Below are 49,474 nucleotides of genomic sequence, written 5' to 3'. Positions count from 1 at the left end.
GGTTGCCGGCGCTGCCTTGCTCCGCCTCGCTCTCCAGGTGATGCGTCAGCTCCGCGGCCAACATGCGCTCAGCCAGTTGCTTCTTCAGTCGCCCGGCCAGGCCCGATTCCCCGAGAACCGACTCGGCGTTCCTGTTCTGCACCTGCGCCAGCAGTTGATCGATCAGCTCATCGGGGAACAGCTTCGGCGCCTTCGGGTTCTTGCTCTTCCTGGTCACTGTTGTTTCGGTCATTGGACGTTATTTCCGTTATCGTCTCATGACCTCGACACACTAAAAATCTGACAGGCTCGGCTTTTCGGCTTTTCGGCTTTTCGGCTTTTCGGCTTTTCGTCTTCACCTCGCCGCTTCTCCGCCTCTTCGCCTCCCAACCTCCCAGCCGCTCAACCGCTCAACCGCTCAACTTTCCAGCGTTGACCACTCAACGCCTCAGCAACTCCCGCCCCTCTCGCCGCCTCGCCACTCAATGCAGGATCGGCGGGAGAGCGCCGCTGCGCGCTGTCGCCGGGTTCGTTGCCGCTTCCATCTGATCCGCGCTGGCATTTGCAGAGAGCGCTGACAAGTTCGGCTCGACGGCTGCCGAGTTTGCCGCCGCATTTTTCTTCTTCTCGGTGACGTTAGTCGAACCGGGGTGCGCTGCGTGGCCTTGCATGGTGTCGGCATTCATGATCTTGGCTTGCCCCGATTTGGTGTTGACGATTTGCGCGTGAGGCTTCTTGCCTTCCTTCGCGACCGCTGACTTCGGCCTCGCCTTGCTTTGCGCCGCGTCGGACGGTTTATTAACGCCGGTGGCCGCAACGTGCTTCACGCCACCATGCGTCCTGGACTTCTCCGTCCGACCGGCCACCGATGCCAACGCACTTCGCTGCGAAGCATGAGCCGCACGCTTCGCAGCAACCTTCACCGCTTGGGGAGCGCCCTTCACATCTCGCGCCGAGTGTCCCTTGACAGTCTGGGGCTTCAAATGCGCGCTAGCCTCAGGCGGATTCCACACTTCCGTGTAACTGCCCGCCATTGCCGCGCTCGACGCGCAGCACACCACAATCGCCGTTGCTACTGCTCGAAACAACATGTCCTGCATCTCCTGGAATCTCCGACCTTCGTGATGAGCCGGGATTATATTCCCTTGCAAAAATCCCAATTTGGACTAGCATAGGCAATAAGTACATATAAGGACTTACCCGCTCATGGCTCATGCCGCCCGCGCCACCCAGCCTGAAGCGCCGATGCATCGGCCGATTCCAGAACCCTCGTTTGCAGAAATGTCCGCAGCGGGGTTGCGCGCATTCTTCAGAATCGCACGGGACTGGGATCTAAGCGCCGACGAGCAGATCGTGCTGCTCGGTTCGCCGGGCCGCTCGACTTATTTCAAATGGAAGCAGGCGCCGGAAGCGGCGCGCCTCGGCCGCGACACGCTGGAGCGCCTGTCGCTGCTGCTAGGCATCTACAAGGCGCTGCAAATCCTGCTGCCGCAACCAGGCACAGCGGACACCTGGATCAAGCGCCCCAACAGCGCTCCGCCGTTCGGCGGCCGCCGCGCGCTGGACCGCATGCTGGCCGGCAATATCAGCGACCTCGTGGCCGTGCGCCAGTATCTCGACGCAATGAGAGGCGGCTGGGCGTGACACAACCGCATTGGCAGGACCGCTGGCGCAGCGCGCCTCTGGATTGGTCGCCCGCGTATCGTGTGATTCCCACGCGCTTTCCGGCCGTCAATCTGTTCGATCGGGTCGCGTCCCCGGAAGATTTCGATGCGCTGTATGCGCTCGAAGCAATGACCAACGACCGTCTGCGCACCGAAGTCGGCGAGCTCGATCTGGTGCCGCGCGAAGAACGCCGCTTCGGGCCGGGCTATGGACCGATCATGGCCGCGCTCACGCATCTGAATCCGCTAGGCAGCCGCTTTTCCGACGGCACTTATGGCGTGTTTTACTGCGCCCGCTCGCGCGCCACGGCCATCGCCGAAACGCGCTATCACACGGGCAAATTTCTCGAAGCCACCGCAGAGCCGCCGATGCGTCAACAAATGCGTCTCTACACGGTCGTGGCGCAAGGCGAAGTGGTCGACCTTCGCGGCGACCCGAAGCTCGATCTCGCAGTGCTCTCGCCAGACGACTATCTCGCCGGCCAATCGCTCGGACGTGCGGCGCGCGAGGCGGGCGCGCCGGGCATCGCATATCCATCGGTGCGGGACATCGAAGGCGAATGTCTCGCAGCATTCAGGACAACGCTGTTGCGCGACTGCCATCACGCGGCGTATCTGGAATACAACTGGAACGGCGCGAGCGTGGATATGGTATTTGAACTGAGCCAGGTCGGCTGACAGCGTCTCGATGCGCGCGGAATCAGGGCAGGGCCAGGGCCGCCGCGCCTTCCGCCCGCGCTTCTTCGACGGAAATGGACCAGCGCCGCAGCGCCCTCGGCTCGACGATAGTCAGTCTGCCGCCAGGGCCGAATGCGCCGGTGTCGATGAACACTTGCGAGCCCACCTGCTTGATATCGCGCATTGGCGTATGGCCGCAGTAAGTCAGTGACAAACCGCGTTGCCGTTGCGGATCGCCGTTACCCATTGCGAGATCGCGTCCCCATAGCAATTGCTGGCGCGTTTCCGCGGAGAAATTGCCCGCGTCGAGCTCGGCGTCGGTGCCGAAAAATTCGGCGTGCAGAACATTGAAGCGCTCCGGCCCGCTGCCCACCACGCGCGCAAGCGGCAGCGTGCGCAGCCGCTCGGCGTAGCGACGCAAACTCTCATCGGGCAGATTCGCCGCCCACGCGCCGCCGATGCCGTACCACCATTGCCGCCGCAACCGGCCCTCGGCGACGGCGCACAGCGCGTCTTCGTGATTGCCGAGCACGGCGAAGAACCATGGCTTGTCGAGCAGCGCCAACGCCTCTTCCGAATGCTCGCCGCGATCCACCAGATCGCCGACTGAAAACAGCCGGTCGCACGCTGGATCGAACGAGACGAGGCGCAGCAGATAGCGCAACGCATCGACACAACCGTGCAAGTCGCCGACTACGAAGTCGCGGCCGCACCGGTTGGCCGAATGGTGCTGAACAGGGGTGTCGAGTACGGAAGCCATAGGTTCATGATAATGCGCAATCCCCACTGCGTATGCGCGCTGCCTCTCGTAGCGAGGCAGATGAATGCGCAAAGTCGACATGAAACCGCGCAAAAAACAGCACATAGGCGGCAGACTTTGCCGAAAACGGGTCGATTGTGGGCGCCCTATTGCGGGCTTCGCAATCTGCCAACTGATGTTGCGTGCATACGGATGTCATCGGGCGCCAAGAAGCGCCAACAACAATCCGACCTCGGTTTGCAACCGAAAGTTGCGCGTGCACACACTGCGGCCCCGCAATCGGCTATCGATTGAAAGGCGCACGCAAAGCGGTTGTAAGCGGCTATGCGTGCGACGCGCCCGTTCGCCAGACGACGCTCCGCGCACGGGTAGAATCCGCGACACACCCGCTCCAGTGCTCCCTTCCATGTTCACAAAATACTATCCGCAAACGCTTCGCAATCGCCCGCGCATGCTGATCGCTCTCGTGATCGGCATTGCCGCTGCCGTGTTGATGTCGGAACACACGCGCCCGATGGTTCGCGTGCTGGTCGGCTGGGACACCACCGTGTGGAGTTACCTGGTGCTGATCTGGGCTCACATGGTCGCCGCCGATGAAGGCCGCGTGCGCGACTCCGCGCGCCGCGACGACGAGAATGCAGGCGTCGTGCTGTTCGTGATCTGCGTGGCGACCATCGCAAGCATTGCTGCGATCGTGCTCGAACTCGCCTCCGCCAAGGGCACGGCGGGCGCGTCGACGGTATGGCACTACGCGCTGACCGGACTGACGCTGATGGGTGCGTGGTTCATGATTCCCACCATCTTCACGCTGCACTATGCGCGGCTTTACTACGACACCGACGCGCACGAGACGCCGCTTCTGTTCCCCGACCATTCGCTCACGCCGGACTATTGGGACTTCCTGTACTTCTCGTTCACGATCGCAGTTGCTTCGCAGACGTCGGATGTGGTGCTCCGCTCACGTACCATTCGCCGCGCCGCACTTGCGCAATCGGTCCTCTCGTTTTACTTCAACGTCGCGGTGCTGGGCTTGTGCGTGAACATCGCGGCCGGCTTGCTCGGCTCGTGAACTTCGCCGCCGCGCCGAACGCGCGGCATACCGCGCACAACCTCAAGCGCCACGGTAAGCCGAGGGTTGCGCTCACCGCCGCTCGCCTCTCCGTGTGACGGGCTTCCCCCGTCCCACGCTTTGTCTCGTGTAAAACGCGGACCACCTCCGCCCGTTTTACACGCGCTCGCGGCACTGCCCCGCGCCGCGCTGACTTCCTTTGTTGCAAGCGTTCCCATGAGGGCACACCATCGTCCTTCGAGGCGAGTGCGTTAAACGCACTGGCACAGGCCTTGCTGACCTTCGCAGACGGTTCTGGCCGGCTCGCCCCGACGCCTGGCGTCTGAGCACCCGTAACTGGCCAGCGGCGTGACGATCTTTGCACTACATTGACCAGTACGCGCCCTCAGTCTACGGATCGCGCGGTCTTCGGCTCTGGAAGCCCAATGAGCGCTGTGATCGCATGCCAATTGCATCCACACCGCAGCAGGACACAATCTGGAAACGACCGATGGAACCTCCAAACGGGTACGCGCCGCGGATCTATTTTTTTCATTCACTTCTGGTTGGACCGCTCGACGCGTGGCCTGCGCAGTTCGCCCACGCGGCCGCGCTGGGCTTCGATCACGCGCTGATCGGCAGCCTCTTCGAACCGGGCCGGGCGAGCCACGGGCAGGTGGTCGGCAACCACGCCCGGCTGCATCCCGTGTTCGAAGCGGGGCAGCCTGCCCTCGACAGTATCCGCACGCTTGCAGCCGAGGCGCATCAGCATGGCCTCGTCTTGCTGGCCGATCTGGTGATCGACCGGATGGCCGCCGATGGCGCACTTTACGCGGAGCATGCGGACTGGTTCCATCCGCTGGAATCGGAAGAAGCGCGCCTCGATCCACGGCATGTGCATCGCGAAGACAACGTCGCCTATGCGAATTTCGGCGATGCCGGCACGCGTGCCGCGCTCGCCGACTGGTGGACGCAACAACTGCTCGCGCTCGCCGATGCCGGCATTGGCGGCTTCCGGTTCGATTCGCCGCACCGCGTGCCCACCCACGTTTGGCGGCAATTGGGCGATGCGGTGGGCGCCGTGCATCCCAACGTGCGCTTTCTCGCGGCGACGCCTGGCCTTGCTCGCGGCGATCTGGCGGCCCTCGAGGGCGCGGGCTTCGACAGCGTGTTTTCGTCGGCGCGCTGGTGGGACTATCGCGCGAGCTGGATGGTTGAAGAGCACGCGGTGCTCGCGCGCATCGGCGGACCAATTGCGTTTCCCGAAGCGCCTTACGGTACGCGCCTCGCCGCCGAGTTGAGCGACCCACATGATTCGAGCATCGTCGAACGCGCCTATCGTCGCGCGCTGTTCACGGCGTCCGCCATCGGCACCGGCTGGATGATGCCGATGGGCTTTGAATACGGCGTCAGCGAACCGATGTCGCAAACGCGAGGCGACGCGTCGCAATTCGCGCTCGCTTGCCAGGCGAAAAAATTTGACCTGTCGCAGCAGATCACGCAGGCCAACGGGTTTGCGCGCAACGCAAACCCGTTGCACGCAAACGGGGAATTGCGCGCGTTGAGCGGGCCGGGCGCACCGGCCGCGGTACTGCTGCGCGCGGATCGACCCGACCTGCGGGATGCCGACGAGGCGGTTCTCATCGCGATCAATCCCGAACTGGGCGCACCTGTGCGCGTCGACCCGGCGCGTTTTCTCGCCGGCGTGCCCGGCAACTTCACGCGCTTTGTTTCTCTCGATGCGCCTGGCCACGCGTCGCCTGCCACGTTGACGCCGTTCACGCTCGCACCGGGCGCCGTGCGCCTCTTCCAGGCGCAGGTCGAAAAACCCATCTGTCTCGCGCCGCCCATCGACAAGGCGAACAGCAAGCGCAGCGGCCGCAAGACCGTCGTGGAAGCGATCAACGCGCCGCGCGTGGCGATTGAAAGCGTGATGCCTTCAGTCGACAACGGCCGCTTCGCCGCCAAGCGCAGCGTCGGCGAGCGCGCTGAGATCAGCGCCGCGATTTTCGCGGAAGGTCACGACAAGATCGCTGCCGCCGTGTTGTGGCGCGCCGCCGACGAAAACACCTGGCACGAAGTGCTGATGACCCCGGCGCAGCCCGCGGGCCTCGACATCTGGAAGGCGCGCATTCCGCTCGAACGCATGGGCCGCCACGAGTTCACCGTGATTGCCTGGCGCGACGACTTCGCTTCGCTCGTCGAACATGTCGAGAAGAAGTTGAAGGCGGGCCAGACGGTCGAAACCGAACTCGATGAAGCTGCGCATCTGTTCGCGCTCGTGCTCGCCGAAGTGGAAACGACCGAAGGTGCGGTCACGGAACCGCTCAAACATATCGTCGAGCATTTCGCCAAAGCCGACGACGAGACCAAGCTCAAGCTGCTTCTCGATGCGGCGACCGCGAAGGCGATGATCGCCGCGCGGCATCGCCCGTTCCTGAGCCGCGATCCGGTGACGTACAAGATTGACGCCGAACGCACCGCCGCCCGCTTTGCAAGCTGGTACGAGATCTTCCCGCGCTCGATGAGCGACGACGAATCGCGCCACGGCACGTTCGCCGATGTCACGAAGAAGCTGCCGCGCATTCGCGACATGGGCTTCGACGTGCTGTACTTCCCGCCGATTCATCCCATCGGCGTGTCGAATCGCAAAGGCCGCAACAACACGCTGAACGCACAGCCCGGCGACGTAGGCAGCCCGTATGCAATCGGCGCCGCAGAAGGCGGCCACACAGCCGTGCATCCGCAACTCGGCACGCTCGACGATTTCAAGGCGATGCTCGCCGCCGCGCACGCGCACGGCCTCGAAATCGCGCTCGATTTCGCGATCCAGTGTTCGCCGGATCATCCGTGGCTGAAAGAGCATCCGACGTGGTTCGCGTGGCGCCCCGATGGCACGCTCCGTTATGCGGAGAATCCGCCGAAGAAGTATCAGGACATCGTCAATCCCGATTTCTATGCGCACGATGCGAAGCCCGACTTATGGCTCGCGTTGCGCGACGTGATCCTGTTCTGGATCGAAGCGGGCGTGCGCATTTTCCGCGTCGACAATCCGCACACGAAGCCCTTGCCGTTCTGGGAATGGATGATCAACGACGTGCGTTCGCGCTATCCCGACGCGATATTCCTCGCTGAAGCATTCACACGTCCGCGCATGATGAACCGGCTCGGCAAGATTGGCTTCTCGCAGTCGTATACGTATTTCACGTGGCGCGAGTCGAAGCGCGATTTCATCGAGTATCTGACCGACCTCACGCAAACCGGCGCGCGCGATTTCTACCGGCCCAACTTCTTTGTGAATACGCCGGACATCAACCCGCGTCATTTGCAATCACAGGGGCGCACCGGCTTTCTGATTCGCGCGGCGCTTGCTTCGACGCTCGCCGGTTTGTGGGGCGTGTATAGCGGCTTCGAGTTGTGCGAGGCGACCGCACTGCCGAACAGCGAAGAATATCTCGACTCGGAAAAGTATCAGTTGCGCGCGTGGGACTGGAACCGGCCCGGCAACATCACGGCGGAGATTGCCGCGCTGAACCGGATTCGCCGCGCAAATCCCGCGCTGCAAACGCACCTCGGCCTCACGTTTCTGCCCGCGCACAACGACAACATTCTGTTCTTCGAAAAGGCAACCGAAGCGCGCGACAACGTGATCGTCGTCGCCATCAATCTCGATCCGTTCAACGAACAGGGTGCGGATATCGAGTTGTCGTGGGAGACATTCCAGAAATGGAATCTGCACGACCACGGCGGACTCGAAGTGACCGATCAGATGACAAGCGCGCGCTTTGAATGGCATGGCCGCTGGCAGCATGTGCGGCTCGGACCAGGCCAGCCTTTTTCGATCTGGCGCATCGCGCCGCTCGGCGGTCTGCCCGCCGACCGCCCCGATGAAACCGACAGCGATTCGACCAGCGCCCTTCACGCAGACGCTGGCAACCCTACCCCGACGGAAGGTGCGATATGAAGCGTGACGATCCCTCACAGAGCACGTCGCAAGCGCATGCGAGCACGGCAGCCGCCAGCGCAACGAAAGCGCAAGCGCGCCGCCGCGGCAAGCCGGCGGCATTGAGCGACGATCCGCTCTGGTACAAAGACGCGATCATTTATCAGGTGCACATCAAGTCGTTCTTCGATGCGAACAACGACGGCGTAGGCGACTTCCCCGGCCTCATCGCGAAGCTCGATTACATCGCCGAACTGGGCGTCAACGCGATCTGGCTGCTGCCGTTCTATCCGTCGCCGCGTCGCGACGACGGTTACGACATCGCCGATTACCGCAACGTGCATCCTGATTACGGTCAGCTCTCCGACGTCAAGCGCTTCATTCAGGAAGCGCACGCGCGCGGCATCCGCGTGATTACCGAGCTCGTGATCAACCACACGTCGGACCAGCACCCGTGGTTTCAGCGCGCGCGCCGCGCGAAGCCCGGTTCGAATCATCGCAACTTCTATGTGTGGTCCGACACCGATCAAAAGTACCAGGAAACGCGCATTATTTTTATCGACTCCGAGCCGTCGAACTGGACGCACGATCCGGTCGCGGGCGCTTACTACTGGCACCGCTTTTACTCGCATCAACCCGATCTGAACTTCGACAATCCCGCCGTGCTTCGCGAGGTGTTGCAGATCATGCGCTTCTGGCTCGATATGGGCATCGACGGGCTGCGGCTCGATGCGGTGCCGTATCTGGTCGAGCGCGAAGGCACGAACAACGAGAACCTGCCGGAAACGCACGCAGTGCTGAAGAAGATTCGCGCGACGATCGACGCCGAGTATCCGAACCGCATGCTGCTCGCCGAAGCGAACCAGTGGCCGGAAGACGTGAAGGAATATTTCGGCGACGAAGACGAATGCCACATGGCATTCCACTTTCCGCTGATGCCGCGCATCTACATGTCGATTGCAAGCGAAGACCGCTTTCCGATCACCGACATCATGCGGCAAACGCCGGACCTCGCCGAGTCGAATCAGTGGGCGATTTTCCTGCGCAATCACGACGAGCTCACGCTCGAAATGGTCACCGATTCGGAACGCGATTACCTATGGAACACTTACGCGAGCGACCGTCGCGCGCGCCTGAACCTCGGCATTCGGCGTCGGCTCGCGCCGCTGATGGAGCGCGACCGCCGCCGCATCGAACTCATCAATTCGCTGCTGCTGTCAATGCCCGGCACGCCCGTGATCTATTACGGCGACGAACTCGGCATGGGAGACAACATTCACCTCGGCGACCGTGACGGCGTGCGCACACCGATGCAATGGTCGTCGGATCGAAACGGCGGCTTCTCGCGCGCCGATCCCGAACAACTGGTGCTGCCGCCGGTGATGGGTTCGCTCTACGGCTTCGACGCAGTCAACGTTGAAGCGCAAAGCCGCGATCCGCATTCGCTGCTCAACTGGACGCGGCGCATGCTCGCCACGCGTCGCGCGAAACAGACTTTCGGGCGCGGCACGATCCGCTTCCTCAAGCCGGAAAACCGCAAGATTCTCGCGTATCTGCGTGAGATGCCTAACGAGCCGCCGATCCTTTGCGTCGCGAACCTGTCACGCGCGCCGCAAGCGGTGGAACTCGATCTGTCGGAATTCAACGGCTCCGTGCCGATTGAAATGACCGCCGATTCAGTGTTCCCGGCCATCGGTCAATTGACTTATCTGTTGACGTTCCCGCCGTATGGCTTCCTGTGGTTCATGCTGTGTCCGGGCGGTCAACGTCCGACGTGGTCGCAGGCGCATCCCGAGCCGCTGCCGGAATTCGTCACCATCGTGATACGCGAAGGCCAGGTTGGGCCGACGCCGGAAAATGTGCGGCTGCTCGAATCCGAAGTGCTGCCTTCGTGGCTGGGCCGTCGGCGCTGGTTTGCATCGAAGGATCAGAAGATGCATGCGGTACGGCTCGCCGCATTGACCACGATTCCGAACGGCGGCTTCGCCTTCACCGAAATCGAAGCGGACGTGGGCGATCACACGGAACGCTACGTGGTGCCGATCGCTATCACGTGGGGCGGCGAAACCACCACGCCGCTGTTCCTCCAGCTCGCGTTGGCGCGTGTGCGGCGCGGCCGCAATGTCGGGCATCTGACCGACGCATTCGCGCTGCCGATTTTCGCGCATGGCGTGTTGCGCAAGCTGCGCGAACGCGCGGTCGTGCCGACTGTGCAGAAGAGCGAGATCAGATTCATCCCGACCGAGCGTTTCGCTGAACTCGAGAATCTCGGCGAACGGCCGGAGATTCGCTGGCTTGCCGCCGAGCAGAGCAACAGTTCGCTGATCATCGCGGACGCCGCGGTGCTCAAGCTCGTGCGGCGTCTCGTGAGCGGCATTCATCCGGAAGCGGAAATCAGCCGCTATCTGACGCAGCTCGGCTATGCGAACACGGCGCCGCTATTCGGCGAGGTGGTGCGCGTCGATCCCGAGGGCGTGCCGCACACGCTCGCGATCCTTCAAGGCTTTGTCGACAACCAGGGCGATGCGTGGAACTGGTCGCTCGATCATTTGCGCCGCTCGGTGGACGAACTCGCGATCGCCGTCGATACCGACGCGTCGTCGACGCCCGACCGCGACAACGAAGCGCTTCTGCTGGAAGGCTACGCGTCGTTGGCCGGCGTCATCGGCAGACGCCTCGGCGAGTTGCACGTCGCGCTCGCTTCGCCGACCGACGACCCCGCGTTCGCACCCGAAACGGCGAGCGCCGACCAGGTTAAGGCGTGGGTCGACGGCACCCAGTCGATGCTCGCAGGCGCGCTCGATCTGCTCGCGCCGCGCATCGAACAGATGCTCGATGCGGAGACAAAAGCGCTCGCGCAGAGCTTGATCGACCGGCGCGCCGCGCTCGTCGAGGCGGTCCACAAGCTGATTTCGCCCGATGCGCAGGCGCTGCGCATTCGCGTTCATGGCGACTTCCACCTCGGCCAGGTGCTGGTCGCGCAGGGCGACGTCTATCTGATCGACTTCGAAGGCGAGCCCGCGCGTTCGCTCGAAGAGCGTCGTCAGAAATCGAGCCCGCTGCGCGACGTAGCCGGCCTGATGCGTTCATTGTCATATGCGAGCGCAGCGGCGCAGTCCACCACGGAAGCCGCGCCGCAGCAGACCGCGGATCGCAAGCGCGCGTTGTTCGACCGTTTCCGAGCGCAAGCGACCGAAACGTTCCTGAAGGAATACCGCGCGGCCACCGCCGAGTCGCCGACGCCGCTCGTCGCGCCCGAGGCGGAACAGGCGCTGCTCGATCTGTTCCTGATCGAGAAGGCCGCGTATGAAATCCGCTATGAAGCGGCCAACCGTCCGACGTGGCTCAGCTTGCCGGTGCGAGGGCTCGCCGCGCTCGCGAGCCGTTTGCTTGGCGACACCGGCGCACCGCACGATTCGTCAACCCAGGCGCCAGACGCCGCCACACCGCCTCATCCGGCCGAGGGCGACTATGAGTGAACACGATCCGGCCGCAGGCCTCCAGCCGCTCGACATCGACGCGCTCGTCGAAGCGCGCCATCCTGATCCGTTCTCGCAGCTCGGGCTGCATCACGCGGACGGCGCTCCGGTGGTGCGCGCGCTGTTGCCCAATGCCGCGCGCGTCAATGTGATTTCGCGCGCCGACGGCTCCTTGCTCGGCGAACTTCAGCAGCTGCGCCCGGGCCTTTTCGCGGGCCGCGTGAGCTCGGCGGCGCCGTATCGCCTGCGCATCGACTGGCATGGCGTGGAGCAGGAAATCGAGGACACGTACTCGTTCGGCCCCGTTCTCGGCGACGAACCGCTCGGCCGTCTCGCGGCCGGCGATCCGTATGCGGTGCTCGAATGTCTCGGCTCGCGTCCGATGGAAGTGGACGGCGTGCCCGGCGTGCGCTTTGCCGTATGGGCGCCGAATGCGCGGCGCGTGTCCGTGGTCGGCGACTTCAACGCGTGGGACGGCCGGCGTCATCCGATGCGCCTGCGTCATCAGGCGGGCGTGTGGGAGTTGTTCGTACCGCGAGTCGGGCCGGGCACGCGCTACAAGTACGAGTTGCTCGCGCGCGACGGCCATCCGCTGCCGTTGAAGGCCGACCCATGCGCGATGCAGACCGAGAAGCCGCCAGGCACCGCGTCGGTGGTCGCGCATGTCGACGAGATCGAGCAGTTTCCGTGGAGCGATCACGAGTGGATTCAATCGCGCGGTGAGAAGCAGACGCCGCGCTCGCCGATCTCGATCTACGAGGTGCATGCGGAGTCATGGCTGCGCATCGCCGAAGAAGGTCAGCGCGGCCTCAACTGGGAAGAACTCGCCGAGCGTCTGATTCCGTATGTGAAGACGATGGGCTTCACGCACGTCGAGTTCATGCCGGTCGCCGAACATCCGTTTGGCGGCTCATGGGGCTATCAACCGCTCGGACAATTCGCGCCGTCAGCGCGCTTCGGCAAGCCGGAGCAGTTCGCGGCCTTCGTCAACAAGGCTCACGAGGCCGGACTCGGCGTGATTCTCGACTGGGTGCCCGCGCATTTTCCGAACGACGCACACGGTCTCGTCCAGTTCGACGGCACGCCGCTCTACGAGCACGCCGACCCGCGCGAAGGCTATCACCAGGACTGGAACACGATGATCTACAACCTCGGCCGCAACGAGGTGAGTGCCTTCCTGGTTGCCTCGGGGCTCGCCTGGCTCAAGCGCTATCACGTGGACGGCTTGCGCGTGGATGCCGTTGCGTCGATGCTGTACCGCGACTATTCGCGCGCGGCCGACGAGTGGGTGCCGAACATCTATGGCGGGCGCGAGAACCTCGAATCCATTGCGTTTCTGAAGCGCCTGAATCATGAAGTCGGTTATGTGCCCGGCGCGCCTGGCGCGATCACCATCGCGGAGGAATCGACAGCGTGGCCGGGCGTGACGGCGCGCGTCGAGGACGGCGGCCTGGGCTTTCACTTCAAGTGGAACATGGGCTGGATGCACGATACGCTGCACTACATGCAGGAAAACCCGGTTTATCGTCAATACCATCATCACAACATGACGTTCGGGATGGTCTACGCATATTCCGAGCGCTTCGTGCTGCCGCTTTCGCACGATGAAGTGGTGCACGGCAAAGGCTCATTGCTCGGCAAGATGCCGGGCGATACCTGGCAGAAGTTCGCCAATCTGCGCGCGTACTTCGGCTTCATGTGGACGCATCCTGGCAAGAAGCTGCTCTTCATGGGCGGCGAATTCGGTCAGATCGCGGAGTTCAATCACGACGCGTCGCCGCACTGGCATCTGCTCGACGACGCCCATCATCACGGCGTGCAATTGCTGGTGCGCGATCTGAACCGTCTATATAGCGAAGAGCCGGCGCTGCACATGCTCGACAGCGAGCCCGGCGGCTTCGGCTGGCTGGTCGGCGACGACAGCGCCAACAGCGTATTCGCGTATCGCCGCACGGACGGCGCACGCCGTGAACTCGTCGTGGTCTGCAACATGACGCCGGTGCCCCGCGTCGGCTACCGCGTCGGCATGGCGCGCGAGGGACGCTGGTCGGAAGTGCTTAACACGGATGCGGGCGTGTACGGCGGCTCGAATATGGGCAACGGCGGCGTGATTCATACCGAGGCGATTCCGAGCCACGGCTGGCCGCATTCGGCCTCCCTCATCCTGCCGCCGCTCGCGACCATCGTGCTGCGCGCCGATTGAGCAGGCGAGCGGGGACTGACAGCGGATCGCGCGCCGCCCGGCTCTGCGCAAGGCGAACGCGCGGCCCGCGCGATGAAAGGGCCGCGCGCTCGTTGCATGAAGATCCGCGATAGCGTTTCATCAAAACAGAACAAGGAAGGGGAACCATGTCGCATGCAATGCCCGACCGGCTTCTGCCCGGCTCGCCGTATCCGCTCGGCGCCAGTTGGGACGGTCTTGGCGTCAACTTTGCGGTGTTCTCGGCGAACGCGCAGAAAATCGAGCTTTGCCTGTTCGATCCTACCGGCCGCAAGGAAATCAGGCGCTACTCGCTACCCGAATGCACCGACGAAGTGTGGCACGGCTATCTGCCGAACGCGCATCCGGGCACCGCCTATGGCTTTCGCGCGCATGGTCCGTATCAGCCGCAGCATGGGCATCGCTTCAATCCTCACAAGCTGCTGCTCGATCCGTACGCACGCAAACTCGTCGGGCAGTTTCGCTGGTCGGATGCGTTGTTCGGTTATCGCGTGCATTCGAATCGCGCGGATCTTTCGATCGACCGGCGCGACTCCGCGCCCGCCATGCCGAAGTGCGTCGTGATCGACGAAGCGTTCGACTGGTCGCACGACAAGCGCCCGAATGTACCGTGGGGAGAAACCGTCATCTATGAAACGCATGTGCGCGGCGCCTCGATGCTGCGCGCCGATCTGCGTCAACACGAACGCGGCACGTTCGCCGCGCTGTCGTCGCCGGAATTTATCGAGCATTTGCTGAAGCTCGGTGTGACCGCCGTCGAATTGTTGCCCGTTCACGCGTTTCTCAACGACCGCTTCCTCGTGGAGCGCGGCCTGCGCAATTACTGGGGCTATAACACCGCGGCATTCTTCGCGCCCGAGCCATCGTATCTGAGCACGCACCGGCTCGACGAAATGCGCATTGCCGTGCGCCAGTTGCACGCGGCGGGCATCGAAGTGATTCTCGACGTGGTCTACAACCACACCTGCGAAGGCAACGAAATGGGCCCGACCGTCTCATGGCGCGGCCTCGACAACGCGAGCTACTACCGCCTGATTCCCGGCGACGAACGGCACCACATCAACGACACGGGCTGCGGCAACACCGTGAATCTGCCGCATCCGCGTGTGCTGCAAATGGTGATGGATTCGCTGCGCTACTGGTCGACAGCGTTCAATATCGACGGCTTCCGTTTCGATCTCGGCGTGACGCTCGGACGTGAGCAGCATGGCTTCGACCCCGGCTCGGGCTTCTTCGACGCGTTGCGCCAGGATCCGATTCTGTCGCAACGCAAGCTGATTTCCGAGCCGTGGGACATTGGTCCGGGCGGCTATCAGCTCGGCAATCATCCGCCGGGTTTCGGGGAATGGAACGACCGTTTCCGCGATACGGTGCGGCGTTTCTGGCGCGGCGACGCGGGCCTGCGGCCGGATCTCGCCGCGCGGCTGACCGGTTCCGCCGATCTCTTCAACCGGCGTTTCAGAAAGCCGTGGGCGTCGATCAATTTCGTCTCGTCGCATGACGGTTTTACGCTTGCCGACATCACCGCGTACGAGCACAAGCACAACGAAGCGAATCGCGAAGGCAATCACGACGGCCACAATGAGAACTGCAGCAGCAACTGGGGCGTCGAAGGACCGACGGACGACCCCGCGATCCTCGAAACGCGCAAACGCGTGGCGCGCTCGATGATCGCCACGCTGCTCGTCGCTCTCGGCACGCCGATGATGCTCGCCGGTGACGAATCGTTGCGCACGCAGAACGGCAACAATAATGCGTACTGCCAGGACAACGAAATATCGTGGATCGACTGGGAGGCCGCGCAATCGCCGGACGGTCGCCAGATGACGGACTTCGTGGCGCGCGTGGTCTCATTGCGCAAACAGCATCCGCTGTTGCGCGAAACGCGTTTTCTGTTCGGCGACCGTGAAGTATTGCCGGGTCTTTTCGACATCGGCTGGTTCGACCAGAACGGCGATCCGCTTACGATCGAAGCATGGGAAGACCCGGAAGGACGTGCGTTCACATTGCGGCGCGCGGGCCCAGGTCTGAATGGCGAAACGGAAGTATTGTTGATGATGCTCAACGCGAGTGCAGAAACGCTGCGCTTTGCGCCCCCTGCGCCACACCTGGAATGGCACGTGCTGTTAGACACTGCGAATACGGAAAGCGCACCGCACCGGCTCGCCGCGTCGGACATCGAAGTGGCCGAGCACGCCCTCGTGATACTCGCCGCGCAACCGGTCGGCGAGGCCGACTGGCAAGCGGGCTGGAAAGCCGGCGCGCAGCATGGCCCCCGGCTGTTGACCGCGCTGCCGCCCGATCCCGGCGAGCATCCGCCCGCGAGCGACGCGTCGCCGACCATGTAGATCGCGGCAGCGACGCCCGAACGGCGTGTGGGCAATCCGACAGCAAAACCGAATGGTGAAGAGTCATGTCAGAAAATCCAATCGATCCTCACGCGCATCATTACGCTCATTGCCTGCCGTTCGGCGCGCAATTGCTCGGGCCCAAGGCGACGAACCCGCGCACGCGCTTTCGTTTCTGGGCGCCTTCGTGCAAGAGCGTTCAGGTCGAAATCGAGAACGGCCCCGCGCAGGGTGCGCATGAAATGACGCCCGCGGGAAACGGCTGGTTCGAAACGAGCGTCGATAGCGGCGCGGGCACGCTGTATCGCTTCCGGCTGGATGACGGCAACGCGGTGCCCGATCCGGCGTCGCGTTTTCAGCCGCAAGACGTGCACGGGCCGAGCGAAGTGATCGACCCGCGCGCCTATCGTTGGGAACATACCGACTGGCACGGCCGGCCGTGGGAAGAAACAGTGTTGTATGAACTGCACGTCGGCGCAATGGGCGGCTACGCGGGCGTGCAAAAGCGTCTGCCGGCGCTCGCCGCGCTCGGCGTGACCGCGATCGAACTGATGCCGTTGAACGATTTTCCCGGCAAGCACAATTGGGGCTATGACGGCGTGCTGCCGTATGCGCCCGATTCCGCGTATGGCCGCCCCGAAGAACTGAAAGCGCTGATCGACGCGGCGCACGGTCTCGGGCTGATGGTGTTTCTCGACGTGGTCTATAACCACTTCGGGCCGGACGGCAACTATCTGCACGAATACGCGCGCTCGTTTTTCCGCGAAGGCACGCATACGCCGTGGGGTCCGGCAATCGATTTCGAGCGCAGCGAAGTCAGCGACTTCTTCATGGATAACGCCGTCTACTGGATCAACGAATATCGCATTGACGGCCTGCGTTTCGACGCGGTGCACGCCATCGACAATCACGCGTGGCTGCGCGAGCTTTCGGACCATATCCGCGCGCACGTGCAGCATGGTCGCCATGTGCACCTCGTGCTCGAAAACGAGCACAACAGCGCGAGTCTGCTCGAATCGCACTTCAACGCGCAATGGAACGACGATGCGCATAACACGCTGCACGTGCTGCTCACCGGCGAGACCGAAGGCTATTACCACGCCTACGAGGATCAACCGATTCGCCGTTTGGCACGTGTGCTGTCCGAAGGCTTCGCGTATCAAGGCGATCCGTCGCCGCTTCATGACGGCGCGCCGCGCGGCGAATCGAGCGGACATTTGCCGGCCACGTCGTTCGTGATGTTCCTGCAGAACCACGATCAGATCGGTAATCGCGCATTCGGCGAGCGCCTGCGCCAACTGACCTCGGACGACGCATTGCGCGCCGCCACGGGCTTACTGCTGCTGTCGCCGCAGATTCCGCTGCTGTTCATGGACGAGGAATACGGCTCCACGCAGCCGTTCCTGTTCTTCACCGACTACACCGGCGATCTCGCCGACGCCGTGCGCGAAGGACGGCGCCGCGAGTTCGCGCGCTTCTCGTCGTTCAGCGACGAAAAGCGTCGTGCGCAGATTCCCGATCCGAACGACGTGAAGACGTTCGCCGCATCGTCGCCGCCCGAGCCGCTGACGGCGCCGGCACCCGCGCAGGACGACGAAGCGAAAGACCGGCTCGACTGGATGCATTTCTACAAATCCGCGCTGACGGTACGCGCAAAACTGATAACGCCGCGACTGAAACACGGCAAGGCGCTCGACGCAACGGTGCTCGCCTGCGAGAACGGCGCAGACGCGAATGCGCTAATCGCGCGCTGGAAACTCGGCGATGGTGAGACGCTGTCGTTGGCGCTGAACTTGTCGAAGCAAAGCGTTCAGTTCAACGACGTGCCCGCCGGCAAGGTCATTTTCGAAACGCCGCCGCGCGTGCGCGAACAGATCGACGCGAAAGTGCTGCCGCCGAATGCGTTCGTTGCATGGCTGACCGGCGACATCAACGACTACGCGATCGGTCACGATGCGCGCGTTGTCGACAAAGAGGAGCGCCGCACGTGAGTACCCGACGCCCTAACGATACGATTGCCACGCTTGCGACGCGCGCCGGTTTCGAGGTGGAGTGGGAAGACGCGCATCGCAAGGTGCATCGTGTGCCCGAGAACACGCTCGCGGTGCTGCTCGAACGGATGGGGTTGCCATGCGGCAATGCCACGCAAATCCGCCAGAGCGCCGCGGCACTGGAAGCCGAACTGTCGGGCCGCAAGCTGCCGCCGCTCATGACTGCCGAAGTCGGACGCGGCATCGCATTACCGGCCACGGCGCTGAAGTCCGGCAGCCATTACCGGATCGAGCTGGAAAGCGGTTCCATCATCGACGGACGTTTTACCGCGCCTAAAGGGGAGCAGGCCTTGCTCGCGCCCGTCGACGAAGCCGGCTATCACACGCTCGTGCTTCACGACCAGCGCATGACGCTCGCCGTGGCGCCGTCGCGCTGCTATACGGTCGCCGACGCATGGCGCACCTTGCACAACGACGATGGCGACGACGCACAGCCACCGCCGTTGTGGGGCATCGCCGCGCAGTTGTATGGTTTGCGGCGCCCAGGCGATGGCGGCATCGGCGATTATTCGGCGCTTGCGCGAATCGCCGCCGAAAGCGCGAAACGCGGCGCGCATGCGCTTGCCGTTAGCCCCACGCACGCCATGTTCAGCGCGGAGCCGAATCGTTTCAGTCCGTATTCCCCGTCTTCCCGTTTGTGGTTGAACGTTACGCATATCGATCCGGCTGCGGTGTTCGGCACGGAGGCCGCGCGCGCAGCGATAGAGTCCGCGCACGCCGCCGATGCGTGGTCGCAACTCGAAGCGTTGCCGTTGATCGACTGGCCCAATGCGGTCGTGCTGAAACTGAAGGTCCTGCGCGCGCTGTTCGAAAATTTCTGCACGCAGGAACGCGCGCACGGCGGCACGCAGGACACACCGCGCGTGCTGGAATTTCACGGCTTCTGCGAACGCGCGGGGCGTGCGCTCGAAGACCACGCGCGTTTCGAAGCGATACAGGCAGCGCAACTCGCGCAAGGCGGCAACGGTCATTGGCGCAACTGGCCCGAGGCGTTGCGTGATCCGCGCAGTCCCGAAGTCGATGCGTTCGCCGAAGCGAATCGCCATGAGGTCGACTTTCATCTGTTCCTGCAATGGCTTGCGGCCAAGGGGTTGTCGCACGCGCAGCACGCGGCGCGCGAAGCCGGCATGGCCGTCGGCCTGATCGCCGACCTGGCGGTTGGGTGCGATAGCGCCGGCAGTCACGCATGGTCCTATCGCGACGACATGCTGCAGGGCGTGTCCGTGGGCGCGCCGCCCGACCTGTTCAACCAGGCCGGTCAAAGTTGGAGCCTCACCACCTTTTCGCCGCGCGCGATGCGCACGCAGGGCTTCTCCGCTTTCATCGACATGCTGCGCGCCGCCTTCGCGCACGCGGGCGGCATTCGCATCGACCATATTCTCGGATTGCGGCGTCTGTGGCTCGTGCCCGAAGGCGAGAGCGCGCGCAACGGCGCGTATCTGCGCTATCCGCTCGAAGATCTGCTGCGGTTGATCGCGCTCGAATCGTGGCGGCATTGCGCAATCGTGATCGGCGAGGATCTCGGGACCGTGCCGCCCGGTTTCCGCGAGCGGCTCGACGACCACGGCATTGCAGGCATTCGCGTGTTGTGGTTCGAACATGACGAGGACGGCACCGGCTTCAAGCCGCCGCAGGCGTGGGACCGCAATGCGGTCGGCACCACGACCACGCACGATCTGCCGACGGTTGCAGGCTGGTGGCTCGGCAGCGACATCACGTGGCGCAACAGGATCGGGCAGACGACGGCGCGCGCCGATGGCCGCGATCCCGAAGAAGCCGCGCAGGAACAGCGCGCGAGCGACCGCGCGCAATTGTGGCGCGCGTTCCAGCAAGCCGGCGTGGCCGCGCCCGACGTCGAAGCGCCGCCGCCCGAAAGCCCGCCCGTCGATGAAGCTCTCGCATTTGTCGCGGCAACGCCCGGTCCGCTCGTTACGTTCCCGCTGGAAGACCTGCTTGGGCAGAGCGAGCAGCCGAATTTGCCGGGCTCGATCGACGAGCATCCGAACTGGCGCCGCCGCGTGAACGTGTCCGTCGACGAAATGTTTCTCGAGGACGATTTCTCCGACCGCCTGCTCGCCGTCGACCGGGCACGCAGCGCCGCGAGCGTTTCCACTCCATCAGCCAACACCTCTTCGGGGCCTGATACGCCATGACCGTCCCGCGCTCCACCCTTCGCCTCCAGTTCCACCGGGGCTTTACCTTCGACGATGCCGCAAAGCACGTCGACTATTTCGCGGCGCTCGGCATCAGCCACGTGTACGCGTCGCCCATCACCACCGCCGAGCCCGGCTCGATGCACGGCTACGACACCGTCGATTACACCCAGGTCAGCGCCGAATGCGGCGGCGAGGCGGGCTTGAAGCGCCTCGTCGAGAAACTGCACGCGCATGACATGGGGCTGATCGTCGACATGGTGCCGAACCATATGGGCGTCGGCGGTTCGAGCAACGCGTGGTGGCTCGATATCCTCGAATGGGGGCGCCATAGCGCCTATGCGCGTCACTTCGATGTCGACTGGCATTCGCCCGATCCGGCTTTGCGCGGCAAGGTGCTGCTGCCGACGCTCGGCGCGCCATATGGCGAAGAGCTCGCGTCGGGCCGCATCGCGTTGCACTTCGCGGCGGACAGCGGGCGCTTCTATGTCGGCTACGGGCCGCACGTGTTTCCCGTATGCCCGATTGATTATGCGTCGATCCTGCAAAGCGCCGACCGCGCCGATCTTAGCGCGCTCGCCGAGCGCTTTCAGGGACTGACGACGCAGCCCGCCGATCAGCCGCGCGCCGCCGAAGGCCGCGAGATGCTGCGTGAGTTCGTCGCGCAAAACGGCGAATCGGCAATCGAGTTCGCTATCCAGACGTACTCACCCGAAGACCCGCTCACGCGCGATCGCTTGCATCGGCTGCTCGAGCGTCAGCACTTCCGTCTCGCGTGGTGGCGCACCGCTGCCGATGAAGTGAACTGGAGACGCTTTTTCGATATCTCGACGCTCGCCGCCGTGCGCGCCGAACGGCCCGAAGTGTTCGAGGCCACGCATGCGCTCGTCTTTCGTCTGTATCAGGAAGGGCTGATCGACGGCCTACGGATCGATCACGTGGATGGACTCGCGGAGCCGCGCGAATACTGTCAGCGGCTGCGGCAACGTCTAACAGAGTTGCGCGACACCACGCCGTATGTGGTCGTCGAAAAGATTCTGGCGCGCGGTGAACCGCTGCGCGACGACTGGCCAGTGGACGGCACCACCGGCTACGATTTCATGAACGACGTGGGCGCGTTGCTGCACGACCCGGCAGGCGCGGCGCCGCTTGCACAGGCGTGGACCGAACTCACGGGCCGCAGTGCGAGTTTCGCGGACGAAGCACTCGTCGCGCGACGCAAGATTCTTGCGGAGAATCTGTCGGCGGAACTGGACCGCGCGGCGCGGGCGCTGCATCGCATTGCACGCGACTCGCTCGCCACGCGCGATTACACCTTCACCACATTGCGCCGCGTGCTGACTGAACTGGTCGTGCATTTTCCGGTGTACCGCATCTATCCGCAGAACGGTCTGCGCAGCGCCGCCGACAATGTGTTCTTCGAGCAGGCGCTGGCCGGCGCACGCGCGGCGCTTTCGCGCGCCGATCATGGCGTGCTCGAGCGCGTCAACGCATGGCTTGGCGGCAGCGTGGATGAAGCCCCCGCCGGGCGTCAGGCGCAGCCGCAGCAAGGGCAGAACGGCGCACCGCCGAACCACGCCGGTTCGGCCCGGCGCACCGCGCAGACGTTGTTCTCGCAGTTGACCGCGCCGGTCGCAGCGAAGGCCGTCGAGGACACCGCATGCTATCGCTATGGCCGGTTGCTGTCGCGCAACGAAGTGGGCGCGGACGCGGGCGAATTCGCGTTATCGGTCGAGCAGTTCCATGCGGGCAATGTCGAGCGCTCGCAGCGCTTTCCCCACGCCATGCTCACNACCGCCACGCACGATCACAAGCGCGGCGAGGACGTGCGCGCGCGACTCGCGGTGCTCAGCGAAATCGCACACGAATGGAGCGCGACCTTGCGCGCCTGGTCGACGCTGAACGCGCCGCAGCGCCGTTCGCTCGACGGCAAACCGGTCAGCAGCGTCGGCCAGGACACGAGCTACGACTGGGCGCCCGGCCCTGCCGCTGAAGCGATGCTGTATCAGACGCTCGTTGGTTGCTGGCCGCCGGAACTGAAGCCCGACGACGACGCGGGCGTAAAAGCATTGGCCGAGCGCGTCGCGCAATGGCAATTGAAAGCGCTGCGCGAAGCCAAGCTGCAAACCAACTGGTTCGCGCCCGACGAAGCGTATGAAGCCGGTTGCCGCGACTTTCTATTCGATATTCTGGCGCCGCAGCGGCGCGACGGCTTCCTCAAGGAGTTGGCCGCGTTCGTCGGACGGATTTCGCGCGCCGGCGCGCTCAACAGTTTGCAGCAGACTGTCTTGCGGCTCGCATCGCCTGGGATTCCCGATCTTTATCAAGGCACCGAGTTGTGGGACTTCAGTCTCGTCGATCCGGACAATCGCCGGCCCGTCGATTTCGAGCAGCGTGCAACGTGGCTCGCACAAGCGCCGCCATCGGAATTTCTATCGACGTGGCGCAATGGCCGCGTGAAGCTTGCGGTCGTGCAGCGAGTGCTCGCATTGCGTGCGCATTTGCCGGAGCTGCTGAGCCAGGGCACGTATCTTCCACTGACCGTGCGCGGCGCGCATGCATCGAATGTCGTTGCGTTCGCGCGGCGGCATGGCAATGCGTGGGCCGTCGTTGTAGCGAGCCGGCTCGCGGCCGGACTGCTCGGCGAGGAAGGCGATCTACCGATGGTCGATCCCGAGAAATGGCAAGACACGGCTGTCGAGATGCCGGCCGATCTATCCGCGCGAGCCTTGTTCGACTGGTTGAGTCCGGCTGCGCCGAAGGTCGATGAGAACGGCTTGCTGTGCTTGCGCGACGCACTCGCGGCCATGCCGATTGCAGTGCTGGTCGAAGATGGCGTGCCGCGCAGTTGATGGCAGCTTCTTTCCCGGCTTGTCCGATTGGAACGAAGGCGTTGCAGCCGTGAGGCTCTAACCGCCTTCGTCGTCGAAAACCTTTGGATACACGCGCACGAGCACGATGCGCGGGCCTTTCATCTTCTTGACCACCACGTCGAAGCGATCGAATTCGACGCGCTGCCCTTCTGCGGGCAGATCGTTGAGCGCCTGGATTACGATGCCGCCAACCGATTCGGCCTTGCCCTCGTCGATGTCGATTCCCAACGCGCGCTCCAGCGACACCACCGGCAAGCTGCCCTTGCCCATCAACGTGCCGTCGTCCATGCGCGTCCAGTCGGCGTCGCCCTGGCGGAATTCGTCATGAATCTGGCCGACCAGCGCACCAAGCAGATTGTCGAGCGTGAGAAAACCAATCGGCTTCGAGTTCTTGTGGCCGACCAGCGCAAAATGCGGCGCGCCCTTGCGAAAGCGGCGAAACAGTTCGAGCGCGGGCATTTCCGGCTTCACGTATTGAACGGGGCGCGCGTACTGCGAGAGATCGTCGAGCGTACTGCCCGCGTGGCGCGCCAGCAGCAGATCCTTTAAATGGATCATGCCGGCCACGCGCTCGCCGGATGCATCCTCGAACAGCGGATAACGGCTGAAGCGATGCCGCGCGACCACCTGCATGTTCTCCCGCAACGGCAAATCGACGCGCAAGCCAATCATTTCATAGGCCGGGCGCATTAAATCCGACACGGTCATGCGCGAAAAATCCAGCGAATGCGCGATGGTGTTCCACTCGTCCTGGCTATACGCGTCTTCCGGTGCGCCGCGTTCCGAGGCAACGTTCGTGCGGCGGCTGCGCAGAATGAGTTTGAGCTCGTCGGTTGAGTAATGCGAGTCGTGCGCATGGTCGGCGTTCAGGCCGGCGAGCTTCAGCACCGCATTCGCGCTCGTGTTGAGCACCCAGATGGCCGGATACATCGCCCAGTAAAAGCCGTATAGCGGCGTGGCGGCCCACATCGAAACTTTCTCGGCTTCGCGAATCGCCAGCGACTTCGGCGCAAGTTCCCCCACCACGATATGCAGAAACGAGATGCACGAGAACGCGAAGAACAGCGAAATGCCGTGAATCAGCTTCTCGGATTCCACGCCAGCGAGGCTGAAGAGCGGCGTGAGGAGCTCAGCAAACGCAGGCTCGCCGATCCAGCCTAGCCCAAGCGACGCAAGCGTAATGCCGAGCTGACACGCGGACAGATAAGCGTCGAGGCGGCCATGCACCTTGGCAAGCAGACGTCCGCGCATGCCGTGCCTTTCGGCGAGACTCTGCACGCGCGTCTGCCGTAACTTGACCAGGCCGAATTCAGCGGCAACAAAGAAACCGTTCAGGGCGACGAGAAGCAATGCACCGATAAGGGCGACAACCTGGATCAAAGCGGAGGGCTCCGGCAACAAAAGTTGTCAGTATAGAGGGTGAAAGCTCGCCGAAAAGTTAATCGCGGAGGGCGCGTTCCAGGAGTGGCCGCTCATCGGGCTGACGTGGCGCTCAACGGAACGCGCAGTGCGAGCGTGGCCGGGGCGCTTTCGGTCGCGTCATGTTGCTCGAAGCTGCCGCCATGCGCTTCGGCAACACGTTTGCACAGCGCGAGTACCCACGCGATGCGATTCGCTTCGCGCGGTTCGCGAGCCTGTTTTCGCGCGAATGCTTCGAGCACGTGGGGCAGTGACGGATCGCCCAGTGCGGCGCTCGCCTGATACGTGACCGTCGCATGCCAGCTGGTTGCGTCCGCACGCGATGCAAGCGTGACAGTGCCACCTTGCGCGCTGGATTCGACCGCAAACGTCGCCATCAGCCACAGCGCAGCGGCCAGACGCTCACGATCTCCATTCAGTTGCTCCGTGGCGAGCTGCGACTCGATGGCGATCTCCACGCCTCGCGTACGCGCGAGTCCGGAGCGTACCTCTTCGGCGGTTTCGTCGAGTAGCGGATGCAGCGGGAACGGCGCATAGGCGAGCGCGAGCGATTTGGTTTCGGCGCGCGTGGCGTCGACGACCGTCTCGAGCAGCTTGACCTGTTGATCCACGCCGTTACGAATGCCGGTAACCGCGCGCTGCGAATTGGGATCGTTGGCGTCGAGCTTGCGCTCGAGCACGTAAGCCCAGCTATGGATGGCGTTCAACGGACCGCGCAGATCGTGCGACACCAGCGAAAGCACGTGGTCGCGCATGAAAAGCGCGGATTCGGCGCGCAGATGCGCGGTGCGTTCGGATACGGCGAGGCCGGAAGTCACTGGTTGTGCGCCAGCGGTTCCGGTTGAAGACGTTGTCACGATCGACCTCTCTGGCAATGCATGATGATTAGGAAAGCCCCATTATAGGCATGCTGCCGGGCGCCACCAGCCTGGCCGGATGGCCGGTCAGGACGCAATCGGCGTGCCACGCCCCATTGTTCGACCGCACCGCGCCAACGCGCCTACAATGTCGGTTTTACGTTTTTGAACTGAGGAGCGACACATGTCGACTGTGACTACCGAATCCGGCTTGAAGTATGAAGACATCGTTGAAGGAACGGGCGCGGAAGCGGTTGCGGGCAAGACCGTCAGCGTGCATTACACCGGCTGGCTGACCGACGGTCAGAAGTTCGACTCGAGTAAGGACCGCAACGACCCGTTCGCGTTCGTGCTCGGCGGCGGCATGGTCATCAAGGGCTGGGACGAAGGCGTGCAAGGCATGAAGGTCGGCGGCACGCGCAAGCTGACCATTCCGCCGCAACTCGGCTACGGCGTGCGCGGCGCGGGCGGCGTGATTCCGCCGAATGCGACGCTCGTGTTCGAAGTCGAATTGCTCGGCGTTTAAACTCGTCCTTTGCTGACCGCCATTGCGCATTTCCGATGACGCACGCCGCCGTGACCGCACCTGGCGTTTCGCTGCGCCGCTTCGAAGCGGCTCAAGCGTCGGACGTACACGACTTTCACCAGGTCGTGCTCGGACTCCACGGTGCGATGATGATGGCGGTGGACGGTGTGGAGCAACAAATCGACGCGCGCTGCGCCTGGCTCATTCCCGCAGGCGCGCGGCACGATTACGCGGGTCTCGGCGAAAACCGGCAAGTGGTGCTGGATCTTCCGGCTACGACGCTCGCTGTGCCCGAGCGTCTATTCGACCGTGCGCGGGCCGTTACCGTCGATGCGCCGCTCACTGAGCTCATTCAGCGCATTGCGTCGCACGCCGCGGAGGGTGCGCCGGCGGACGACTTCGGCGCCCGTCGTTTCCATTGGGACGCGGCCGCACGCCTAGGCGCGGCACTGGTGGCGAGTGCGGCCATCAAAGGCACCGAAGCCCCGGCCGCCGGCCTCGACTTTGCGCGAATCGACCGCTGGCTGCGCGCGCATCTAGCAGAGCCGTTGCGCATCGCCGATCTCGCCGCGCATTGCGGCTTCGGCATGCGGCGCTTTCATCAACTTTTTATCGAAGCATTCGGCGAAACGCCGCATCGCTATTTGCAGCGGCTGCGGCTCGATACGTCGCTCACGCTGCTCGCCGATCCACGGCTCTCGCTGACTGACATTGCGTTGGACGTCGGCTTCGGCGATCAGAGCGCCTATACGCACGCGTTCACGCGGCGGTTTGGGCTCGCGCCCGGTCAGTGGCGCGGCTTGCGGCATTAAGCCTTGACGCAATGACGCGGTAACCGCCGGCATCGCGTCATAAAAAGGCGCGCTGACTGGCAAACTCAGCGCGCCGCGTACTCACGTTTTCCGATAACCGGAACTCAGCCTGCCAGACCGCGCTCCAGATCTGCGCGGATATCCGCTGCGTTCTCCAATCCCACGGCGAGACGAATCAAGCCTTCCGTGATGCCTGCGGCAGCGCGCGCTTCGGGCGTCACGCGGCCATGCGTAGTCGTCGCCGGATGCGTGATGGTGGTACGCGTGTCGCCGAGGTTGCCGGTGATCGAGCAGATCTTCGTGCTGTCGATCACGCGCCATGCGTTCGCACGCATCTGCTCGGGCGTGTCGCCCGTCAACTCGAACGAGACGATCGCGCCGCCGGCCTTCTGCTGGCGCATGGCCAGCGCGTGCTGCGGATGCGATTCGAGGCCCGGGTAGAACACGCGATTCACAGCCGGATGCTTATCGAGCCAGCGTGCGATTTCGAGCGCATTCGCCGATTGCTTTTCGACGCGCAGCGACAGCGTTTCCATGCCCTTGAGCAGCACCCATGCGTTGAACGCTGAGAGCGTCGGCCCGGTGCTGCGTACGAACGGAAATACCTTCTCCATGATGAACTTCTTCGTGCCGACCAGCGCGCCGCCCAGCACACGGCCCTGGCCGTCTAGGAACTTGGTGGCCGAATGCATGACGACGTCGGCACCGAGCTTCAACGGCTGCTGCAACGCCGGGCTACAGAAACAGTTGTCGACAACGAACAGCGCATTCGCGGCTTTGGCGATCTTGCTGATTGCTTCGATGTCGGCGATCTCGGTCAGCGGATTCGAAGGCGTTTCGAGGAAGAACATCTTCGTCTCCGGACGCACGGCGTCTTTCCACGCGTCCAGATTCGTCGGATCGACAAACGTGGTCGTAATACCGAATTTGCTGAAAATCTGCGAGAACATGCCGAGCGTCGAACCGAACAGCGCCTGCGAGCTGACCAGATGGTCGCCCGCTTGCAGCGTGGACATCACCACCGACATGATCGCGGCCATTCCCGAGGCAGTCGCCATGCACGCTTCGCCGCCTTCTAGCGCGGCGAGGCGGTCTTGGAACATGGAGACGGTCGGGTTGGTGAAGCGCGAGTACGTGTAATAGTCCTCGGAATTCTTGAAGCGCTCGGCGGCATCCGCGGCACTCGCGAAGACGAAGCTCGAGGTCAGGAAAATCGCTTCCGAATGCTCGTTGAAGTCGCTGCGCACTGTGCCCGAGCGGACTGCCAGCGTATCGAAGTTCAGGGAGTCGTCCATGTTCGTTGTGGTTTCCAATGTTCCGTGACTGCGTTCGGTGCGGCTTGTGTGCAACGAGACCGCGTAGGCGAACGGCAGCTACAAAAAAGCCCGCTTTTGCGCCGGCGCTTTTTGCGTCGGTACAAGCGGGCTTCATGTGCGGGGAAAAGCTGGAGCGGAGGCGGATGGTTGCGGCTTGTCCACCATTCGCTTTAGCTGTTTCGGGTTGCCCCGCGTCCGCAAGCTGAGATCAAATCGACGCAAGCTGCCATGCTAACACGCTCGCGGCGCGGCGTGCAGCGAGGCGCGCCATGCCGAGAACGCTCGGTCCGAAGTCAGCCCACCGACAACTGCAAGTGCAGTTGCGAGCGCGCCGGGCCGCCGCCGTCGATCGCTTCGCTCGCAGCGTCGCGATCCGATTGCGACGACGGTGCAAGACGCGCCGTTTCGATGCGATCAAGGTACTCGGTCGTCACGTCGCCGGTCACGTAGTTGCCGTCGAAACACGACGCCTCGAACTCCTTCAGCGCCGGGTTGATGTCGCGCACGGCTTGCTTGAGCGCATCGACGTCCTGATAGACGAGATGGTCCGCGCCGATCATGCGCGCCACTTCTTCGTCCGAGCGGCCATGAGCGACCAACTCGCCGCGCGTCGGCATGTCGATACCGTAGACGTTCGGGAACTTCACCGGCGGCGCGGCCGAAGCGAAGATCACCTTGTTCGCGCCGGCATCGCGCGCCATCTGCACGATTTCGTGAGAGGTGGTGCCGCGAACGATCGAGTCGTCGACGATCAACACGTTCTTGCCCTTGAACTCGATGCCCATTGCGTTCAGCTTCTGGCGCACCGATTTCTTGCGCACCGCCTGGCCCGGCATGATGAACGTGCGGCCGACATAACGGTTCTTGAAGAAGCCCTCGCGATACTCGACGCCCAGCTTCTTCGCCACTTGCATCGCGGCCGGACGGGACGAATCGGGAATCGGCATGACGACGTCGATCGCGACATCGGGCAATTCGCGCTTGATCTTCTCGGCGAGGTAGTCGCCCATGCGCAGGCGCACGTTGTAGACCGGCACGCCGTCGAGCACGGAATCCGGGCGCGCCAGATACACGAGCTCGAAAATGCACGGGTTCAGGCTCGGGTTCGTCGCGCATTGCTGCGAGTGCAAGTTGCCGTCGAGGTCGATGAACACCGCTTCGCCCGGCGCCACATCGCGCACGAATTCAAAGCCGATACCTTCGATCGCCACCGACTCCGACGCCAGAATCCACTCGACGCCTTCCGCCGTTTCCTGCTTGCCGAGGCAAAGCGGACGAATGCCGAACGGGTCACGGAAAGCCAACAGGCCGTAACCGGCGATCAGCGAAACGATCGCATACGAACCCCGCACCCGCCGATGCACGCCCGACACAGCCTTGAACAGCGCGGCCGGATCGAGTTGCAGGCCCGAGCTCGAAAGCTGCAATTCGTGCGCGAGCACGTTGAGCATCACTTCGGTGTCGGAATTCGTGTTGATGTGGCGGCGATCGATGCGGAACATCTCATCTTTCAGCTGCTGCCAGTTGGTCAGATTGCCGTTGTGCGCGAGGATGATGCCGAACGGCGCGTTCACGTAGAACGGCTGGGCTTCTTCTTCGCTCGACGCCGAGCCGGCGGTCGGGTAACGCACCTGGCCGATGCCGGTAGTGCCCGGCAGGCTGCGCATGTTGCGCGTGCGGAACACGTCGCGCACCATGCCGTTGGCCTTGTGCATGTGGAAATTGCTGCCGTTCGCCGTGGCGATGCCGGCGGCGTCCTGACCGCGGTGCTGCAGAAGCAGCAGGCTGTCATAGATCAGCTGGTTGACCGGAGAATGGGAAACTACGCCTACGATGCCGCACATGGCATGTCCTTCAAAGGTACGAAATTCGTCAGAGCGGCCGGTGCCTCGCGAGCGCACGATATGACGCGACGGGTTCGCGACATGATGTAGAGGCAGCCGGTTTGAGCCGGAGTTCTGCAGCGTTCCTTAGACACTCATCTGATCGTCACACGCGGACGTAGGCAGCGAGCGTTTCCGGAAGCAGCGGTTTCATTACGTGCACGCCCTCTACCGCATATGGCCGCAGCAAGGCGTTGCGCCAGAATTCCTGTTGGGGCAGTTCGGTCAAGCCTGCAAGGGCGACCAGAATCAGCACCAGAACGACCCCGCGCACGAGGCCGAACATCAAACCGAGCGAGCGGTCCACGCCGCTCAGGCCGGTAGCCTGCACGATGCGGGACAGCAGCGCGTTTAGCACGCTCGCCACCAGCACCACACCGATCGCCACCAACGCGAAGGCCAGCAGCCACTGGGTCAACGCGCCGCCCGGCCACGTGGACGGGATGTACGGCACGACATAACCGACGAAGCGGCAAGCAATGAAAAACGCCGCAATCCAGCCGATGAGCCCGAACACCTCGGACAAAAACCCGCGCCATGTGCCGCGCAAGGCCGACAAACCGATCACCGCCATTACAGCGTAGTCGAAGGCAGTGAACATCGCTCGCTTACTGTGCAGCGCCGTTGTTCGCGCCCGACCCCAAGCCGGCCTCGCGCACCTTTGCGATTGCGGCGCTTGCCGCTGCCCGGTCCGCGAATGGACCGGCGCGCAAAAGCGTGAGCGTCGTGCCGTCGGCCTGCTTCCGATGTTCGGTATATGCGGGCACGCCGGCCGCTTTCAACTTGGTCGCCCAGTTGCGCGCATTCATTTCGTTTGCAAAAGCGCCAAGCTGGACGGCAAAACGGCTGCCAGGCGGCGAGGCCGGCGTGCCGGAATTCGCGTCCGCACTAGCCGTCGTCGTGCCGGTTTCGTCGACGCGAGGCGCCGTGGCGGCCGCATTACCGCGCGCCGGCTTATTGGCCGCATTGGTAGGCGGCTTGTTTGCCGGCTTGGTGACCGAATTATCCGCAGGCGCTGGCGCCGTGGCTGGCGCGGTGTTCGCAGCCGACCTGGTGGCGGGCGTTGGGTTCGCGTTCGCCTCTGCCTGCTTCGAATCCTGTGTTGCGCTCTTCTTTGCGCCCCCTGACTGGCTTTGTGCCGCCGTGGTGCTGGGCGCAAGACCCGAAGCCGCAAGCGCTGCATCAGGCGCCGGATTATCCGGCGCTACGCCGGCCTGAGTGTCTTCGTCGCGCCGCGTAAGCTTCGGCGCGGGGCGGCTCGGAATGTCGATGGAGATGTCGTCGGTAACAGGCTTCGGGTGCGAGTCCAGCACCATAGGCAGCACAACCACCGCTGCCACGACCATTGCGATTGCACCAACCAGCCGACGCCGCGCGCGCTGCTTTTCCGGCAACGTGGGGTCGAGCAGCATTGCATCGGCATCGACGGTGCGTTCCGTGCGGCGGGTCCGCCGCTCCACGCGCTCGCTACGGGCAGCCCGGGTGGAACTGGTGTTTGCGCCGCGCCGATTGGGCGCGTCGTCTTTCTTGCCGAACGAGAAAATTCCCATGAATCGCTTGGTTCGAGCGTGGCGCCCGTTCAGTGTTGCTGCGATTTACGGTAGGCCATGACGCCTGCTACCGTATAGAAACTGCCGAAAACCACGATTCTATCATTCTCTGACGCCCGTTTTAGCGCATCTTGGTATGCGTCGGCGGGCGTGGCGTAGCGCGTCACCGTGCTGTCGGCGCTGTCGCCTACGCCCTGCTCGCGCAAGGCGGCTTCCAGTTCTTCCGCCGATGCGGCGCGCGGCGTCGGCAGATCGGTCACGCACCAGTGATCGATCTCGCCCTTCAGATGGGCCAGGACGCCGGCAATGTCCTTATCGCCCATCATGCCGAGCACACCGTAGGTGTACGGGAAAAAGCCCATATTGCCCAGGTTCTGGCTCAGCACGGCGGCCGCATGCGGATTGTGGCCGACGTCCAGCACGATTGCCGGTTTACCCGGCAGAACCTGGAAGCGTCCGGGCAATTCGACGTTTGCGAGGCCGAGCCGGATGTCCTGAGCCGAAACCGGCAGACGGTCGCGCAGTGCTTCGAGACCGGCCAGCGCGGCGGACGTATTGATCAACTGGTTCGCGCCGCGCAACGCAGGATAGGCGAGAGCCGACCGGCGCATCGTCGGGCCGACGTAGCTCCATTGCTGGCGCTCGCTGCCCGCCTGGCCTTCATAGCGGAAATCGCGGCCAAATAGCCACAGTTCGGCGCCGATCTGCTCCGCATGGTCGATCAGCGTTTGCGGGGGCACCGGGTCCGCGCAGATCGCCGGCTTGCCGGCTCGGAAAATACCGGCCTTCTCAAGCGCGATTTTGTCGCGCGTATCGCCGAGATATTCGGTGTGGTCGATGTCGATACTGGTGACGATCGCGCAATCGGTATCGAGAATATTCACGGCGTCGAGGCGGCCTCCCAAGCCGACTTCGAAAATCACCGCGTCCAGTTCACGCGACGCGAACAGGCTCATGATCGCCAGCGTCGTGAATTCGAAATAAGTCAGCGAGACGGGCTCAGCCAGGCTCACCCGTGCGGTTTCGACCTTCTCGAAATGCGACAGCAGATCGGCGTCGCTCGCCATCTGGCCGTTTATCCGCGCGCGCTCGTTAAACGACTGCAAATGCGGCGAAGTATGACAACCCACGGTAAAACCGGCCCGCAGCAGGATCGATTCGAGAATCGCGCACGTCGAGCCTTTGCCGTTCGTCCCGCCAACCGTGATGACCGGGCACGCGAACGACAGCTGCATCGCGTCGCGCACCTGACTGATACGCGCCAGACCCATGTCGATGCCGACCGGATGCGCGGATTCAAGGTGCGTGAGCCACGCGTCGAGGGTGGGGAATGTGGTCATCGGGTGAATCGCGAGAGAATCGTTGAGCGGTGTGGTAAATATGCGCAGGCCGGCCGGCGCGTCGCGCAGTATGTGAGACCGTGATTATCCCGGAAATGACAACGCGCCGCTTGATTGCTCACGCGGCGCGTTGATTTTGCTGTCCCCCGGATGCCGCTCGACGCGCTGCACGGGCAAAGCGCGCCCCGACAGTTGTGCGCAGTCGGCTCAGGCTACTGCGTCAGCCGGCTGGTGGCTCAACAGCGCCATCAATTGAGCAAGTTCTTGGCGCAGCTTGCGACGGTCCACGATCATGTCGATCGCGCCCTTCGTCAGCAGGAACTCGGCTCGCTGAAAGCCTTCCGGTAGCTTTTCACGCACGGTCTGTTCGATCACGCGCGGGCCGGCAAAGCCGATCAGCGCCTTCGGTTCTGCGATCACGACATCGCCGAGGAACGCGAAACTCGCGGACACGCCGCCCATCGTCGGATCGGTCAGCACGGAGATAAACGGTAGTTTGGCCTCGGCGAGCTTCGTCAGCATCGCAGTGGTTTTCGCCATTTGCATCAGCGAGAGCAGGCTTTCCTGCATCCGCGCGCCTCCAGAAGCGGTGAAGCAGATAAACGGCACCTTTTGCTCGAGCGCGTTTTGCGCACCACGGGCAAAGCGCTCGCCGACCACCGAGCCCATCGAGCCGCCCATGAACGAAAATTCGAAGCAGGCCACGACCACCGGCAACGTGTGAATCGCGCCGCCCATGACGACCATCGCATCGGTTTCGTCGGTATCGTCCATTGCCTCTTTCAGGCGGTCCGGGTACTTGCGGCTGTCTTTGAACTTGAGAGCGTCAACCGGAACGATTTCCTGGCCGATTTCATAGCGGCCTTCCGGATCGAGCAGGCCGTCCAACCGCTCACGCGCGCCGATACGCATGTGATGATCGCACTTCGGGCAAACGTGCAGATTGGCCTCGACGTCATTGCGGTACAGCACGGCTTCGCATGACGGACACTTGATCCACAAGCCTTCCGGAATCCCCTTGCGGCTCTTCGGGTCGGTTTGTTTGATTTTCGGCGGCAGCAGCTTATCGAGCCAGCTCATATTCAATCCTTCTGGGGTCAACGGTCGAGCAAGCGGCGGGACGAACCCGCCGCTCACACTACAGACGACAAAATTACTTGTTATCGGGCAGTCGCGACGCTATCTAGCGCCTCGCGCACCTCGGCGACGAAGCGCGTGAGCGTCGCGGCGGCGGCTTCGGGGGCCGTCTGCTCGAGCAATTGCACGATACGGCTGCCGATCACCACGGCATCGGATACTTCGGCGACGAGACGCGCCGTTTGCGCGTCACGAATGCCAAAACCGACGCCCACCGGCAGGGGCACGCGCGACTTGATCGCCGGGATTTTACTCGCGATGCTGGAAACGTCCAGATTTGCCGCTCCGGTCACGCCTTTCAAAGAGACGTAGTAGACGTAGCCGCTCGCGATTTTGCCCACTTCCGCGATACGTTCGTCGGTTGACGTGGGCGCTAGCAGGAAGATCGGGTCGATGCCCGCGGAGCGCATTTTTTCGGCGAAGTTAGCGCATTCTTCGGGCGGATAGTCGACCACCAATACGCCGTCGACGCCCGCTTCCTTCGCCGCCTTCGCGAAGGCTTCGGCGCCCATCCGTTCGATCGGGTTGGCGTAGCCCATCAGCACGACCGGCGTCGTGTCGTTGGTTTCGCGGAAGCGCTTGACGTCGGCGATTACGTGGCGCAGCGACACGCCATGAGCAAGCGCGCGCTCGGACGATTGCTGGATGACCGGGCCATCGGCCATAGGGTCCGAAAATGGCACGCCGAGTTCGATGACATCGGCACCGCCTGCGGCGAGGGCGTGCATGAATTCGACCGTGCGCGCCGGGTCCGGGTCACCGGCCGTCATGAAAGGAATCAGGCCTTTTTTGCCTTGCTCGGACAGCACGGCGAATGTGTTCTTGATACGGGACATGGAATTGGTCTCGATTGAGCTACTGCGCTGGGCGCTCGGCGCGTTGCGTCATTGCACTTCGGTTTGCCGTTGAGCTTTGGCTTTGGCGGGCCGACGCGGTGCGGGCGCGGCAGCAGCGGCGCTGACGCGTTCGCGCGCTATCGCGCAGTAACTTTCATTGATTTCATAGCCGACGAATTCGCGCTGTTGGCGGGCGCAAGCGACTGCGGTAGTGCCGCTGCCCATGAAAGGGTCGAGGACGCGGCCGCCTTTCGGACAGCTGGCCAACACCATCCGCTCAACGATTTCCAAAGGCTTCTGCGTGGGATGATCGACGCGTTCGGCGTGTTGCCGGTGCAGCCTCGATACAGACCAGACGTCCTTCGGATTATAGCCAAGCTCCAGCCACTTACTGCCCTCGAACAATTTACGCGAACGCGCCTTCTTCGTGACGGCATCGTACGGGATGCGGACTGGATCGAGATCGAAGTAATAATCCTTCGACACCGCGAAAAAGCCAATGTTGTCATGCACCGACGTAAAACGGCGCACCGTTCCGCCCATGCTCGGCACACGGCGGTCCCAGATGATTTCGTTGATCATCGTGAGCTTTGTCTTCAAAAAGCTGAAGATTTCCGGCGCGTACTGCCAGGTGCAGAAGATATACAGCGAGCCCGACGGCTTGAGCTTCGGAATGGCAAGCTCGAGCCAGCCACGCGTCCAGGCGAGAAAATCGTCGCCGCTACGCATATCGGAGTCGTTGCCATAATCCTTGCCAAGCCCGTACGGCGGGTCGCACAGGATCAAGTCGATCGACCCGTCGGGAATATTCGCTACATCGGTCAAAAAATCGCGGTTCAACAACTGGATGCCCGCGGGCACCCGCGGCAACAGCAACGCAGGCGCCTCGGGCGCCACAAGCTCGCCGGCCGGCGTTATTTCGGTGGTCGCCGGCTGTGGCTCGTCGAACTCGTCACGCATCGTTGCGGCGCTCAGAACTGGATGCCCGATCGCTCTGCGACCGTGTGCATGTCCTTGTCGCCGCGGCCCGACAGGTTCACCAGAAGGTGCTTGTCCTTGGGCAGCGTCGGCGCGAGCTTCATCGCGTAGGCCAGCGCGTGACTCGACTCCAGCGCCGGAATGATGCCCTCGATGCGGCAGCAGTCGTGGAACGCCCTGAGCGCTTCTTCGTCGGTGATGCCAACGTATTGCGCGCGGTTGATCTCTTTTAGCCACGCGTGTTCGGGGCCGACGCCCGGATAGTCCAGACCCGCCGATATTGAATGCGTCTCGATGATCTGGCCGTTCTCGTCTTGAAGCAGGTACGTGCGGTTGCCGTGCAGCACGCCCGGACTGCCGCCGATCAGCGAGGCCGCGTGACGGCCAGACTCGATACCGTCGCCCGCAGCTTCCACGCCGATAAGCTGCACCGCCGTGTCGTCGATATAGGGGTAAAAAATGCCCATTGCGTTCGAACCTCCGCCAACGCACGCGATTACAGCGTCCGGCTGGCGCCCGATCAATTCCGGCATCTGCACCTTGCATTCGTCGCCGATCACGCGCTGGAAGTCCCGCACCATCATCGGATAAGGATGCGGCCCCGCTACCGTGCCGATGATGTAGAACGTGTTTTCGACGTTCGTCACCCAGTCGCGCATGGCTTCGTTCAGCGCGTCCTTCAGCGTGCGCGAGCCTGACTCCACCGGCACGACCGTCGCGCCGAGCAGCTTCATCCGGTAGACGTTCGCGGCTTGGCGGCGCACGTCTTCAGCACCCATGTAGACCACGCATTCCATACCGAAACGCGCGGCAATAGTGGCCGTCGCGACGCCGTGCTGACCCGCGCCGGTTTCGGCAATCACGCGCGGCTTGCCCATGCGCTTAGCCAGCAGCGCCTGGCCAATCACGTTATTGATCTTGTGCGCGCCGGTGTGATTCAAGTCTTCGCGCTTGAGAAAAATCTGCGCGCCGCCGAGCATTTCACTCCACCGCTGCGCGTGGTAAATCGGCGAAGGGCGGCCGACGAAATACTTCAGCTCGCGCTCGTATTCGGCGACGAATTCTGGATCTTTCTGGAATTTCTCGTACGCGGCACGCAGCTCGTCGAGCGCGTGAACCAGCGTTTCGGCGACGAACACGCCGCCAAACTGGCCGAAATGGCCTCTTTCGTCAGGCAAGTTATACATGGTGATCACTCTTATCGGGCGCGCGGCGTCCTGCTGGAGCGCCGCGCTGCGGAATCATCCGGCATCCGCCGCGCGCACTGCGCGTACGAATGCCGCCATCCGGGCGTGATCTTTCACGCCCTTGGCGCCCGGTACTTCGATGCCGCTCGAGACATCGACCGCGTACGGGCGCACACGATGGATCGCATCACTGACGTTTTGCGCGTTCAACCCACCACTCAAAACGGCCCGACGCGCGAGCTCTGCTGGAATAAGTGACCAATCGAAAACCTTCCCGCCGCCGCCATAGCCTTCGACATGGGTGTCGAACAGAAAGCCGTTGGCAGCTGAATAGTTGAGAGCCGATTTTACCAAATCGGCCGGTTGAGTATCCGCCGCAACTCGCAGCGCGCGCAACCAAGGCAAACCCGCAACGCTGGCGAGCGATTCGCACTGATCCGCCGTCTCATCACCGTGGAATTGCAACAGCGAGAGCCCGACGTTGCTGACCACCTCGCGTACCCAATCCGACGTGGGGTTCACGAACAGGCCGACCACCGACATGAACGGCGGTACTTGCTGCACCAGTTCGACAGCTTGCGCGACGCTCACCGAGCGTGGGCTCGGTGGATAAAACACGAGACCGATGGCGTCGGCGCCGAGGTCGATTGCGTGGCTCACGTCGGCCGGTTTGGACAGGCCGCACAGCTTGATGCGCGTGCGCCGCGGAATGGCTTGCTGTGTCGCGGTAGCGCCGGCTTCCGTCGCGCGGTTACCGGTTGCGTGGTCTTCAGTCGAATTCATGTTTGTGCCTGCTCGTTCCATACGGTGCTCCACGGCACGCTGCCGGTCTGCGGCGCGGGCACCGCGAAGTGCTCAGGATAGCCCACTTGTGCGAGGTACAACCCGTCGGGCATGAAGGTCGGCGCGGCCCGTTCGCGGTCGCAGCTCGCAAGCACTTCAGCCATCCACGCGACGGGCCGACGTCCCTTGCCGATATAAACGAGGCATCCCATCAGGTTGCGCACCATGTGATGCAGAAACGCGTTTGCCCGGAAACGGAAATGGATGAAGTCGCCCTGTCGCTGAATATCGATCCCATACAGGTGCTTGATCGGCGTCTTTGACTGACATTGCGATGACCGGAACGCCGAAAAATCGTGTTCACCGATCAAATGAGCCGCGGCAGCGCGCATCGGGTCGATATCGAGCGGCGTATGCACCCAACCCGCCCGCGCCGCCAGCATCGGCGAGCGTACCGGATGCACGTACAGCAGATAGTAATAGGTGCGCTCGAACGCCGAGAACCGGGCGTGAAACGCATCGGGCATTGGCTTCGCCCACTGCACCGAAATCGTCTTCGGCAAAAACGCATTGGTGCCGCGAATCCACGAGATGTCTGCCCGTTCGAGTTCCGTGTCGAAATGCACCACCTGGCCGAGCCCATGCACGCCGGTGTCCGTGCGACCGGCGACGACGGTATGCACAGGCGTCTGCGCGAATTCGCGCAACGCCCTTTCAAGCTCGTCCTGAACCGTGTTGCCATGCGGCTGCGACTGCCATCCGCAGAACGCCGAACCGTCGTACTGGACGCCTAGAGCAACCCGCTTCACGACAACGGAGCGAGCGTCGAGAGCAACGCGCGGGCATCGTTGCGCGTGGCCGGATCGTTTGCTTCGATCACTTCGTTGATCAGCGTGCGCGCGCCGGCAAGATCGCCCAGATCGATGTACTCGGCCGCCAGGTCGAGCTTGTTTCGAGCGATGCGGGCAAGGTCGGCCGGCGTGAACGCCGGCAGCGGCTGGGCCGGGCTTGGCGGCAACTCCAGGTCGAAGTCGAGCTTGAGCGCGCCGAAGCCTGCCGTGCCCAGGCTGCCAGCGCCGAGACCTGCCACGGCGGCACGGCCGGCGGTCCCGGCAGCGATTTCATCGGCGGTGTGCGGCGCCTGTTCGGCGTCGGGCGGCGGAACCGCTTGCCGCGCTGTCGATTCCGGCGACGCAACCGGCTGAGTGCTCAGCGATTCGGGGGCATGCACGGTTTCGGCGGCCGACTCGACGCGCGGCGGCAAGGCCATATTGAGACTGCTGAACGCATCCAGCGCGTCGCGCGGGAATTCCGCCGGCGCTTGCACACGCGGATGGTCGGACACTGCCGGATGCGCGGGCGTGCCGATGTGGTCGCCGTCTGCCTGGGCAGCTGTAGCCGGAGTGGACGGGATCAGCGGCTCCATCGGCTCTGGCGGCAGCGGCTCGTCGTCCCATTGCAGACGATGCGACAGCGGTTCCGGCTCCCATGCCTCATCGAGCGGTTCGAGCAGTTCGAGCGGTTCGAGCGGCGCACGCGGCAGAGCGTCGGCGCCTAGTTCGGCGGCGGCGTCGAGGCTCGCGGCCGTCGTCGCATCGTCCAGTTTCTCGTGGCGCTGGGCCGGCGCGAGGTCCGTTTGTTCCGGCGCAGAGGGTTGCTCGGGCGCCAGGTGGTCGGCGTTCGGCGCTGAGAACGCCGCCGATGGCTCACGCGCGGCGGACTGTTGTACCGTAGCCGAGCGTTCGGCGGCTGGCCGCACCGGCTCATGCGTTGCCTGCGCCGGTGTAGTCTCGTTAAGTGCGGTGCGTTCGGTCGCAGTTTGTTCGGGCGTAGGCTGCTGAGTTGCCGTCTCTTTGGTCGGGATGTTCCGCGCCGCTGCTTGCTCGGCAGTGATTTCCCGCGTTGCGGACCGTTCTGCCATCAGCCGTTCTGCCATCAGCCGTTCAGCTTCGGCTGCCTGCTCGGCCGCAGTAAGATCCGCACCAGTCCGATCGGTCGCGGCCTCTTCCGCCGCTGCGCGTTCCGCGGCCTCACTGCCGGCCGCAATTTGTTCGGCTGAGTGTTGCGCGGCCTCCGGCTCCGTCGTTTCTCGCTGTGTCGCTTGATGCATTTCAACTTCGCGCGCAGCCGCCGCCCGAATTTCCGCCTCGCGCTCGGCCGCGATGCGCTCGGACATTTCACGAGCGGCGGCTTCGCCCTCGGCAGCCTCACGCTCAGCGGCAGCCATTGCAGCCGCATGCTGCGCGGCGGCGTCAGAGTCGGGCACATCGCGCTGCGCTACCTGGCCTCGAGCCGCAGCGGAATCTGGCGGCTCAGTTGCCTGCGGCGGCGCCGCGTCATCCGACGACGCAGCCTGTTCCGCCTCGGCCAGCCGTTCACGCTTACGCCGGCCAAGACGCAAAGCAGTCAGCAGCACGACCAGCGCCGCGCCGACAGCCGCGCCTACGGCGAGGTTCGTCTGCGAAATGCCTGGTCCGTTCGAACTGGACATTACAGCGGCCGGATGACCAGGCGCGACAGCCGCAGCAGACGCACTCGCCGCCGTTTGCGCACCGCTTGCCGACGGCGCGACTTGCACCGCGGCCGACCCGCCGATGCCATGCTTCTGCAATTCCATCAATACGCGATTCTTGAGCGCAAGTAATTGCTGCAAGCTCGATACTTGCGCGCGCGGCTGCGACGCGCCCGAGGCCGCGTCGCTCGTCGACGGCTGGACCGCTCCGGCCCACACATGTGTGCCGCTAGCCGCCTGCGAACCGGCTGCTGGCGCCGATGATACCGTGCCGCTTGACCCAACCGAGCTTGTGTCGGCTGCCGCGCTGGCCGCGCCTTGCATCGCCGGCGTCGCAGCTTGCGTAGCGGGGCTTTCTGCGCTTGCCGCACTCGCTGCTGCCGCGTTGCCCTGCGCGGCGCCGCTCACGCCCGCTACGACTGCCGCATTCGACGACGAGCCACTATCAGCCGTCGGCGCCGATGCCGCTGTAGACGCAGCCACTGCCCCGGACGCGTCAAGCGGCGGCACGGTCAGCACGGCACCCAACCGCATCCGGCTCGGATCGTGGCCCATGAAGGCGTTCGGGTTCGCGTCAAACAGAGCGCGGGCCGCGCGTGCGAGCGTGGCCCGATCGTGTGATTGGGTGACGGCAATCGCCACGTCGTTCAGCGACTGACCCGGCCGAACCGTATATTGGCCGCCAGCCGCAGAGGACGCAGGAGCGGAACCCGAAACTGATGCCGATGCCGAAGTCCCGTCAGGCGCGCTCGCGGCGTCGCCGGGCGCGGCCATAGCGCTGCTCGAACCGGCGCCCGTCAACATCAACGCCAAAGCGGCCGCGGCCGCGAGGCGGCCGGTATCTGGGCGCATAAACATGGCCCGAAGGGAAGAGAGTCGAAGATTCATCGGGACTCCTGGCGCGTCAGCGCGCGGCCCTTTTTTGCGGTTATAAAAAGACAAGATTATCGGAGCACACAAATGAAAAAAGCGCCGCGCAAGCGCGACGCTTCTTGAGTTTTCTACGCGTCGTGAGCGCGTAGTTTACTTTACTTGTCGAGCACAATGCGAAGCATGCGGCGCAGCGGTTCGGCCGCGCCCCACAACAGCTGGTCGCCGACCGTAAACGCCGACAGATATTCGCCGCCCATCGCCAGCTTGCGAACGCGTCCGACCGGCACGGTCAGCGTTCCAGTGACGACTGCCGGCGACAAATCGCGCATCGACGCTTCGCGCTCGTTCGGCACAACCTTGACCCAGTCGTTGCCGGAAGCGAGGATGCTGTTCACTTCGTCCAGCGGCACGTCCTTGTTCAGCTTGATGGTCAGCGCCTGCGAATGGCAACGCATTGCGCCGATTCGCACGCACAGGCCGTCGACCGGAATGGAACCGGGAGTGCCCGCGGCCGGCTTGCCGAGAATCTTGTTGGTTTCGGCGCCGCCCTTCCATTCTTCCTTCGACATGCCGTTGCCGAGATCCTTGTCGATCCAAGGGATCAGCGAGCCGGCGAGCGGCACGCCGAAGTTGTCTGTCGGCATGCGCTCGCTGTTCATCGCGGACAACACACGGCGGTCGATATCCAGAATCGCCGACGAAGGGTCAGCCAAATCTTCCTTGGCCGCGCCGTACAGCGTGCCCATTTGCTGAAGCAGTTCGCGCATGTTCTGCGCGCCCGCGCCCGACGCGGCCTGATACGTCATGGCCGTCATCCAGTCGACGAGGTTTTCGCGGAACAGGCCGCCCAGCGCCATCAACATCAGACTGACCGTGCAGTTGCCGCCGATGAAATTCTTCTGCCCCTTGACCAGCGCGTTCTTGATCACGTCGAGGTTGACCGGATCGAGAATGATGACCGCGTCGTCTTTCATGCGCAGCGACGAAGCCGCGTCGATCCAGTAGCCGTTCCAGCCGGCCGCCCGGAGCTTCGGGAACACTTCGTTGGTGTAGTCGCCGCCCTGGCAGGAGATGATGGCTTCGCACTTCTTCAGGTCTTCGATGCTTGTCGCATCTTTGAGCTTGGTCTCGTTCTTGGCAAACGACGGCGCGTTGCCGCCCGCGTTGCTGGTGCTGAAAAACACCGGTTCGATCAAGTCGAAATCGCCTTCCTGTTGCATACGTTGCATCAGGACGCTGCCGACCATGCCGCGCCAACCTACGAGACCTACGTTCATGACTTCATACCCTTCGAATGGAAACTTCCCCGCATCTTTGCCCGCAGTGACCGCGCGGGGAAGATGAGCGGGCACGACGGACGATCAGCGTTTCGTGATCGTTTTCGGGGTAATCGTTTTAATGGATGTCGCGGTGGTAATGGCGAGCTCAACCACACGGGCCGTTTTGCCGTGCAGTTTCGAAATCGAGGAGATTTGAGCTATCTGTGCCATCGCTACAATATACACGAAAACCGGAATCCGGCGACGTCGTTGTCCGTCGCTGCCGTCCGTATTGCGCGAATCGGCCATTTTCGAGGCCGATTCGCGTATTACAGGTCTTTTGCCGACCTGATGACTGCTTCACTAAGCCGGGCGCGCAGCCCGGTAATCAATCCGGGCGCGAGTGGCTATTACATCGCCGCGACAACGGCGTCGCCCATCGCGACCGTGCCGACCTGCTTGCAACCGGGCGTGAGAATGTCGCCGGTTCGGTAGCCCTGCTCGAGCACCTTTTTCACCGCATTTTCGATGCGATCCGCCTGCTCCGCCTTGTTCAGCGAATAACGCAGCATCATGGCAGCCGACAAAATGGTTGCCAGCGGATTCGCCACGCCCTTGCCGGCGATATCCGGCGCTGAACCGTGCGACGGCTCGTACAAGCCCTTGTTGTTCTTGTCGAGCGAGGCCGACGGCAGCATGCCGATCGAACCCGTGAGCATCGCGGCTTCGTCGGAGAGAATGTCGCCGAACATGTTGCCGGTCACAATCACGTCAAACGACTTCGGCGCCTTGACCAGTTGCATCGCCGCGTTGTCCACGTACATGTGCGACAACTCGACGTCCGCGTATTCCTTCGACACGTCGATGATCACGTCTTTCCAGAACTGCGACGTTTCGAGCACGTTGGCTTTATCCACCGAAGTGAGCTTCTTACCGCGCTTTTGCGCCGCCTGAAACGCGACGTGCGCGATGCGGCGCACTTCGGGCTCCGAATAACGCATCGTGTCGAAGCCTTCCTTCGCACCGGCGAACAGTCCGTCCGGCGCTTCGCGTACGCCGCGCGGCGCACCGAAGTAGATGTCGCCGTTCAGTTCGCGCACGATCAGGATGTCCAGACCCGAAACGATCTCTTCCTTCAGTGACGACGCACCGGTCAGTTGCGGATAGCAGATCGCCGGCCGGAAATTCGCAAACAGTTGCAGATGCTTGCGCAGACCGAGAATGGCCTGCTCGGGGCGCAGTGCGCGCTCGAGCTTGTCGTACTTCCAGTCGCCAACGGCGCCGAACAGGATCGCGTCGGCCTCCTTCGCGAGCGCGAGCGTGGAATCGGGCAGCGGATGACCCTTCGCTTCGTAGCCCGCGCCGCCAACCGGCGCTTCTTCGAGTTCGAACTTTTCGCCGAGCACGTTCAGAACTTTCACGGCCTCTTTGACGATTTCGGGACCGATGCCGTCGCCCGGCAACACTGCGATCTTCATGCGAATTCCTTAATAATATTCTTCGAGACTTTGAGCCTGCATTAGCAATGCACGCGTCAGGCATTCAAGCGCGCGAGCCTTAGCCGACGATGCGGTGAGCAAGCCACGGCTGCTTCGCAATACGCTCGGCTTCGTACTGACGAATCTTCTCCGCATGACGCAGCGTGAGGCCAATGTCGTCGAAGCCGTTCAGCAGACAGTACTTGCGGAATGCCGCGACTTCGAACGGATACTCGGTGCCGCCGTCCGCCGTGCGCACGACTTGCGCTTCGAGGTCGATGGTCAGCTGGAAGCCGTTGAACGCATACGTTTCGTTGAACAGATGGTCGACCTGCTGTTCGGTCAGCACGATCGGCAGCAGGCCGTTCTTGAAGCAGTTGTTATAGAAAATGTCGGCGAAACTCGGCGCGATGATCGCGCGAAAGCCGTATTGCTGAAGCGCCCACGGCGCGTGCTCACGCGAACTGCCGCAGCCGAAATTCTTGCGCGCGACCAGCACCGAAGCGCCTTGATAACGCGGCTGGTTCAAAACGAAATCCGGATTCAGCGGACGCTTCGAATTGTCCTGACCGGGCTCGCCGTGGTCGAGGTAACGCCACTCGTCGAACGCATTCGGGCCGAAACCCGTGCGCTTGATCGACTTCAGGAATTGCTTGGGAATAATCGCGTCCGTGTCGACGTTCTCGCGATCGAGCGGCGCCACGACGCCGGTGTGTACGATGAATTTATCCATGACGTTGCGCCTGTTTCAGGACCGGCGATGCGCATGGCGGCATGGAAGCCGCTTGCATCGCCGGCAAAAATCAAAAACCGGTTATTTTTCAGCGTGATTGCTGATCGAATTGCCGAGGTGCGACATGTCCTGCCCAAATCCGTGCACCGTGTTGCACCCGGCCAGACCGAGCAGCAGCCCAGCCAGAGTACCGAGTGCGAAGCGGCGCAGTAGAGCGGTGCGATTCATGTTCTTCATCATGCGATTTATCCCAGCTTGCGAATATCGACGAAATGCCCTTCGATCGCCGCGGCTGCGGCCATTGCGGGGCTCACGAGATGGGTGCGGCCACCGGCGCCCTGACGACCCTCGAAGTTACGATTCGACGTGGACGCGCAACGCTCGCCCGGATCCAGCCGGTCGGCGTTCATCGCGAGACACATCGAACAACCCGGCTCACGCCATTCGAAACCGGCGTCCGTGAACACCTTGTCCAGGCCTTCACGTTCCGCCTGCGCTTTCACCAGCCCGGAGCCGGGTACGACCATAGCCAGACGGATGTTCGGCGCCACGCGGCGGCCGAGTTTCTTCACGACGTAAGCCGCGGCGCGGATGTCTTCAATGCGCGCGTTGGTACACGACCCGATGAAGATTTTATCCGGCTTGATGGACTCGATCGGCGCATTCGGTTCGAGCGCCATGTATTTGAGTGCGCGCTCAATCGCGTCGCGCTTGACGGGGTCTTTCTCACGCTCGGGATCCGGTACGCGGCCGTCGATGGCGGTGACCATTTCCGGCGACGTGCCCCACGTGACTTGCGGCACGATTTCAGCTGCGTTGAGTTCGACGACGCGGTCGAAATGCGCGCCATCGTCCGACTTGAACTGCTTCCAGTACTCGACCGCGTGATCCCACTCCGCGCCTTCCGGCGAGAACGGACGGCCTTTCAGATAGTCGATGGTGGTGTCGTCGACCGCTACCATACCGGCTCGCGCGCCCGCTTCGATCGCCATGTTACAGACCGTCATGCGGCCTTCCATAGACAACGAGCGAATCGTCGAGCCGCCGAATTCTATTGCGTAGCCGGTGCCGCCCGCCGTGCCGATCTTGCCGATAATCGCGAGCACGATGTCTTTCGCCGTGCAGCCGCGGGGCAGCGGGCCTTCGACCTTCACCAGCATGTTCTTGCTCTTCTTCTGCAAGAGCGTTTGCGTGGCGAGCACGTGTTCCACTTCTGACGTGCCGATGCCATGCGCGAGCGCACCAAAGGCGCCGTGCGTGGACGTGTGCGAATCGCCGCAGACGATCGTCATGCCCGGCAGCGTGGCGCCCTGCTCCGGCCCGATGATGTGCACGATGCCCTGGCGCAGATCGTTCATCTTGAACTGCGTGATGCCGTAGGTGTCGCAGTTCGAATCGAGCGTGTCGACCTGCAGCTTCGAAACCGGGTCGGCGATACCGTGGCTGCGGTCCGTGGTCGGCACGTTGTGGTCCGAAACAGCCAGATTCGCGCTGATGCGCCACACCGGACGCTCAGCCAGCTTCAGACCTTCGAACGCCTGAGGGCTCGTGACTTCGTGCAGCAGGTGACGGTCGATATACAGAATCGTCGTGCCGTCTTCTTCCGTGTGGATCACGTGTGTGTTCCACAATTTGTCGTAGAGAGTCTGTGGCATGGTATGCGGTGTAGTAATGACTGCGGGGCTGACTGTGTCAGTCGATTATGCCACGCGAAGTCGTCCTTTGGGCCGCACAGTCATCGAAAAAGCGATATAAAACAGAGGGTTGGGTGGTAGTGTCGATACCTGTATTGGTGTTACCCGGCAAGCTTTGCGTTAAGGCGCAGTTGTTGCGCGAGCGTTCGACGCGCGAACCGGCGCGCTTTGGGGACTGACTTGCGCCTCTAGCGTATGCTCCGAAAAGCGTCGCGGTGGAGAAGTAGCCCGTAGTTAATGAAAACGGTAGTACTCACACTCTTGGGAGGTCAGCATGCTTTCCTTCATTGGTACGATCATCGTGGGGCTCGTCGTCGGCTTGATTGCGCGCGCAGTGAAGCCCGGCGACGACAAGATGGGGCTGATCATGACCATCATTCTCGGTATTGCCGGCTCACTGATTGCGGGCTATATCGGGCGTGCGCTCGGCTGGTATCAACCGGGCCAGCCGGCGGGCTGGATCGCGTCGGTAATTGGCGCGATCATCCTGCTGGTCATTTATGGATTGGTGCGCCGGCGGACTTGATCGCCGCCGGTGACGCACCTGCGGTGGCGATAGTGAAATGGCCCGCTCGCTCCACGGCGGGCCTCGCGGACTGGTCGGCTCGCTGACCTTGATCGTGGAACGGATGGCGGCACGCGGCGCGCGTCAAACGACAACGCCCCAACGGTAAAACCCGTTGGGGCGTTTTCTCTCAAGCCTTCAATTCCGCTTAGTCCACTGCAAACCAACCGCAACAGACCGGCCAGAATCAAAACCGATCAGCGTTGCGCGATCGGCTTCGCTTCACGTTGCGTGTCGCCGATAAACAGCTGACGCGGACGGCCAATCTTCTGTTCAGGATCGGCGATCATTTCGTTCCACTGTGCAATCCAGCCGACCGTACGAGCCATCGCAAAGATACACGTGAACATCGACGTCGGGATGCCCAGCGCGCGCTGCACGATGCCCGAGTAAAAGTCGACGTTCGGGTACAGCTTGCGCGACACGAAGTATTCGTCTTCCAGCGCGATCTTTTCCAGTGCCATCGCGAGCTTGAACAGCGGGTCGTCGTGCAGGCCCAGTTCGTTCAGCACTTCGTGACAGGTTTCGCGCATCAGCTTCGCGCGCGGATCGTAGTTCTTGTAGACACGGTGACCGAAGCCCATCAGCTTCACGCCCGAGTTCTTGTCCTTCACCTGCTTGATGAACTCAGGAATGTTGTCGACCGAGCCGATTTCTTCCAGCATGTTCAGCGCGGCTTCGTTCGCACCGCCGTGCGCCGGGCCCCACAGGCAGGCGATGCCGGCCGCGATACACGCGAACGGATTCGCGCCCGACGAACCGGCGAGACGCACGGTCGACGTCGATGCATTCTGTTCGTGATCCGCGTGCAGGATCAGAATACGGTCCAGAGCGCGCACCAGCACGTCGTTGACCTTGTAGTCTTCGCACGGGTTCGAGAACATCATGTGCATGAAGTTCGCGCTGTACGACAGGTTGTTGCGCGGGTACGCGAACGGCTGGCCGATGCTGTACTTGTACGCCATCGCGACCAGCGTCGGCAGCTTCGCGATCATGCGGATGGCCGACACTTCACGGTGACGCGGATTGTTGATGTCCAGCGAGTCGTGATAGAACGCCGACAGCGCGCCGACTGCGGCGACCAGAATCGCCATCGGGTGCGCGTCGCGACGGAAACCGCGGAAGAAGAAGTGCATTTGCTCATGCACCATCGTGTGATTCGTCACGGTCTTCACGAACTCGGCCTTCTGCTGCACGTTGGGCAATTCGCCCTTCAGCAGCAGGTAACACGTTTCCAGAAAGTCGGCGTTTTCCGCGAGGTTGTCGATCGGGTAGCCGCGGTACAGCAGTTCGCCCTTGTCGCCGTCGATGTAGGTGATCGCCGAATTGCACGCCGCCGTCGACATGAAGCCAGGGTCGTACGTGAACTTGCCGGTCTGGCCGTACAGTTTGCGGATGTCGATCACGTCCGGGCCGAGAGTGCCCTTGTAAATCGGCATTTCAACGCTCGGCGAATTATCGCTGAACGATAGCGTGGCTTTAACATCTGACGGGGTCATAGCACATCCTCAATCGAAGTATGTAAACAGGGTTTCGATAATTGCACGCCTGGAACAACGCACTCGCGGCGCTCAAGCGTTGCGCAGCAGCTCCAGGATCCGGATCACATCCGGGTCGGCAAGCTCGCCTTCCGGTTCCTTGCGCGCGAGAAGCAAGTCCATCAGGTCGTTATCGCTCAGCTCGAGCAGGCGCGTAAGTGCGCCCACATCGGCATCGCTGAGGTCATGCTCATATCGGCTGAAAAAACGTTCGAAGATCAGATCGTTTTCCAGCAGGCCTCGCCGAGCGCGCCAGCGAAGACGCGCGCGGCGGAGAGGGTCGGACTGATGCGATGTATCGGTCATGTCAGTACGTGCCGGGCCGCTCCCAAGCGTACTGACCGCCCCTTCGGGGGCAGCGGACGATAGCGAGCGCGGGGGTTATTCATCTAGACAGCGCGGCGCACCATCAATTCCTTGATCTTGCCGATCGCCTTGGTCGGGTTCAGCCCCTTCGGACAGACGTCGACGCAGTTCATGATCGTGTGGCAGCGGAACAGGCGGTACGGGTCTTCCAGGTTATCGAGCCGCTCGCCGGTCGCCTCATCGCGGCTGTCCGCGATGAACCGGTAGGCCTGCAACAAACCCGCCGGACCCACGAACTTGTCCGGATTCCACCAGAAGCTCGGGCACGACGTCGAGCAGCTCGCGCACAGAATGCACTCGTACAGCCCGTCGAGCTCGTCGCGCTCCTCCGGCGACTGCAACCGCTCCTTCTCCGGCGGCGGCGTGTCGTTGATCAGGTACGGCTTGATCGAGTGATACTGGTTGAAGAACTGCGTGAAGTCGCAGATCAGGTCGCGCACCACCGGCAGCCCCGGCANCGGACGCAGCACGATCTTCTGCGGCAGGTCGTTCAGGTTCGTCAGGCACGCCAGACCGTTCTTGCCGTTAATNTTCATCGCGTCCGAGCCGCACACGCCCTCGCGGCACGAACGGCGGAACGACAGCGTCTCGTCCACGGCCTTCAGCTTCACGAGCGCGTCGAGCAGCATGCGCTC

General features: G+C 63.1%; 38 protein-coding genes and 1 pseudogene. 13 read left to right on the top strand and 26 right to left on the bottom strand.

The features are described 5' to 3' along the window. Together F759_RS0129550 and F759_RS0129545 are read right to left on the bottom strand one after the other, a co-directional pair. A pseudogene (locus tag F759_RS0129550) lies at nucleotides 1-232 on the bottom strand (IS256 family transposase); the annotation flags it as partial. A 229-nt stretch (nucleotides 233-461) separates the two neighbouring features. Continuing rightward, nucleotides 462-1,070, bottom strand: a complete 609-nt coding sequence (locus F759_RS0129545; protein ID WP_027803036.1) for a hypothetical protein — start codon at nucleotides 1,068-1,070, stop codon at nucleotides 462-464. 115 nt (nucleotides 1,071-1,185) lie between these two features. Between F759_RS0129545 and F759_RS0129540 the strand changes: the two genes are divergently transcribed. Then, nucleotides 1,186-1,623 (top strand): MbcA/ParS/Xre antitoxin family protein, encoded by a 438-nt coding sequence (locus F759_RS0129540; protein WP_027803035.1) that lies wholly within the window; start codon nucleotides 1,186-1,188, stop codon nucleotides 1,621-1,623. Then, nucleotides 1,620-2,321, top strand: a complete 702-nt coding sequence (locus tag F759_RS0129535) for an RES family NAD+ phosphorylase (protein WP_027803034.1) — start codon at nucleotides 1,620-1,622, stop codon at nucleotides 2,319-2,321. Before F759_RS0129540 ends, F759_RS0129535 begins: the two co-directional genes overlap by 4 nt. A 22-nt stretch (nucleotides 2,322-2,343) precedes the next feature. Here F759_RS0129535 and F759_RS0129530 read toward each other — a convergent pair whose 3' ends face one another. Continuing rightward, a complete protein-coding gene (locus F759_RS0129530; RefSeq protein WP_027803033.1) occupies nucleotides 2,344-3,081 on the bottom strand; it encodes a metallophosphoesterase in 738 nt (245 codons plus the stop codon). Between the two features lie 406 nt (nucleotides 3,082-3,487). On the opposite strand from F759_RS0129530, the gene F759_RS0129525 reads away from it, so the two are divergent. The 8 genes from F759_RS0129525 to treY all read left to right on the top strand — a co-directional run bounded on the left by F759_RS0129525 (nucleotide 3,488) and on the right by treY (nucleotide 23,176). Continuing rightward, nucleotides 3,488-4,150 carry a DUF1345 domain-containing protein gene (locus F759_RS0129525; protein WP_027803032.1) on the top strand — a complete coding sequence of 221 codons (663 nt, stop codon included), beginning with the start codon at nucleotides 3,488-3,490 and terminating at the stop codon, nucleotides 4,148-4,150. A gap of 490 nt (nucleotides 4,151-4,640) precedes the next feature. Then, the gene (locus F759_RS38915) at nucleotides 4,641-8,093 is read left to right on the top strand and encodes a maltotransferase domain-containing protein (protein ID WP_063829679.1); all 3,453 of its coding nucleotides are present in this window, start codon (nucleotides 4,641-4,643) and stop codon (nucleotides 8,091-8,093) included. Further along, a complete protein-coding gene (gene treS, locus F759_RS0129515; protein WP_027803031.1) occupies nucleotides 8,090-11,551 on the top strand; it encodes a maltose alpha-D-glucosyltransferase in 3,462 nt (1,153 codons plus the stop codon). Before F759_RS38915 ends, treS begins: the two co-directional genes overlap by 4 nt. Next, a complete protein-coding gene (gene glgB, locus F759_RS0129510; RefSeq protein WP_027803030.1) occupies nucleotides 11,544-13,754 on the top strand; it encodes a 1,4-alpha-glucan branching protein GlgB in 2,211 nt (736 codons plus the stop codon). The genes treS and glgB overlap by 8 nt, the downstream gene beginning before the upstream one ends. 146 nt (nucleotides 13,755-13,900) lie before the next feature. Then, nucleotides 13,901-16,120: a glycogen debranching protein GlgX gene (glgX, locus tag F759_RS0129505; protein WP_027803029.1), complete on the top strand. Its 2,220-nt coding sequence runs from the start codon at nucleotides 13,901-13,903 to the stop codon at nucleotides 16,118-16,120. Between the two features lie 65 nt (nucleotides 16,121-16,185). Further along, nucleotides 16,186-18,111: a malto-oligosyltrehalose trehalohydrolase gene (gene treZ / locus F759_RS0129500; RefSeq protein ID WP_027803028.1), complete on the top strand. Its 1,926-nt coding sequence runs from the start codon at nucleotides 16,186-16,188 to the stop codon at nucleotides 18,109-18,111. Continuing rightward, nucleotides 18,108-20,324: a 4-alpha-glucanotransferase gene (gene malQ, locus F759_RS0129495; RefSeq protein WP_027803027.1), complete on the top strand. Its 2,217-nt coding sequence runs from the start codon at nucleotides 18,108-18,110 to the stop codon at nucleotides 20,322-20,324. The genes treZ and malQ overlap by 4 nt, the downstream gene beginning before the upstream one ends. Beyond that, on the top strand, nucleotides 20,321-23,176 hold the full coding sequence (treY, locus tag F759_RS0129490) for a malto-oligosyltrehalose synthase (RefSeq protein WP_027803026.1): 2,856 nt from the start codon (nucleotides 20,321-20,323) through the stop codon (nucleotides 23,174-23,176). Before malQ ends, treY begins: the two co-directional genes overlap by 4 nt. Nucleotides 23,177-23,233: 57 nt before the next feature. On the opposite strand, the gene F759_RS0129485 is transcribed toward treY, so the two are convergent. Together F759_RS0129485 and F759_RS0129480 are read right to left on the bottom strand one after the other, a co-directional pair. Then, a complete protein-coding gene (locus F759_RS0129485) occupies nucleotides 23,234-24,577 on the bottom strand; it encodes a hemolysin family protein (protein WP_027803025.1) in 1,344 nt (447 codons plus the stop codon). A 92-nt stretch (nucleotides 24,578-24,669) separates the two neighbouring features. After that, a complete protein-coding gene (locus F759_RS0129480) occupies nucleotides 24,670-25,473 on the bottom strand; it encodes a sensor histidine kinase (protein ID WP_027803024.1) in 804 nt (267 codons plus the stop codon). A gap of 184 nt (nucleotides 25,474-25,657) precedes the next feature. Between F759_RS0129480 and F759_RS0129475 the strand changes: the two genes are divergently transcribed. Both F759_RS0129475 and F759_RS0129470 read left to right on the top strand, forming a co-directional pair. After that, nucleotides 25,658-25,999 (top strand): FKBP-type peptidyl-prolyl cis-trans isomerase, encoded by a 342-nt coding sequence (locus F759_RS0129475; protein ID WP_027803023.1) that lies wholly within the window; start codon nucleotides 25,658-25,660, stop codon nucleotides 25,997-25,999. A gap of 35 nt (nucleotides 26,000-26,034) precedes the next feature. Continuing rightward, complete coding sequence (locus F759_RS0129470; protein ID WP_027803022.1) at nucleotides 26,035-26,811, top strand: AraC family transcriptional regulator; 777 nt, start codon at nucleotides 26,035-26,037, stop codon at nucleotides 26,809-26,811. 104 nt (nucleotides 26,812-26,915) lie between these two features. Here the strand turns inward: F759_RS0129470 and F759_RS0129465 are convergent, their stop codons facing one another. The 18 genes from F759_RS0129465 to leuC all read right to left on the bottom strand — a co-directional run bounded on the left by F759_RS0129465 (nucleotide 26,916) and on the right by leuC (nucleotide 46,331). After that, the gene (locus tag F759_RS0129465; RefSeq protein WP_027803021.1) at nucleotides 26,916-28,106 is read right to left on the bottom strand and encodes an O-succinylhomoserine sulfhydrylase; all 1,191 of its coding nucleotides are present in this window, start codon (nucleotides 28,104-28,106) and stop codon (nucleotides 26,916-26,918) included. Between the two features lie 314 nt (nucleotides 28,107-28,420). Beyond that, nucleotides 28,421-29,971, bottom strand: a complete 1,551-nt coding sequence (gene purF / locus F759_RS0129460) for an amidophosphoribosyltransferase (protein WP_027803020.1) — start codon at nucleotides 29,969-29,971, stop codon at nucleotides 28,421-28,423. Between the two features lie 145 nt (nucleotides 29,972-30,116). Further along, complete coding sequence (locus tag F759_RS0129455; protein ID WP_013342048.1) at nucleotides 30,117-30,611, bottom strand: CvpA family protein; 495 nt, start codon at nucleotides 30,609-30,611, stop codon at nucleotides 30,117-30,119. 7 nt (nucleotides 30,612-30,618) lie between these two features. Beyond that, nucleotides 30,619-31,560 (bottom strand): SPOR domain-containing protein, encoded by a 942-nt coding sequence (locus F759_RS0129450; RefSeq protein ID WP_027803019.1) that lies wholly within the window; start codon nucleotides 31,558-31,560, stop codon nucleotides 30,619-30,621. Between the two features lie 29 nt (nucleotides 31,561-31,589). After that, a complete protein-coding gene (gene folC, locus F759_RS0129445; RefSeq protein ID WP_027803018.1) occupies nucleotides 31,590-32,900 on the bottom strand; it encodes a bifunctional tetrahydrofolate synthase/dihydrofolate synthase in 1,311 nt (436 codons plus the stop codon). A 207-nt stretch (nucleotides 32,901-33,107) separates the two neighbouring features. After that, entirely contained in the window at nucleotides 33,108-33,980 is an 873-nt protein-coding gene (accD, locus tag F759_RS0129440) for an acetyl-CoA carboxylase, carboxyltransferase subunit beta (RefSeq protein WP_027803017.1), read from the bottom strand. An 80-nt stretch (nucleotides 33,981-34,060) separates the two neighbouring features. Beyond that, on the bottom strand, nucleotides 34,061-34,873 hold the full coding sequence (gene trpA, locus F759_RS0129435; protein WP_027803016.1) for a tryptophan synthase subunit alpha: 813 nt from the start codon (nucleotides 34,871-34,873) through the stop codon (nucleotides 34,061-34,063). 48 nt (nucleotides 34,874-34,921) lie between these two features. After that, nucleotides 34,922-35,833, bottom strand: coding sequence for a DNA-methyltransferase (locus tag F759_RS0129430; protein ID WP_027803015.1), 912 nt, complete (start codon nucleotides 35,831-35,833; stop codon nucleotides 34,922-34,924). An 11-nt stretch (nucleotides 35,834-35,844) separates the two neighbouring features. After that, nucleotides 35,845-37,038: a tryptophan synthase subunit beta gene (trpB, locus tag F759_RS0129425; protein WP_027803014.1), complete on the bottom strand. Its 1,194-nt coding sequence runs from the start codon at nucleotides 37,036-37,038 to the stop codon at nucleotides 35,845-35,847. A 54-nt stretch (nucleotides 37,039-37,092) separates the two neighbouring features. Then, on the bottom strand, nucleotides 37,093-37,842 hold the full coding sequence (locus tag F759_RS0129420; protein WP_036025523.1) for a phosphoribosylanthranilate isomerase: 750 nt from the start codon (nucleotides 37,840-37,842) through the stop codon (nucleotides 37,093-37,095). Further along, nucleotides 37,818-38,630, bottom strand: a complete 813-nt coding sequence (truA, locus tag F759_RS0129415; RefSeq protein WP_027803012.1) for a tRNA pseudouridine(38-40) synthase TruA — start codon at nucleotides 38,628-38,630, stop codon at nucleotides 37,818-37,820. Before truA ends, F759_RS0129420 begins: the two co-directional genes overlap by 25 nt. After that, nucleotides 38,627-41,221 carry a FimV/HubP family polar landmark protein gene (locus F759_RS0129410; protein WP_027803011.1) on the bottom strand — a complete coding sequence of 865 codons (2,595 nt, stop codon included), beginning with the start codon at nucleotides 41,219-41,221 and terminating at the stop codon, nucleotides 38,627-38,629. The genes truA and F759_RS0129410 overlap by 4 nt, the downstream gene beginning before the upstream one ends. A 140-nt stretch (nucleotides 41,222-41,361) precedes the next feature. Then, entirely contained in the window at nucleotides 41,362-42,483 is a 1,122-nt protein-coding gene (gene asd / locus F759_RS0129405; protein ID WP_027803010.1) for an aspartate-semialdehyde dehydrogenase, read from the bottom strand. Nucleotides 42,484-42,567: 84 nt separating this feature from the next. After that, complete coding sequence (locus F759_RS43450; protein ID WP_036025521.1) at nucleotides 42,568-42,774, bottom strand: hypothetical protein; 207 nt, start codon at nucleotides 42,772-42,774, stop codon at nucleotides 42,568-42,570. Between the two features lie 101 nt (nucleotides 42,775-42,875). Then, nucleotides 42,876-43,943, bottom strand: a complete 1,068-nt coding sequence (gene leuB, locus F759_RS0129395) for a 3-isopropylmalate dehydrogenase (RefSeq protein WP_027803009.1) — start codon at nucleotides 43,941-43,943, stop codon at nucleotides 42,876-42,878. A gap of 79 nt (nucleotides 43,944-44,022) precedes the next feature. Beyond that, entirely contained in the window at nucleotides 44,023-44,676 is a 654-nt protein-coding gene (leuD, locus tag F759_RS0129390) for a 3-isopropylmalate dehydratase small subunit (protein WP_027803008.1), read from the bottom strand. A gap of 81 nt (nucleotides 44,677-44,757) precedes the next feature. Next, complete coding sequence (locus tag F759_RS0129385) at nucleotides 44,758-44,916, bottom strand: entericidin A/B family lipoprotein (protein WP_027803007.1); 159 nt, start codon at nucleotides 44,914-44,916, stop codon at nucleotides 44,758-44,760. Nucleotides 44,917-44,921: 5 nt separating this feature from the next. Then, nucleotides 44,922-46,331: a 3-isopropylmalate dehydratase large subunit gene (gene leuC, locus F759_RS0129380; RefSeq protein ID WP_027803006.1), complete on the bottom strand. Its 1,410-nt coding sequence runs from the start codon at nucleotides 46,329-46,331 to the stop codon at nucleotides 44,922-44,924. Nucleotides 46,332-46,644: 313 nt separating this feature from the next. Here leuC and F759_RS0129375 point away from each other — a divergent pair, with 313 nt between their 5' ends. Next, nucleotides 46,645-46,896: a GlsB/YeaQ/YmgE family stress response membrane protein gene (locus tag F759_RS0129375; RefSeq protein ID WP_027803005.1), complete on the top strand. Its 252-nt coding sequence runs from the start codon at nucleotides 46,645-46,647 to the stop codon at nucleotides 46,894-46,896. A gap of 236 nt (nucleotides 46,897-47,132) precedes the next feature. Here the strand turns inward: F759_RS0129375 and gltA are convergent, their stop codons facing one another. The 3 genes from gltA to F759_RS0129360 form a co-directional block, all read right to left on the bottom strand. Next, entirely contained in the window at nucleotides 47,133-48,434 is a 1,302-nt protein-coding gene (gene gltA, locus F759_RS0129370; protein ID WP_027803004.1) for a citrate synthase, read from the bottom strand. A 72-nt stretch (nucleotides 48,435-48,506) separates the two neighbouring features. After that, nucleotides 48,507-48,779 (bottom strand): FAD assembly factor SdhE, encoded by a 273-nt coding sequence (locus F759_RS0129365; protein WP_027803003.1) that lies wholly within the window; start codon nucleotides 48,777-48,779, stop codon nucleotides 48,507-48,509. An 83-nt stretch (nucleotides 48,780-48,862) separates the two neighbouring features. Beyond that, the coding region (locus F759_RS0129360) for a succinate dehydrogenase iron-sulfur subunit (RefSeq protein WP_027802955.1) at nucleotides 48,863-49,474 on the bottom strand (612 nt) is incomplete at its 5' end.

The sequence above is a fragment of the Paraburkholderia dilworthii genome (assembly GCF_000472525.1).
Lineage (GTDB): Bacteria > Pseudomonadota > Gammaproteobacteria > Burkholderiales > Burkholderiaceae > Paraburkholderia > Paraburkholderia dilworthii.
Note: the sequence above shows the minus strand (reverse complement) of the source record. Positions and strands in the feature narration are given on the sequence as shown.

Excerpts from the sequence above, each read along its gene's own strand:
- F759_RS0129545 (WP_027803036.1), bottom strand. The coding sequence starts at position 1,070 with ATGTTGTTTCGAGCAGTAGCAACGGCGATTGTGGTGTGCTGCGCGTCG.
- F759_RS0129540 (WP_027803035.1), top strand. The coding sequence starts at position 1,186 with ATGGCTCATGCCGCCCGCGCCACCCAGCCTGAAGCGCCGATGCATCGG.
- F759_RS0129530 (WP_027803033.1), bottom strand. The coding sequence starts at position 3,081 with ATGGCTTCCGTACTCGACACCCCTGTTCAGCACCATTCGGCCAACCGG.
- F759_RS0129525 (WP_027803032.1), top strand. The coding sequence starts at position 3,488 with ATGTTCACAAAATACTATCCGCAAACGCTTCGCAATCGCCCGCGCATG.
- F759_RS38915 (WP_063829679.1), top strand. The coding sequence starts at position 4,641 with ATGGAACCTCCAAACGGGTACGCGCCGCGGATCTATTTTTTTCATTCA.
- treS (WP_027803031.1), top strand. The coding sequence starts at position 8,090 with ATGAAGCGTGACGATCCCTCACAGAGCACGTCGCAAGCGCATGCGAGC.
- glgB (WP_027803030.1), top strand. The coding sequence starts at position 11,544 with ATGAGTGAACACGATCCGGCCGCAGGCCTCCAGCCGCTCGACATCGAC.
- glgX (WP_027803029.1), top strand. The coding sequence starts at position 13,901 with ATGTCGCATGCAATGCCCGACCGGCTTCTGCCCGGCTCGCCGTATCCG.
- treZ (WP_027803028.1), top strand. The coding sequence starts at position 16,186 with ATGTCAGAAAATCCAATCGATCCTCACGCGCATCATTACGCTCATTGC.
- F759_RS0129475 (WP_027803023.1), top strand. The coding sequence starts at position 25,658 with ATGTCGACTGTGACTACCGAATCCGGCTTGAAGTATGAAGACATCGTT.
- F759_RS0129470 (WP_027803022.1), top strand. The coding sequence starts at position 26,035 with ATGACGCACGCCGCCGTGACCGCACCTGGCGTTTCGCTGCGCCGCTTC.
- F759_RS0129465 (WP_027803021.1), bottom strand. The coding sequence starts at position 28,106 with ATGGACGACTCCCTGAACTTCGATACGCTGGCAGTCCGCTCGGGCACA.
- purF (WP_027803020.1), bottom strand. The coding sequence starts at position 29,971 with ATGTGCGGCATCGTAGGCGTAGTTTCCCATTCTCCGGTCAACCAGCTG.
- F759_RS0129455 (WP_013342048.1), bottom strand. The coding sequence starts at position 30,611 with ATGTTCACTGCCTTCGACTACGCTGTAATGGCGGTGATCGGTTTGTCG.
- F759_RS0129450 (WP_027803019.1), bottom strand. The coding sequence starts at position 31,560 with ATGGGAATTTTCTCGTTCGGCAAGAAAGACGACGCGCCCAATCGGCGC.
- folC (WP_027803018.1), bottom strand. The coding sequence starts at position 32,900 with ATGACCACATTCCCCACCCTCGACGCGTGGCTCACGCACCTTGAATCC.
- accD (WP_027803017.1), bottom strand. The coding sequence starts at position 33,980 with ATGAGCTGGCTCGATAAGCTGCTGCCGCCGAAAATCAAACAAACCGAC.
- trpA (WP_027803016.1), bottom strand. The coding sequence starts at position 34,873 with ATGTCCCGTATCAAGAACACATTCGCCGTGCTGTCCGAGCAAGGCAAA.
- F759_RS0129430 (WP_027803015.1), bottom strand. The coding sequence starts at position 35,833 with ATGCGTGACGAGTTCGACGAGCCACAGCCGGCGACCACCGAAATAACG.
- trpB (WP_027803014.1), bottom strand. The coding sequence starts at position 37,038 with ATGTATAACTTGCCTGACGAAAGAGGCCATTTCGGCCAGTTTGGCGGC.
- F759_RS0129420 (WP_036025523.1), bottom strand. The coding sequence starts at position 37,842 with ATGGAACGAGCAGGCACAAACATGAATTCGACTGAAGACCACGCAACC.
- F759_RS0129410 (WP_027803011.1), bottom strand. The coding sequence starts at position 41,221 with ATGAATCTTCGACTCTCTTCCCTTCGGGCCATGTTTATGCGCCCAGAT.
- asd (WP_027803010.1), bottom strand. The coding sequence starts at position 42,483 with ATGAACGTAGGTCTCGTAGGTTGGCGCGGCATGGTCGGCAGCGTCCTG.
- F759_RS43450 (WP_036025521.1), bottom strand. The coding sequence starts at position 42,774 with ATGGCCGATTCGCGCAATACGGACGGCAGCGACGGACAACGACGTCGC.
- leuB (WP_027803009.1), bottom strand. The coding sequence starts at position 43,943 with ATGAAGATCGCAGTGTTGCCGGGCGACGGCATCGGTCCCGAAATCGTC.
- leuD (WP_027803008.1), bottom strand. The coding sequence starts at position 44,676 with ATGGATAAATTCATCGTACACACCGGCGTCGTGGCGCCGCTCGATCGC.
- F759_RS0129385 (WP_027803007.1), bottom strand. The coding sequence starts at position 44,916 with ATGATGAAGAACATGAATCGCACCGCTCTACTGCGCCGCTTCGCACTC.
- leuC (WP_027803006.1), bottom strand. The coding sequence starts at position 46,331 with ATGCCACAGACTCTCTACGACAAATTGTGGAACACACACGTGATCCAC.
- F759_RS0129375 (WP_027803005.1), top strand. The coding sequence starts at position 46,645 with ATGCTTTCCTTCATTGGTACGATCATCGTGGGGCTCGTCGTCGGCTTG.
- gltA (WP_027803004.1), bottom strand. The coding sequence starts at position 48,434 with ATGACCCCGTCAGATGTTAAAGCCACGCTATCGTTCAGCGATAATTCG.
- F759_RS0129365 (WP_027803003.1), bottom strand. The coding sequence starts at position 48,779 with ATGACCGATACATCGCATCAGTCCGACCCTCTCCGCCGCGCGCGTCTT.